This window comes from Myxococcus sp. SDU36 (assembly GCF_030168875.1).
Classification (GTDB): Bacteria; Myxococcota; Myxococcia; order Myxococcales; family Myxococcaceae; genus Myxococcus; species Myxococcus vastator.
Genome location: NZ_CP077414.1, coordinates 4,246,070 through 4,302,276, shown reverse-complemented (window position 1 = coordinate 4,302,276; position 56,207 = coordinate 4,246,070). Strand labels below are relative to the sequence as shown.

47 protein-coding genes (2 of these 47 running past the window's edge) are annotated in these 56,207 nt (G+C 70.9%); 19 read left to right on the top strand and 28 right to left on the bottom strand.

Translation table 11 applies throughout. From position 1 onward, the window contains the following. From KGD87_RS16940 to KGD87_RS16930, 3 genes are all read right to left on the bottom strand, one after another. A protein-coding gene (locus KGD87_RS16940) for a 2,3-bisphosphoglycerate-dependent phosphoglycerate mutase (RefSeq protein ID WP_284668436.1) crosses the window boundary here: on the bottom strand, positions 1 to 256 show its beginning. The gene continues 353 nt to the left of window position 1, outside the view; the window shows 256 of its 609 coding nt (coding positions 1–256); the start codon lies at positions 254 to 256; its stop codon lies beyond the left edge, outside the window. 143 nt (positions 257 to 399) lie between these two features. Then, positions 400 to 879 (bottom strand): VOC family protein, encoded by a 480-nt coding sequence (locus tag KGD87_RS16935; protein ID WP_284668435.1) that lies wholly within the window; start codon positions 877 to 879, stop codon positions 400 to 402. Positions 880 to 950: 71 nt separating this feature from the next. Next, positions 951 to 1,412, bottom strand: coding sequence for a YaiI/YqxD family protein (locus tag KGD87_RS16930; RefSeq protein ID WP_163783835.1), 462 nt, complete (start codon positions 1,410 to 1,412; stop codon positions 951 to 953). A gap of 313 nt (positions 1,413 to 1,725) precedes the next feature. Between KGD87_RS16930 and KGD87_RS16925 the strand changes: the two genes are divergently transcribed. Beyond that, positions 1,726 to 2,118 carry a GFA family protein gene (locus KGD87_RS16925; RefSeq protein WP_284668434.1) on the top strand — a complete coding sequence of 131 codons (393 nt, stop codon included), beginning with the start codon at positions 1,726 to 1,728 and terminating at the stop codon, positions 2,116 to 2,118. 34 nt (positions 2,119 to 2,152) lie between these two features. Here KGD87_RS16925 and KGD87_RS16920 read toward each other — a convergent pair whose 3' ends face one another. Together KGD87_RS16920 and KGD87_RS16915 are read right to left on the bottom strand one after the other, a co-directional pair. Then, a complete protein-coding gene (locus tag KGD87_RS16920; RefSeq protein ID WP_284668433.1) occupies positions 2,153 to 3,205 on the bottom strand; it encodes a lipase secretion chaperone in 1,053 nt (350 codons plus the stop codon). A 23-nt stretch (positions 3,206 to 3,228) separates the two neighbouring features. Then, positions 3,229 to 4,155, bottom strand: coding sequence for a lipase family alpha/beta hydrolase (locus tag KGD87_RS16915; protein WP_284668432.1), 927 nt, complete (start codon positions 4,153 to 4,155; stop codon positions 3,229 to 3,231). A 357-nt stretch (positions 4,156 to 4,512) separates the two neighbouring features. Between KGD87_RS16915 and KGD87_RS16910 the strand changes: the two genes are divergently transcribed. Beyond that, complete coding sequence (locus KGD87_RS16910; protein WP_284668431.1) at positions 4,513 to 5,037, top strand: hypothetical protein; 525 nt, start codon at positions 4,513 to 4,515, stop codon at positions 5,035 to 5,037. A 12-nt stretch (positions 5,038 to 5,049) separates the two neighbouring features. On the opposite strand, the gene KGD87_RS16905 is transcribed toward KGD87_RS16910, so the two are convergent. Continuing rightward, complete coding sequence (locus tag KGD87_RS16905; RefSeq protein ID WP_284668430.1) at positions 5,050 to 5,688, bottom strand: hypothetical protein; 639 nt, start codon at positions 5,686 to 5,688, stop codon at positions 5,050 to 5,052. 210 nt (positions 5,689 to 5,898) lie between these two features. On the opposite strand from KGD87_RS16905, the gene KGD87_RS16900 reads away from it, so the two are divergent. Next, positions 5,899 to 6,261 carry a DoxX family protein gene (locus KGD87_RS16900; RefSeq protein ID WP_502888040.1) on the top strand — a complete coding sequence of 121 codons (363 nt, stop codon included), beginning with the start codon at positions 5,899 to 5,901 and terminating at the stop codon, positions 6,259 to 6,261. Between the two features lie 55 nt (positions 6,262 to 6,316). On the opposite strand, the gene KGD87_RS16895 is transcribed toward KGD87_RS16900, so the two are convergent. Next, on the bottom strand, positions 6,317 to 7,360 hold the full coding sequence (locus KGD87_RS16895; protein ID WP_284668428.1) for a serine hydrolase domain-containing protein: 1,044 nt from the start codon (positions 7,358 to 7,360) through the stop codon (positions 6,317 to 6,319). Positions 7,361 to 7,563: 203 nt separating this feature from the next. Here KGD87_RS16895 and KGD87_RS16890 point away from each other — a divergent pair, with 203 nt between their 5' ends. Continuing rightward, a complete protein-coding gene (locus KGD87_RS16890) occupies positions 7,564 to 7,902 on the top strand; it encodes a hypothetical protein (RefSeq protein WP_284668427.1) in 339 nt (112 codons plus the stop codon). A gap of 11 nt (positions 7,903 to 7,913) precedes the next feature. On the opposite strand, the gene KGD87_RS16885 is transcribed toward KGD87_RS16890, so the two are convergent. Further along, entirely contained in the window at positions 7,914 to 8,666 is a 753-nt protein-coding gene (locus tag KGD87_RS16885) for a protein kinase domain-containing protein (RefSeq protein ID WP_284668426.1), read from the bottom strand. 296 nt (positions 8,667 to 8,962) lie between these two features. Between KGD87_RS16885 and KGD87_RS16880 the strand changes: the two genes are divergently transcribed. Continuing rightward, entirely contained in the window at positions 8,963 to 9,883 is a 921-nt protein-coding gene (locus KGD87_RS16880) for an RluA family pseudouridine synthase (RefSeq protein WP_284668425.1), read from the top strand. Positions 9,884 to 9,971: 88 nt separating this feature from the next. Here KGD87_RS16880 and KGD87_RS16875 read toward each other — a convergent pair whose 3' ends face one another. After that, on the bottom strand, positions 9,972 to 10,334 hold the full coding sequence (locus KGD87_RS16875; protein ID WP_284668424.1) for a winged helix-turn-helix transcriptional regulator: 363 nt from the start codon (positions 10,332 to 10,334) through the stop codon (positions 9,972 to 9,974). Positions 10,335 to 10,423: 89 nt separating this feature from the next. On the opposite strand from KGD87_RS16875, the gene KGD87_RS16870 reads away from it, so the two are divergent. Both KGD87_RS16870 and KGD87_RS16865 read left to right on the top strand, forming a co-directional pair. Further along, positions 10,424 to 10,744, top strand: a complete 321-nt coding sequence (locus KGD87_RS16870; protein WP_284668423.1) for a nuclear transport factor 2 family protein — start codon at positions 10,424 to 10,426, stop codon at positions 10,742 to 10,744. Next, positions 10,741 to 11,520: an SDR family oxidoreductase gene (locus tag KGD87_RS16865; protein ID WP_284668422.1), complete on the top strand. Its 780-nt coding sequence runs from the start codon at positions 10,741 to 10,743 to the stop codon at positions 11,518 to 11,520. The genes KGD87_RS16870 and KGD87_RS16865 overlap by 4 nt, the downstream gene beginning before the upstream one ends. A gap of 52 nt (positions 11,521 to 11,572) precedes the next feature. Here the strand turns inward: KGD87_RS16865 and KGD87_RS16860 are convergent, their stop codons facing one another. The 5 genes from KGD87_RS16860 to KGD87_RS16840 form a co-directional block, all read right to left on the bottom strand. Continuing rightward, entirely contained in the window at positions 11,573 to 13,000 is a 1,428-nt protein-coding gene (locus KGD87_RS16860; protein WP_284668421.1) for a hypothetical protein, read from the bottom strand. Between the two features lie 62 nt (positions 13,001 to 13,062). Next, a complete protein-coding gene (locus tag KGD87_RS16855; RefSeq protein WP_284668420.1) occupies positions 13,063 to 14,073 on the bottom strand; it encodes a ChaN family lipoprotein in 1,011 nt (336 codons plus the stop codon). A gap of 114 nt (positions 14,074 to 14,187) precedes the next feature. Further along, on the bottom strand, positions 14,188 to 14,688 hold the full coding sequence (locus KGD87_RS16850; RefSeq protein WP_284668419.1) for a hypothetical protein: 501 nt from the start codon (positions 14,686 to 14,688) through the stop codon (positions 14,188 to 14,190). A 144-nt stretch (positions 14,689 to 14,832) separates the two neighbouring features. Next, the gene (locus KGD87_RS16845; RefSeq protein ID WP_284668418.1) at positions 14,833 to 15,453 is read right to left on the bottom strand and encodes a hypothetical protein; all 621 of its coding nucleotides are present in this window, start codon (positions 15,451 to 15,453) and stop codon (positions 14,833 to 14,835) included. 70 nt (positions 15,454 to 15,523) lie between these two features. Next, a complete protein-coding gene (locus tag KGD87_RS16840; protein ID WP_284668647.1) occupies positions 15,524 to 17,530 on the bottom strand; it encodes a YgiQ family radical SAM protein in 2,007 nt (668 codons plus the stop codon). A gap of 334 nt (positions 17,531 to 17,864) precedes the next feature. Between KGD87_RS16840 and KGD87_RS16835 the strand changes: the two genes are divergently transcribed. Continuing rightward, complete coding sequence (locus tag KGD87_RS16835) at positions 17,865 to 21,509, top strand: AAA family ATPase (RefSeq protein WP_284668417.1); 3,645 nt, start codon at positions 17,865 to 17,867, stop codon at positions 21,507 to 21,509. Positions 21,510 to 21,523: 14 nt separating this feature from the next. Here KGD87_RS16835 and KGD87_RS16830 read toward each other — a convergent pair whose 3' ends face one another. The 4 genes from KGD87_RS16830 to KGD87_RS16815 form a co-directional block, all read right to left on the bottom strand. Beyond that, positions 21,524 to 22,060, bottom strand: a complete 537-nt coding sequence (locus KGD87_RS16830; RefSeq protein ID WP_284668416.1) for a hypothetical protein — start codon at positions 22,058 to 22,060, stop codon at positions 21,524 to 21,526. A gap of 31 nt (positions 22,061 to 22,091) precedes the next feature. Next, the gene (locus KGD87_RS16825; RefSeq protein WP_284668415.1) at positions 22,092 to 25,019 is read right to left on the bottom strand and encodes a CHAT domain-containing protein; all 2,928 of its coding nucleotides are present in this window, start codon (positions 25,017 to 25,019) and stop codon (positions 22,092 to 22,094) included. Then, complete coding sequence (locus KGD87_RS16820) at positions 25,016 to 25,609, bottom strand: RNA polymerase sigma factor (RefSeq protein ID WP_284668414.1); 594 nt, start codon at positions 25,607 to 25,609, stop codon at positions 25,016 to 25,018. The genes KGD87_RS16825 and KGD87_RS16820 overlap by 4 nt, the downstream gene beginning before the upstream one ends. 122 nt (positions 25,610 to 25,731) lie before the next feature. Beyond that, positions 25,732 to 26,427, bottom strand: coding sequence for a response regulator (locus KGD87_RS16815; RefSeq protein WP_163784563.1), 696 nt, complete (start codon positions 26,425 to 26,427; stop codon positions 25,732 to 25,734). Positions 26,428 to 26,580: 153 nt separating this feature from the next. On the opposite strand from KGD87_RS16815, the gene KGD87_RS16810 reads away from it, so the two are divergent. The 3 genes from KGD87_RS16810 (at position 26,581) to KGD87_RS16800 (ending at position 30,185) form a co-directional block, all read left to right on the top strand. Beyond that, the gene (locus KGD87_RS16810; protein ID WP_284668413.1) at positions 26,581 to 28,386 is read left to right on the top strand and encodes an ABC transporter permease subunit; all 1,806 of its coding nucleotides are present in this window, start codon (positions 26,581 to 26,583) and stop codon (positions 28,384 to 28,386) included. A 105-nt stretch (positions 28,387 to 28,491) separates the two neighbouring features. Next, positions 28,492 to 29,259 (top strand): alpha/beta fold hydrolase, encoded by a 768-nt coding sequence (locus tag KGD87_RS16805; RefSeq protein ID WP_284668412.1) that lies wholly within the window; start codon positions 28,492 to 28,494, stop codon positions 29,257 to 29,259. Between the two features lie 89 nt (positions 29,260 to 29,348). Then, positions 29,349 to 30,185, top strand: coding sequence for an SGNH/GDSL hydrolase family protein (locus tag KGD87_RS16800; protein ID WP_284668411.1), 837 nt, complete (start codon positions 29,349 to 29,351; stop codon positions 30,183 to 30,185). A gap of 19 nt (positions 30,186 to 30,204) precedes the next feature. On the opposite strand, the gene KGD87_RS16795 is transcribed toward KGD87_RS16800, so the two are convergent. The 4 genes from KGD87_RS16795 to KGD87_RS16780 form a co-directional block, all read right to left on the bottom strand. After that, positions 30,205 to 31,377: a tetratricopeptide repeat protein gene (locus KGD87_RS16795; protein ID WP_284668410.1), complete on the bottom strand. Its 1,173-nt coding sequence runs from the start codon at positions 31,375 to 31,377 to the stop codon at positions 30,205 to 30,207. Positions 31,378 to 31,417: 40 nt separating this feature from the next. Continuing rightward, on the bottom strand, positions 31,418 to 32,362 hold the full coding sequence (locus tag KGD87_RS16790; protein ID WP_284668409.1) for a Circumsporozoite protein: 945 nt from the start codon (positions 32,360 to 32,362) through the stop codon (positions 31,418 to 31,420). Between the two features lie 185 nt (positions 32,363 to 32,547). Then, on the bottom strand, positions 32,548 to 33,357 hold the full coding sequence (locus tag KGD87_RS16785) for a GspE/PulE/PilB domain-containing protein (protein WP_284668408.1): 810 nt from the start codon (positions 33,355 to 33,357) through the stop codon (positions 32,548 to 32,550). 138 nt (positions 33,358 to 33,495) lie between these two features. Beyond that, positions 33,496 to 33,864, bottom strand: coding sequence for an arsenate reductase family protein (locus KGD87_RS16780; RefSeq protein WP_284668407.1), 369 nt, complete (start codon positions 33,862 to 33,864; stop codon positions 33,496 to 33,498). A gap of 105 nt (positions 33,865 to 33,969) precedes the next feature. On the opposite strand from KGD87_RS16780, the gene KGD87_RS16775 reads away from it, so the two are divergent. Further along, positions 33,970 to 35,313: a right-handed parallel beta-helix repeat-containing protein gene (locus tag KGD87_RS16775; protein WP_284668406.1), complete on the top strand. Its 1,344-nt coding sequence runs from the start codon at positions 33,970 to 33,972 to the stop codon at positions 35,311 to 35,313. Between the two features lie 7 nt (positions 35,314 to 35,320). Here the strand turns inward: KGD87_RS16775 and KGD87_RS16770 are convergent, their stop codons facing one another. The 3 genes from KGD87_RS16770 to KGD87_RS16760 form a co-directional block, all read right to left on the bottom strand. Further along, entirely contained in the window at positions 35,321 to 36,385 is a 1,065-nt protein-coding gene (locus tag KGD87_RS16770) for a trypsin-like serine peptidase (RefSeq protein WP_284668405.1), read from the bottom strand. A 14-nt stretch (positions 36,386 to 36,399) separates the two neighbouring features. Then, the gene (locus tag KGD87_RS16765; protein ID WP_284668404.1) at positions 36,400 to 41,031 is read right to left on the bottom strand and encodes an nSTAND1 domain-containing NTPase; all 4,632 of its coding nucleotides are present in this window, start codon (positions 41,029 to 41,031) and stop codon (positions 36,400 to 36,402) included. A gap of 108 nt (positions 41,032 to 41,139) precedes the next feature. Beyond that, complete coding sequence (locus KGD87_RS16760; protein ID WP_284668403.1) at positions 41,140 to 42,027, bottom strand: LysR family transcriptional regulator; 888 nt, start codon at positions 42,025 to 42,027, stop codon at positions 41,140 to 41,142. Positions 42,028 to 42,288: 261 nt separating this feature from the next. Here KGD87_RS16760 and KGD87_RS16755 point away from each other — a divergent pair, with 261 nt between their 5' ends. From KGD87_RS16755 to KGD87_RS16740, 4 genes are all read left to right on the top strand, one after another. Beyond that, positions 42,289 to 43,656 carry an SBBP repeat-containing protein gene (locus KGD87_RS16755; RefSeq protein WP_284668402.1) on the top strand — a complete coding sequence of 456 codons (1,368 nt, stop codon included), beginning with the start codon at positions 42,289 to 42,291 and terminating at the stop codon, positions 43,654 to 43,656. A gap of 79 nt (positions 43,657 to 43,735) precedes the next feature. After that, positions 43,736 to 44,446, top strand: a complete 711-nt coding sequence (gene rpiA / locus KGD87_RS16750) for a ribose-5-phosphate isomerase RpiA (protein ID WP_284668401.1) — start codon at positions 43,736 to 43,738, stop codon at positions 44,444 to 44,446. A 197-nt stretch (positions 44,447 to 44,643) separates the two neighbouring features. Next, positions 44,644 to 46,347 carry a DUF1592 domain-containing protein gene (locus tag KGD87_RS16745; protein WP_350102389.1) on the top strand — a complete coding sequence of 568 codons (1,704 nt, stop codon included), beginning with the start codon at positions 44,644 to 44,646 and terminating at the stop codon, positions 46,345 to 46,347. A 4-nt stretch (positions 46,348 to 46,351) separates the two neighbouring features. Next, complete coding sequence (locus tag KGD87_RS16740) at positions 46,352 to 47,788, top strand: DUF1552 domain-containing protein (RefSeq protein WP_284668399.1); 1,437 nt, start codon at positions 46,352 to 46,354, stop codon at positions 47,786 to 47,788. A gap of 68 nt (positions 47,789 to 47,856) precedes the next feature. On the opposite strand, the gene KGD87_RS16735 is transcribed toward KGD87_RS16740, so the two are convergent. Together KGD87_RS16735 and KGD87_RS16730 are read right to left on the bottom strand one after the other, a co-directional pair. Further along, a complete protein-coding gene (locus tag KGD87_RS16735; protein ID WP_284668398.1) occupies positions 47,857 to 48,879 on the bottom strand; it encodes a metal-dependent hydrolase in 1,023 nt (340 codons plus the stop codon). Between the two features lie 157 nt (positions 48,880 to 49,036). Then, positions 49,037 to 50,347 (bottom strand): pectin acetylesterase-family hydrolase, encoded by a 1,311-nt coding sequence (locus KGD87_RS16730; protein ID WP_284668397.1) that lies wholly within the window; start codon positions 50,345 to 50,347, stop codon positions 49,037 to 49,039. Between the two features lie 213 nt (positions 50,348 to 50,560). On the opposite strand from KGD87_RS16730, the gene KGD87_RS16725 reads away from it, so the two are divergent. Then, a complete protein-coding gene (locus KGD87_RS16725) occupies positions 50,561 to 51,232 on the top strand; it encodes a hypothetical protein (protein ID WP_284668396.1) in 672 nt (223 codons plus the stop codon). Positions 51,233 to 51,394: 162 nt separating this feature from the next. Then, positions 51,395 to 53,116: a PAS domain-containing sensor histidine kinase gene (locus KGD87_RS16720; protein ID WP_284668395.1), complete on the top strand. Its 1,722-nt coding sequence runs from the start codon at positions 51,395 to 51,397 to the stop codon at positions 53,114 to 53,116. Here the strand turns inward: KGD87_RS16720 and KGD87_RS16715 are convergent. After that, positions 53,085 to 55,205, bottom strand: coding sequence for an ATP-binding domain-containing protein (locus KGD87_RS16715; protein WP_284668394.1), 2,121 nt, complete (start codon positions 55,203 to 55,205; stop codon positions 53,085 to 53,087). The genes KGD87_RS16720 and KGD87_RS16715 overlap by 32 nt on opposite strands. Before the next feature lie 92 nt (positions 55,206 to 55,297). Here KGD87_RS16715 and KGD87_RS16710 point away from each other — a divergent pair, with 92 nt between their 5' ends. Next, positions 55,298 to 56,207: the 5' portion of a spermidine synthase gene (locus KGD87_RS16710; RefSeq protein WP_350102385.1), read on the top strand. Its footprint extends 5 nt past the window's final position; the window shows 910 of its 915 coding nt (coding positions 1–910); the start codon lies at positions 55,298 to 55,300; the stop codon falls past the right edge of the window.

Sequence of the window (56,207 nt, the reverse complement as noted above, 5' to 3'; positions counted from 1 at the left end):
TGCGCTCGTTGAGGGCTGCGTCCCGGATGGTGGGGACCTGCTGTCCCAGCGCGTCCAGGAGGATGGACAGCGTCTCCTGCGCCCGGGTGAGCGCCGACGTATAGGCGACGTCGAACTTCATCCCGCGCAGCGCCTCCGCCGCGCGCCGCGCCTCCTGACGGCCCTGGTCGGTGAGGGGGACGTCGACGAGGCCGGTGAAGCGGTTCTCTTGATTCCACAGCGACTGGCCGTGCCGGATGAGGACGAGGGTAGGCATGGCCTCCAGCTAATCCCGAAGCCCTGGCGCGGCCAGGGGGCCAGGGCCGGGCGTTCCTGGCTCCACAGTCTCACGCGCCGTTCAGGCCGCTTGCGCACGCCGTGTCCCGGCGGCGCAAGGCCGTGCGGGCGGTGGCCGGGGCTTCAGCCCTGGCACATCCGCGTGAAGCGGCGCTGCATCTCCTCGGGGGAGACCTCCTCGATGCGGGCGTTGAGGGCCCAGCGATGGCCGAACGGATCTCTCAGGTGGGCCGCGCGTTCGCCGTAGAACTCGTCCTGGATGGGGCGCTCCAGGGTGGCGCCCGCGTCGATGGCGCGCTGGGCGGCGGCGTCCACGTCATCCACCCGGAGGTTCAGCGAGCACGTCGTGCCCCCGCGGCTCTGGGGGCCCACGATGCCGTACTCGGGGTATTCGTCCGCGACCATCAGCGTCACGCCGCCCAGGTCCATCTCCGCGTGGCCCACGCGCCCGCTCGGCTCGGTGAGCCGGTACTTCTCCCGTGCGCCGAAGGCCCGTGTGTAGAAGTCGAGCGCGGCGGGCGCGTCCTTCGTCACCAGGGCCAGGGAGAGGCGGGGGCCCTCGGGGAGCGTCGCGGCGGAGGAGGACGGGTTCTTGTCGTTCATGGAGCACCTTCCTGGGTGGGGGTGGATGCCAGGAGGATGCCTCCGCCGCGCTCGGAGGGATTGGACGAATTCTACTTCGGCTCCGCCTTCACCAGCCGAGTCAGCTCCCGGTCCAGGGCGGCGGCGAACTGCTGCCGGTCCTGCGCCGAGTAGCCGTCCGGGCCTCCGGTCGTCACGCCGCTCTCCCGAAGCTCCTGCATGAAGTTCCGGACGGAGAGCCGCTCGGCGACGTTCTCCTCGGTGAAGACCTCTCCGCGCGGGTCCAGCACCACGACGCCCTTGGGCACCAGCAGCGCGGCGAGCGGAATGTCCTGGGTGACGGCCAGGTCCCCCGGCTGCGCCTGCTGGGCGATGTGCTGGTCCGCGACGTCGAGGCCCGCGCCCACCTGCACGCTGGAGACGTAGGCCAGCCGGGGCAGGGAGAGCGCGCGGTTGGCCACGAAGACGGAGTGGACCTTCACGCGCTGGCCAGCACGGAGGATGATGTCCCGGACAGGGCCCGGGCAGGCATCGGCATCGACCCAGATTTTCATACGGGCGCGACTATCTCAGGATTCGCGCGCGAACTCACCCACGGCGCGCCGGGCGCCCGCGCCTTCCGGGGCTCGGAGCATGCCGGTGGGGGGGCTCGGTGACCTTTGACGCGGTGAATGAAGACTTCGCCGCGGGTCGCTATGTCTATCATTACAGGGACGGCAGTGAGCTGACCTGCACCTTCAACGTGCCGTCGCCGTAGCATGCCGCGGGCTTCCTGGGCGGGGACTACGATGACGACGATGATGACGATTGAACCTCGCTGATGGATTGCATGCGCTCGTTCGCTGCGGCGTGTTGTAGAACGTGCGCATGAACACGGGTGGCTGCTTTTGCGGAGCGGTACGGTACGAGGTGAGCGCGCCGCTGACTGCGGTTGCGTACTGCCATTGCTCGAAGTGCCGCAAGTGGCACGGGCATGTCGGGGCCTACGCGGCCGTGGACCGGGAGGGCTTCCGGCTCACGGAGGCGCGCGGGCTCAAGTGGCACAGCGTCTCGCCCACGGTGCGCCGCGGCTTCTGCGTCGAGTGCGGCTCGAGTGTGCTGTTCGATGAGGCTCCGGAGCCGAAGATATCGATGTGCGCCGGCTCGCTCGACGCACCCACCGGCATCCGCGAGAAAGTGCACGTCTACACGGGCAGCAAGGGGGACTACTACGAGATTGCCGACGGCCTCCTGAAGTACGACACCTTCCCTGGGAAATGAGCACCGGCTCGCTCACGCCCCGGCGCTGTGAGGCTCAGGGAGCTCCGGACGCCGCGTCGATGGCGTCCAGGGCCTCCACCCGCAGGCGCTCCTCCGGGGTGAAGGAGTCGAACAGCAGCCGCTGCACGGCGGCCTGGCGCGCGGCGGGGTTCGGCTCCGACTGGCCCAGGGCTTCTCTCCGGGCCCGGAACTCCGCCAGCCGCCGCTCCCACTCGGCCTCCTCGCGGTCCATGGCCTCCAGCCGCTCGGTGGCCTCCGGGCCCACGGTGGCCAGCCGGTGCTGGCGCAGGTCCTCGGCCGTCGCTCCGGACTCCACCAACTCCCGCTCCACCGTCTGCTGCTGCAAGGCGCGCAGCGCCTCGTCGCGGCTGGCGCGGTAGTCCGCGGGGAGCTGCTCGTCCAGCGCGGAGATGCGGCGCTCGCGCTCCTCGGGCGTCAGCGTGGTGTCCTGCTGGAGCTTCATCCGCTCCACCGACACCGCGTCCACCCGCTCCTCGTCACCGAAGAGGCCGTCCGCCCAGGCGCCCAGGTGCTCGCGGCGCAGCTCGCGCAGGGACTCCAGCCTCGCGCTCAGGTCCAGCTCCGCGCCGTGTTGGTTCGCCGCGAACGTGCGCGCCGCGTCGCGATACGCCAGGTAGTCATCCAGCAGTCGCACGGCCTCGTCCATCGCCGCGGCTGGCAGGTTCTTCGCTCGCAGCGAGGCGAGGATGCGCTCGCGGATGACGGGCAGCGCCTCCTCGCCCATCGCGGACAGGTAGTAGTCGAACAGGCGGCGCAGGTCCGGCGAAACCACCAGGTGGCCCGTTGCATCCACCTGCACCGAGCCGTCCTCCTCCGTGTCCTGGAGCGAGCCCGGCATGGGGGGCAGGGCGGTGGCAGGGGACGCGGCCGCTGCGGGCGTCGCGGTGGGCGCCGCGCGTCGCGGCGCCGGCACGCCCACGCGCGGCGGGGAGGCCGTCGGCGGCGCGACAGCGGTGACAGCGGGCCCGGGCGGCATCGGCGTCGCCCGGGCCTTCCACCATGAGAACACGCCCGCACCCAGCAGGGCGCACAGCGCGGCTACGGGAATGACGGCGCGGCTCTTCATGGCGTTCCTTCGCGCGCGGCCGTTTAGAGGCCGAGCCCCTTCAGGCGGTTGGCGTGGTTGCGGAACACCGTCTTCGGGTTGGTGAAGAAGGCGGTGAGGCCCAGCACCTGGTTCACCTCGTCCAGGTGGTTCATGTCGTAGTTGTCACGCAGCACCGTGCCGAAGTGCGAGCTGCACCTGCCGACCAGTCCGTCGTTCGCCTCGCTGTAGAAGAACGAGCTCAGCTTCATCGGGTAGTCGGACACGTCGAACAGGTTGGTGAAGGGGTCCGTGCCGGACCAGGAGTAGTAGCGCTGGCCCTGCGTGCCCGTCGCGGCGCCCTGGCCACAGCTGCTGGAGGGGATGCCCGCCGGGTACTTCTGGTTGAACGCCGCCGTGCCGGACTTGCTCAGCGCCGCCAGCGCGCCAATGGCGTCCTGCGGATTCGTCTTGCCCGACAGCAGCCCCAGGACGGTGCCCAGGTTGTTGGCGAAGTAGGCCAGCACGCTCTCCGTGAAGGAGCCGCCCCGGAGGTTGCCGCGCAGGTAGTCCGCCAGGTCCGCCCCCTTGTGCGGCGAGCCCACCGTCGTCACGGACGCCACCAGGTCCGGGCGCACCGCCGCCACGTAGCGCACGTCCATGCCGCCGTGGCTGTGGCCAATGAGGTTGACCTTGCCCTTGCCCGAGCGCGCGACGATGTCCTTCACCTGCGCCAGCAGCGCCTCGCCGCGCTGCTCCGTGGTGTTGAACTGCGGAACGCTCGTCACGTACACCGTCGCCCCGCCCGCGCGCAGGTCGGAGCCAATGCCGTAGAAGTAGTCGTAGACGCCAAACAGCGAATCGAAGCCCGCCATGCCGTGCGCCAGCACGATGGGATAGCGGGTCTTCGTTTGCGTGTTCGCGAGCGCGGGTTGCGCCCACAAGCCGAGTGCCGCGACAGCCAGAACCAGTGTCCGGACAGCGTTTCGCATGAGGAGGGGCTCCTGTTCGGGGGACGGGCCCACTGCAGATTGACCCGCGAATCAACGCGTAGGCCAATCACAGACCAAGATCAAGGCGCCTCCTGCATTATCAGCAAAACGAGCGAGGTCGGTTGTCACATACCTCTGCTGTATTGCGTCAAATGTTCACGACGCGGTGCATTGATTTGCGTCGTGGTCCTCTATGTTGCAGTGCGTTGGCGGCCGCTGCGGGGTGAAGACCTGAGTCACTGTGTCACGGGTGACTCATTGCCTGGAGGCGGCCGGGGGACCCAAGGGCCGCCTCGCTTGCGGATGGCGCGCGCCGCTCCCACCCTGAGCGGGTATCCGGCCCGCGAGGAGGACGACATGGCCACCCGGAAGCGCTCACGCACCCCTGCCGCGAAGACGGCCCGCACGTCGTCGCGTGGCCGTATCACCCCCCGAAAGACGGGGACGGCCTCCCGGTCCACCGCTCGGAAGGCGGCTTCCCCGGGCCGGTACACGGAGCCGGCGCTGCGCGAGCGCATCAAGGCGCGCATCCTCCGAGGCAGCAAGGGGGGCGAGGCGGGGGAGTGGAGCGCACGCAAGGCGCAGCTCGTGGCGGCCGAATACAAGAAGGCCGGTGGGGGCTACCGGGGCGGCCGTGGCGGAACGCAGAAGTCACTCACGTCCTGGACGCAGGAGGAATGGCAGACGCAGGAAGGTGACGCCCGCGCGCGCAAGGGGGGCACCACGTCCCGCTACCTGCCCAAGCAAGCCTGGGCGCAGCTGAGCCCCGCACAGAAGCGCGCGACGGAGCGCAAGAAGCGCGAGGGGACCCGGCGTGGCAAGCAGTTCGTGCGCAACACGGCGGCGGCGCGGACCGCACGCAAGAAGACGACCCGGCGCTGACGTTCGAAGGGCTTACGCCTCGGGGGACGGGGAGGGGTTGCCCGTGGTCGGGAGGAAGCCCGCTTCGTAGTCCGCGAGCAGCTCCGGGAAGACAATGCACTTCTGCGTCTCGGGATACACGCCGGTGGAGTAGCGGATGGCGGCATAGCCGAAGATTTCCGTGAACAGCGCCAGCTTCGCCTCCGCGGGTGCCCGGCGGACGTGGTCATGGAAGGCGAGCACTTCTCCTTCCAGCGAGAAGGGCCGCACGTACATGGCATGCGGAATCACGTCATGAACGATGCGGAAGACGCAGTTCTCTTCCGGCGTCCACAAGGGATGCTCGCAGTGCTCGGTGTTGATTTCGAGCTGCCCGCGGTTCAGGTCCGCGACGATGTCCTCCGGGCCTGAGTAGACGGTGCGCGTCGAATAGCGAATGGACAGACAGGGCCGGACGGCTTCGTAGACGTCGAAGGCATGGGCCCGCAGCGCGCGCCAGGAGGCGCTGCATTCCTCATCGAGGTGCCGGGCGTCGGCCGCATAGGCATCCGTCACCCGGGTGGCGAACGCCAGCAGGGCGGTGGGCTGGAATGCGCGTGGCGCTGGGTCCGCATAGGCGGTGAGTGGAAAGCGTGAGTCAATGCGCCTGCGCAATTCGTTCAGCACCGTCATGGAACGACCCCCAGTGATGGCCATTGGAGCGCGCGGCCCGCCGCTCCGTCAACTCCACGCGCTATTCCTTGTGGAGAAGAGTGGGGGGCCGTTAGAACGGCGAGGCTTCCAGGTCCCACTTCCACCCAGGACGTCTCTCTCATGTCGAGCCCTTCCTCCGCCGCCGTCTCCCCGGCCTCCACGCAGGCCGCTCCCGCCGCCAAGGGCTGGATGCTCTGGCTGGGACGCATCTTCACCGGACTCGTCGTCGCCATGCTGACCTTCAGCGCGTCGATGAAGCTGGGCCAGTCACCCGAAGCCATCCAGGGATTCGAGAAGTCTGGCTACCCTGGCGCGGTGTTGCTGGCCATTGGCATCACCGAGCTCCTCTGCATGCTGCTCTACGCGGTGCCGCGGACGGCCGTGTTGGGCGCCATCCTCGTCACGGGCTACCTCGGCGGCGCCACCGCGACGCACGTGCGTCTGTCCGAGCCGTTCATCGCCCCCGTCCTCGTGGGCGTTTTCGCCTGGGCGGGACTCTTCCTGCGGGACGCGCATCTCCGGGCCCTGCTGCCCCTGCGCCGCCTGCCCTGAGCCCGCGCGCCCCGGTTCCTCTCCCGCGGAGCCGGACAGCGCCTCCCTGGCGCGCTCATCCGGGGAGGAGACGGGAGAGCAGCTCGAGCCCTGGGGCTTGCAGGGGGATGCGCCCGCGGAGCGCGGAGAAGAAGGACCAGCCCTGGTTCGCCAGGAGCACCACGCCCGCGTCCGCCCCTGCGGCGAAGCCGATGAAGCCGGTGTAGCCCCGGATGACGGAGGCGCGCCACACCACGGGCTGCCCACGCACCTGCGCGACGCTCCACCCGAGCCCCACCTTCCCAGGGGTCGCCTCCGCGCGCGGCACCTGTGTCAATTGCAGGGCACGCACGACGCCCGCGTCGCCCCGTCCGAGGTTCGCGTCGAGGAAGCGGAGCAGGTCGGGCGCGGTGGAGTAGGCGGCGCCCGCTCCCGGCAGTGCGGGGAAGGTCCATGGGGGGACCGGTTGGCCTCGCGCGGTGTGGCCGGGCGTCAGGCGCGGCGCCTGTTCCTCCGACAGGCGCAGCGTGGTGTCGGCCATGCCCAGGGGCTTGAAGAGCAGGTCCCTCAACGCGTGTCCGTAGTTGAGCCCCGCGCGCCGGGAGAGGGCATGGCCCAGCACGCCCATGCCCAGGATGGAGGGCGCATGGCGGCGCGGCGGCGGCCACTGCGGCTGATACGTCCTGAGGAACTCTCCGAAGAGCCTCGCATCGTAGTGGCCGAAGGGGTCGTCCATCGTCTGGGCGCCCTGCTCCAGGTTGGGCGGCAGGTGGGGCATTCCCGAGGTGTGGGTCGCCAACTGCTCCAGGGTGATGCTGCCCGCGGTGGCATCCGCGAGCAGCGACCGGGGAATCACCTCGGACAGGGGCATGTCGAGCCGCGCCTTGCCCTGGTCCACGAGCAACGCGAGGAGGGCTCCCGTGAAGACCGGGGTCAGCTCGCCCAGCCCGAAGAGGGCGCTGTCGGAGGGCGGCGCGCCCTTGCCTCGCAGCGCCTCGACGTGATGCACGCCGCCCAGGGTGATGCCGGCGCAGAGGGATGCCGTGCGATATCCGCGCACGTAGGCGCGGGTGGCATCCTTGAGCAACTCACCGGGGGACGGCTTCGGCACGGAACGCATGGCGGGCCTTCTACACCATGTGTCCGGAGCGGCCAGGGAGGGCCGGCGCCGGAGCGTCCGCGCCTGGGTGTCACACGCCTGCACGGGAATTGACGGAATGTCATTCGTCCGCCGTGCTGGCGCGGACCAAGTGCGCGGAATCTCGGGAATGAAGCGGTGGAACGGCATGTGTAATGGCCTCCTGGCAACAGGAGGTCCACGCCATGACCGTTTGCCGTCCGCCCGTCTCCCCTGGGTTTTCCGCCACGCGTCACTTCGTCGAGCGCAGCTCGCTTCGGCAGCTTCGTGACGCGGTGCTCGACTTCATCCTGGAGTTTGGCATCCGGACCCGGGCGACGGGCATGACGCACGTCACGGTGCTGGAGCGGGAGCTGCCTCGGGCCTGGCGGAGCCTGGAGGTGGCTCGGCAGGCGCGTGGGTGGATTGTCCTGCTCAACGACGAGGAGCGCCTCATCACCTGCTACCGGCGCGGCGACGCGAACCGCTTCATCCGCCGCAAGCCCAAGCACCGCATGTCCAGCGACCAGCTCCAGGGCCTCTGAGCGGGAGGCGCTCACGCCGCGCGCAGCAGCAGGAACATCACCAGCGCCAGCAACGCCGCGATGCCCACGGCCAGGAGGCCCAGCGGCGCGCGCTGGGTCAGCAGCCGCCGCGCGGAGCTGGCGCTGTCGGGCCGGTCCTGGATGGCTTCCGCGAGCAGGCTCTTCAGCAGCCGGCGCAGGTGCCGTGGCACGCCGTGGGGGAGCGGCTGCGTCCCGGGCAGACCTCCCGTGAGGGCCTCGTGCAGGACGTGTCCCAGCGCATGCAGGTCCGACTGCGGGACGGCGCGGCCCCACTGGCGTTGTTCGGGGGCCTGGTAGGCGTGGGCACCTGGGGGCACGAGCGACAGGCCGAAGTTCGTCAACATCGCCCCGTCCTTCGCGAGCAGGATGTTCTGGGGCCGCACGTCTCCGTGGACGAGCCCCACATCGTGCGCGGCGCCGAGCGCATCGAGCAGTCGCAGCGCCAGTCGCTCCACCTCTTGGCAGGGCAGGGCGTTCAGCCGGTTCAGCCGCGTCTCCAAGTCCGGCGCCATCACGGGCTCCAGGGCGTACCAGCAGTGGCCGCGCTCCTCGCCCACCGCCAGGACGCGGACGATGCCCGGGTGGCGGAGGCCCCGCAGGGTCTCCGCCTCACGGTGGAAGCGCGCCCGCGCCTCCGGGGCCGCTGTCACCGCGGAAGCCAGCACCTTCACCCTGCACGGGCCCACATGGCCTTCCGCGGTGTACAGCCAGCCCGTGTCGTCGGGGCCCAGACGGGCGTTCAACTGGAAGCCGCCCAGGGATTCACCCGTGAGGTCCGGCTCCGGCGGAGGGCTTCGCGTCTGCGCGCCTCGCGTGAGGTCCGCACCGCAGGCGGCGCAGGTGTATCGCGGGCCCGCCTCGGCTCCTGGATGGGGCGTATGACATGACGGGCAGGGCGGATTCACGGGAGCGCACCGGGTCGATTCTCCGCCATCTTCCGGGCCGTCCCCGCTGTCCGCAAGACATGCGCCCGTGCGGCGTGGTGGGGACTCCACCCAAGGCCGTTGACTCGTCCCCCGGGTTGAGGGACGGGGAGCGCATGGCACAGCAGAAGGTCCAGGTTCCTCGTGAGGCCGCTGGCGAGCGGCTCGACCGCTTCCTGTCGAAGCAGGTCCCAGGCCTCAACCTGGAGCGGGCCCGCGCCCTGATTGATTCGGGCGCGGTCCGCATCCGGGGCAAGCAGTGCCAGCCCACGCGCAAGCTGTGGGGCGGAGAGGAGATTGAGCTCGACAGGCCGGAGCCTCGCGCCGCGCCGGTGGCCTCCGCCGAAGGGCCGCTGCTGCCGGTGCTTCATGACGACGCGGCCCTGGTCATCGTGAACAAGCCTCCGGGCATCGTGGTGGAGCCGGAAGGGCGCGCGGCCTCCGTGGTGGGACTGCTCGCCGCGCAGCGGCCGCCCTTCGACGTGGAGGGCCTGGCCTGGCCTGGGGTGGTGCACCGCCTGGACCGGGAGACGAGTGGCTGCCTGGCCTTCGCGCGCACGGATGAAGCCGCCGCGGCGCTCCTTCGCTCCTTCCAGGAGAAGCGCGTGGACAAGCGCTACTGGACGCTGGTGATGGGCCAGCCGCCGTCGCGGGGACGTCTGGAGGGGTCCTATGCCAGAGACCCGGCGGACCCTCGGCGCTTCACCACCCGCGTGCCCTCCGCGCGCCGGGCCGCGCTCTCCTTCGAGGTCCGCGAGCGCTTCGCGGATGCCGCGCTGCTGGAAGTCGAGTTGGACACGGGCCGCACGCACCAGATTCGCGTGCAGCTCTCCGAGGCCGGCTTTCCCGTGCTGGCGGATTCGCTCTACGGTCCGCCGGAGGCGCGCGCGCACGCCGCGGCGCGGGCGCTGGGGCGGCAGGCGCTGCATGCCTTCACCTTGGAGCTGCCCAGCCCCGATACTGGCCAGCCCGTCCGCGTCGAGGCGCCATTGCCCGAGGACTTCCTGCGAGCGCTGGCGACGTTGCGCGGCGGGTGACCTGAACGACGGGGCGTGATTCCCGAGCGGCCTGGAGGGCAGGAAGGCGCTGGGCGGGCGCCCTTTCAGCCGGCTCGCGCAGTGCCGCCTATTCCTTCGGTGACTGCCCTTTACGCTTCAGCGTGGGCCGTCTTTCTGCCCAGGTCAGCAATTCGTCGAGGGCTGGACAGAGAGACTGGCCCCAGTCGGTCAGGTGGTACTCGACCTTCGGTGGTACCTGGGCGTGCACGATGCGCGTGACGATGCCGTCTTGCTCCAACTGCCGGAGCTGCTGGATGAGCATCTTCTGCGAGATGGCGGGGATGGCGCGCTCAAGGTCGGAGAAACGCAGCTTCTTCCCGCCAAAGAGGTGGAAGAGGATGACCAGCTTCCAGCGGCCTTCGAGCATCTGGATGGCGCCCTCGATGCCGCTGGCCGCCGTCACGGGCGTGTGCTGGTCATGCTTACCCAAAGGTATGTACCCCACTTTTTCGTGCGTTCTTGTGAAATAGATACCGCGCTTTTACTGATATGGCCATGCCAACGAATCACGCTGCTTCTTTGAACCTGCTCGCGCCCATCGCGAGCTTCTTCGCGAGCGAGACCACCGACCCGCGGGCCGTCGCCCGGTATTTCGCCGACGACGCCATCGTCCTGGACGAGGGACACGCGCATCGCGGTCGCGCCGCCATTGCCGCGTGGAACGTCGCTGTGGTGGCCAAGTACGCTTTCTCCACCGAGCCACTGTCCGCGGAGACTGCCGGAGCGCGCACGACAGTGACCGCGAAGGTGAGCGGCAACTTCCCTGGCAGCCCGGCGCAGCTTCGGTTCGCGTTCACCGTCGCTGGCCACCTCATCACGCGCTTGGAGATTGGTTCATGAGCTTCGACCTCGAATTGAAGGGTCGACGGGCGCTCGTCACGGGCGGGACCAAAGGCGTCGGGGCGGCTGTCGTCACGGCGCTGGTCGAGGCGGGCGTCCGCGTCGTCGCCACGGCGCGCACGGTGCCGAGCGACACGCAGGACGTCCACTATGTCGCGGCTGACGTGACGACGGCGACGGGCTGCGCAGAGGTCGCCCGGCAGTCCATTGCGCACCTCGGGGGCATCGACATCCTCGTGCATGTGCTGGGAGGCTCCTCCGCCCCGGGCGGCGGCTTCGCCGTCCTCACGGACGACGAATGGCAGAAAGAGCTGAACCTGAACCTCATGCCCGCCGTGCGGCTCGACCGCGCGCTGTTGCCGACGATGCTCGCGCAGGGCTCCGGCGTCATCGTGCACGTCACCTCGATTCAGCATGAGCTGCCGCTGCCCGAATCCACGACGGCGTACGCGGCGGCGAAGGCGGCGCTCTCCACGTACAGCAAGGCGCTGTCGAAAGAGGTGACGCCTCAAGGCGTGCGCGTGGTGCGCGTCTCGCCAGGTTGGGTCGAGACAGAGGCCGCCGTGCACCTCGTCGAGCGCCTGGCGAAGCAGGCGGCCACCGACTACGAGGGCGGCAAGCAGATCGTCATGAAGTCGCTGGGTGGCATCCCTGTCGGGCGTCCGGCGAAGCCTCGCGAGGTGGCCGACCTCATCGCCTTCGTCGCCTCACCACGCGCGGGCTCGGTGACGGGGACGGAGTTCGTCATCGATGGCGGGACGGTCCCCACGGCATGAGGCTCGGGGTGAGCGCCGCGCTGCGTAGCGTCTTGGTCCTTCCAACGCAGGTCTAGAAGCGCACCTGGAGCAGCAGGTTGCCGCCCACGATGTCCTGCGAATCCCAGACGACCACGGCTACGCCCGTGTCGTCATTCGCGTAGGTGGTCTGGTTCGGGTCGCGTGTGTAGAAGAGCTCGGCCAGGACACCCGCGACCTCGCCCAGGTCCCACCGCGCGGTGGCCTTCGCGGTGAGGATGGGGCTCCGCTCTTCGCCCTCCGGCAGATAGGAATACAAGGTGGTGCCCCGAACGATGAGGGGGTTGCTGCGCTGCCACATCGGCTGCGGCACCAGCGACTTCAGTGTGGCCGGGGCGGTGACGCGGACGAGGAAGCCGGGCGTGAGCCCCCAGTCTTGGAGGAAGTAGTCCGCCCCCACCGTCGCGGACAGCTCGGCCAGGGACTCCATCTGTTCGTACAGTGTGCTCTCCAGCGGAAAGCCTGGGTTCGCGAGTACCATGAACGAGGGCGTCCTGTAGTACGCGAGCGCGTGAAGCCGGAGCCGGTCCCACTTGAGCCGAGTCACCAGCGCCGCGGCGTGCGCTGCCTGCTTTCGCATGGCCCCCCACTCGGTCGAATCACTGTCGAAGAGCTGCTGGGAGACGTAGCTGCCTTCCAGGGCGACGTGGGCTCCAAAGCCACCGGGATAGACGTCGGGGGCGAAGAAGCGCTCGAAGAAGGTCGGGTCTCCCTCGTAGAGCGCCAGGTCGACGTTCGCTCCGACGGGGACGCCATGGCGCCACATCACTCGCCCGGACACGCCGCGCGTGTAGATGTCGCCCTCCCCACCGCTGATGTAGGGCCGGCTCCCGGGGCCCAGGTCGAGGTTCGCGGCCCCCGCTTCCACCCGCAAGGACGGGGAGAGGTTCACCCCGGCACCCACCAGGAGCATGAGGCGCCGCTCCAACTCCTGGGTCACGCCGTTCTGCAGGCTGGGGATTTTTGCGGCGATGAAAGCATCCCATCTCCGCCGCGACAGGCGCAGCTCCAGGGCGGGTTCGCCGTCATTTCCCGTGCGCGTCATGGACGAGATGCGCGCCCAGGCCACCGGGTTCTCATGACCCATGTACAGCCGGGTGGCGCTCACCGGGAACACCGTCAACGCCAGGCGCTCATCGGGTGCCCAGGAGGAAGGCCGGTACCGGAGGCCGAAGAAGCTGGCGTTGTCCTGAAGAATGGCGCCGGAGACGGCGACCGGATTGATGAACAACGACAGCCCTGCTTCGGCGCGCAGGCCGGACGCCAGCTCCGCCGTGCGCGCGTCCAGCGCGACGTGGAACCGCGTGGTGGCATCAGGGGCGCCGAAGTCGGTGTCTCCCGCGAGGAAGGACAGGCGCGTCTGGAGGAAGGACGCTGCTGGCGCAGCGGGCTCGGTGGAGACGGACTCCGGGCTCTGTCCCAGAGCGATGATGAGCGAGGCGGCGAGGAGCGAGGACGTCATAGGCGCGCCGACATAGCCCAATCGCTGACATGTTGGCCATGTCACGCCATGCGCCCCGGGCGTTATTTCTTGGGGCGCTTGAGGAGCGCCGCGCACGGGTCCTCCATGGGCACCGCCGGGGTGAACCAGACATAGTCGAAGGGCAAGGATTGCGCGCCGAAGGAGGCCGCGTAGTCCTCCGGCTCGGGCAGCTTCGGGTCGACCTCCAGCAGTCCCACGGAGCGCACCTCCAGGCCAGGCGCACGGGCCGCGAGCTGCGCGGGGACGCCCCGGTCTGTCCGGGCATGGCCATTGCCGGTGATGAGCACGCCGCCCTGGTCCGTCGCCGCGCTCGACAGCCGGTCCGCCAGGTGCGCGTCCCGTGCGCGCTGGGCCTGCACCATGGGACCCAGCATCTCCTTGGGCAGGTGGCCACAGTGGGCCTCGTCCTGCTCCTGCCGCATCGCCTGCTCCACGGCCTCCGGCAGCGGCGTGTCCAGGGACAGGCGCTGGCGCAGCTCGAGGGCCAGCGCGTCCGGACCGCGCATCACCAAATCACGCACCTGCGCGCGCGGCAGGTTGGCGGCGACGATGGGGAGCTCCGCCTCCAGTCCGGCCGCGAAGATGGGCCGGTACAGGCTCCAGTCCGGCCAGCCACTGCCCGCCCAGTCGACGGCGAGCGCGAGCGCCTCCGCGTCGCGCGGAGCCTGCGCCAGCGCTGCGTCCACCGCTGCCTGCTGCCCCACATCCAGCATCTCGAAGGCCAGCGCGGGCTTTCGGCCTCCCGTGGCCAGCGCCTGGACGAGCCACGCCTGGAGCTGGTGGTGGTCGGGCTGGTCATGGCGCTCGCCCAGCACCACGAAGCGGGCCTGGGTGAGGGCGCCGCGCAGCGCCTCCGCGTCCACGAAGCGCGCGGCCTTCACGTCCCAGATGCGGCCGGTGAGCGGGTGCTCACGGTGCAGCGAAGACGTCCACCCGCCGGGCAAGGGGGGCTGGGGACCCGGGGGCTCCACCGCAGATTCGGGGCGCGTGGCGCTGGCGTGGGAACAGGCGGCGGCGAACAGCAGGACGGAGACAGTGAGGAGCGTGCGCATCACGCACACGATTCATCCACACCGTGGGTGCTGGTGGCCACCGGGAACGCGAGGCGGGCCGGGCCCGCGCGCGCCAGTGTCAGGTGACGGGCGCGCGGGCTCGGGGACTCCGGACTACTTCGAGTCCACCACGACGACCATCCACCGGTCCGTGGCGTGGTCGATGCGGATGTTGGCGGCGCCGGCCTCCTGGAGCTGCTGGATGATGCCCTCCAGGAACGTGAGGTGCTCCTTGGGCGCGTCCACGAAGATGTTCTTCGGGCCGCTGCCCTTCGCCTTGGGCTTCTTGGCCGGGGAGGCGGGCGCGCCGTTGAGGGCATCCGGGGACGCGGCGGCCTTCAACCGGGACGCGGCGTCATCCGCCGTGGCCTCGGTCTCCTCGGACTCGGGCTCGGACTCCACTTCCGGGGCGGGCGCGGGGACGGGGGCGGCCGACGCGACTTCGTCCTCGGCCTGCTCGCGGAGCTGGTTGAACGTCTTCATGTTGATGGTGCCGCCAAACTTCTCCTTGAAGGACTCCAGCGCTTCCTTGCTGCTGATGTCCGGCTGCTGGCGGAAGAGGTCGAGCAGAAACGCGTGGCGCTCCTGGGTCTGCTCCTGGGTCGTCCTAGCCATCGTCTTCGTGCTCCTGGATGTGTCGCGATGTTGCGAAAGGCGGCGCACCCTATCCGGAAGCCGTATAGCGCCGCAAAGGGGGGCCGTGGCCTCTCTTCGTGGGCAGGACTCGCGTGCCGAGCCACACGCGCTGGACGTGTGTCCTCAGTGCCGGGACGGCGGCGGCGCGCTGTGGTCGCAGTGCAGCAGCGACGGCGGGTCGAAGCAACTGAAGCGCTGGTTGTCGAGCCGGCACACGCCGTCCGGCGTGTTGGCGCACTGGACCTCGGTGCGCGTGGCCTTGCAGTCATAGCCGCAGGCCAGGTCCTCGGAGGCGTTGAGGCAGCGGGGCGCGGGCGTCTGGGCGCCGTACTGGTGGATGACGGCGTCCGGCGGATCCCAACAGGTCAGCGTGTTGAAGTTCGTGGAGCACACGCCATACGGCGTCCGGTTGCAGGCCACCTCGCCGTTGAACTGGCGGCAGTTGTAGCCGCAGGCCACCTGGCCCCGGCTCTCCTTGCACTCCGGCTTCGCGCTCGCGGTGGGCGGGTGCTGGATGGCGACCCGGGGCGGGTCCCAACAATGGACGCCCCCCACCAGGATTTCACAGATGCCATAGGGCGTCCGGGCGCAGGCCGCCTGCGTCGCGGTGCGCTTGCACTGGTAGCCGCACACGGAGCGTCCCTGGGAGAACACGCACTGCGGAGGCGGGGGGCGAACCACGGGCTGTTCCGGGGCCGGCACGGGAGCCGTGGCGAGCCACAACGCGGAGAGGAGGCTGAGCATGGTGGGAGCCCGACGAAAAGGGCGGCGGTTTATTCAAACCGCGCGTTCGGGCTCCCGTGTCCCAGAGCGCTCAGCGGGCGCGAGGCCCACCGGGACGGCGCCGCGCGGTTCCATTCGGGCCGGGACGGGGCGCGGCCTCGCGACGCGGCGTGGAGGCACCTGCGTTGGTGTCGCGCTCGGTGCGCTGCCGTCGCGCGGCCTCCCCGGGCGACTCCGGCGGGACGAGCGCGTGGGGCCCGCGGCCGATGAGGTCCTCGCGGCCGGCCAGCGTCAGCGCCTCGCGGGCCAGCGGCCACTGCTCCGGGTTCCAGTAGAGCAGCAGCGCCTTCTGGAGCCGCTTCTCGCGCAGGCCCTGGGCCGTGTAGACGGGCTCCATCTTCAGCGGGTCCAGGCCCGTGAAGTACATGGCGGTGGCCATGGCCATGGGGGTGGGGATGAAGTCCTGCACCTGCCGGGGCCGCTTCCCGTTCTGCTTCAGCCACAGCGCCAGCTCCACCATGTCCTCCAGCGTGGAGCCCGGGTGGCCGCTGATGAAGTACGGGATGTCGTACTGCTCCTTGCCGGCCTCTTCGCTGGCGCAGGCGAACATCTGCTGGAAGCGCTCGAAGCTCTCGATGCCGGGCTTCTTCATCTTCTCCAGCACGCGCGGGGAGACGTGCTCCGGCGCCACGGAGAGCTGCCCACCCACGTGGTGCGCGGCCAGCTCCTTCACGTACTCCGGCGAGCGCTCCGCCAGGTCGTACCGCACGCCGCTGGCGATGAAGACGTGCTTGACGCCGTCCTCCTTGCGCACGTCCTGCATCAAGCTGATGAGCGGGCCGTGGTCCGTCTGGAGGTTCTCACACACGCCCGGGTGGACGCAGGACAGCTTGCGGCACCGCTTCTCGATGTCCTCGCTCTTGCACTTGAGCTTGTACATGTTGGCGGTGGGGCCCCCCAGGTCGGTGATGGTGCCCCGGAAGTCGCCCATGCGGCGCAGGGCGCGGACCTCGCGCAGCACGCTCTCCGCGGAGCGGCTCTGGATGACGCGGCCCTCGTGCTCGGTGATGGAGCAGAAGGTGCAGCCGCCGAAGCACCCGCGCATGAGCACGATGGAGTGCTTCACCGTCTCGTAGGCGGGGATGCGCTCCTGGTACATCGGGTGCGGCACGCGGTTGAAGGGCAAGTCGTACAGCTCGTCCATGGCCACGGACTTGCCTTCGGCGCCCGCGGTGCCCACGCCGTCCTCCAGCGGGAGCGCGGGCGGGTTCATGTAGATGGCGCGGTTGCCGTGGCGCTGCGCCAGCGCGCGCGCGTTGCCCGGGTTGGTCTCCATCTGGAAGTCGCGGCTCATCACCGCGAAGGCGCGCTTGTCCTCGATGACCTGCTCGTAGGACGGCAGCACCACCGTCTTGCGGTCCACGGCGCGCCTGGCCGGGTCCGCCTCCAGGGCGCGCATCTCCTCGTCGTTGATGGTGTACGCGGTGCCGCGCACGTCGCGGATGTCCTGGATGCGCTCACCCTGGCGCATGCGGTCCGCGACTTCCATGATGGGGCGCTCGCCCATGCCGAAGACGAGCAGGTCCGCCTTGGCGTCGAAGAGGATGGAGCGGCGCACCTTCTCGCTCCAGTAGTCGAAGTGGGCGATGCGGCGGAGGCTGGCCTCGATGCCACCCAGGATGATGGGGACGTCGGGGTAGGCCTCACGGCAGCGCTGCGCGTACACGATGGTGGCGCGGTCCGGCCGGCAGTTCGTCTGCCCGCCGGGGCTGTACTGGTCCTCCGAGCGGTTCTTCTTCTGGGCCGTCAGCCGGTTGAGCATCGAGTCCAGGTTGCCCGCGGCCACGCCGAAGAACATGCGCGGCGGCCCCAGCGCCTTGAAGGGCTCGGCCGAGTGCCAGTCCGGCTGGGGGAGGAGGCCCACCTTGAAGCCACGGCCCTCCAGGAAGCGCGCGATGAGCACCGGCCCGAAGGCCGGGTGGTCCACGTACGCGTCTCCCGTCACGATGATGATGTCGCACTGCTCCCAGCCGCGCGCCTGCAGGTCGGCGCGGGTGGTGGGCAGGAAGGGATGGGCGTAGCGCGTCGAATAGGCCATGTCGGTGAGGGGGCGGGGGGCTTCCACCCACAACATCGGGAGGACGCGGAAGCAAGCCCGGCTGGAGAGGGTGTACACCGGGGCGGCCTGCCTTCCTACCCACCACGCATGCACCCTGGGTGTGGCGCATTGACGGCGATCCAAGCCTCCCCTACCTTGGCCGGCCTCTTACATGTGGCGACCTGTTCGGGTGGGCAGGTCATGAAGTGTAGGCTTCGCGAGTGTTCGTCATGGCAGCCGCAGCGTCTTCTCCAGCCCTGCCGGAGGTAACGGCCCCGCGTGGCACCGGTGGCCCAGGGCCGGTGCGCGGCGAGGCGTGGAGGCCGCGCGTCCGATGATGCGGGCGACTCCGGCGGGACGTGCGGGCGAGGCGGCGGAGCCCGGGGATGAAGGCTCGCAGGCGCCTGCGTCCATGGGTGAGCTGCACGTCGAATACGACGATGCGCCGCCGCCCGAAGCCGCTCCGCCCCGGCGGGCAGGCGCCGTGCCGCGCTGGCGCAACGCGTTCCAGGCACCCGAGCCGCCTCGGGAAGAGGACGTGGCGCTGCGGCGCACCGAGAACGCCGTGCCTGTGGAGCCACCCCAGGCCCCCGCGCCCACCGAGGAGAAGGCGGACGTGGCCCGGGCGCCGAACCCGCTGCTGCTCGTCTCGCGGATGGCGCGAGGACGGGAAGGCGGGGAGGACGTTCCTTCCCGCGATGTCTCCGCGCCAGAGGACGTCAGCCCCACCGAGCGCGAGGCGATGCGCGCCGCGGTGGCCAGCGGGAAGCGCCGCGAGCTCTGGGCTCCGCCCGCGTATCTGCCGGAGGACCTGCGGGAGGCGCTGCTGTCCGAGCGCAGCCAGTACCGCGCGCAGCTGCTGCAGGACGTGCGCGAGGTCAGCCTCCAGGGGCCAGGGGTGCTGTCGCTCATCCCGCGTCCGGCGGCGGACCCGGACTGGTCGGGAGGCTCGGTGCTCGGCTTCCTGGGAGAGGAGTGCGTCTTCGGCGGAGACGTGGTCCACCTGGACTTCGAATCCGGGCGGGTGTTCGCCGCGCCCAGCCACGGGGATGACGTGGACCGCCGCGCGCTGTCCGCGGACCGCTGGTGCTACCGGCCCTATGACTTCGCCGAGGCCCTGTGCGCGGCGGCCTCCGCCTACGAGGAGCGGCAGGAGGCCCTCACCGAGTCCCTGAGCCGCGCCTGCGGGGAGGCGCCTCCCGTTGCCCTGACGCCTCGGGACGAGGCCCTGATTCCGGCCGACCGGCTGTGGCGCCAGCCCTGGGGCTGCATCTGGGGCCCTCCCGGTACGGGCAAGACGACGGCCGTGGCGGACCTCATCGCGCGGGCGCTGCGCGCCTTCCCTGGCGAGCGCATCCTCGCGGTGGCGCCCACCAACCGCGCCGCGGACGAGTTGGTCCTCCGCGTCAGCGCGCTGCTGGAGCGCGAGCCCATCCCGCTGCGGCCCCTGGCGCGCAGCATCTTCCGGGGAGGCACCGGCGCGAGCGAGGCGCTGGTGAAGCTGCCCACCGTCACGCTGGAGGACACCAAGGGCGGCAAGCTGCGCGCCAGCATCGAGGAGCGGGAGCGGGAGCTCATCCTCCAGCGGGTGCGCGGCGGCCCCGCCCATGAGCTGGCCAGGCTCCAGGCGGAGCTGCGCGGGCTGCGCGGCAAGGTGAAGGACCCCACGCTCAAGGAAGTGGAGAAGGGGGACTGCCCGCTGGTGGTGGTCACCGTGCACCGCGCGTTGCGTCTGGTGTCGGAGCTGGAGGGGAAGCGGCACTTCGCGCGGCTGGTGGTGGACGAGGCCGGCATGGTGACGCGCGCGGCCACCGCGTTGATGGGGCCGTTGGCGGAGCGGGTGACGCTGGCGGGTGACCCGAAGCAGATTGGCCCGGTGAGCCGCGCCGCGGAGGGCGCGGGCAAGGGCACGCAGAAGTGGCTCCGCGGCAGCGGGCTGTCGCACCTGGAAGACGCGGTGAAGGACGCGGCGCGCGCGGACGTGTTGCTGCTGCGCACCCAGCACCGCATGCACCCTGACATCGCGAAGGTGGTGAGCCACTTCTGCTACGGCGGCGCGCTGGAGGATGGCGACGTCGTCAAGCAGCGCGCGGAGCGGCCCGCGCCGGTGGCCTCGTTCCCTTCGGTGCGCGCGGGCTGGGTGGTGCTGGACGGGCTCACGCGAGATTCAAAGCGCCTCACGCACGGACGCGGGGAGACGGGCTCCGGCTACCAGCGCGAGCTGTCCGCCAACCTCGCCGTGTCCCTGGCGCGCGAGGCGGTGCGCTCGGGCCTCAGCGTCCTGTGTGTCACGCCCTACCGCGCGCAGGCCGCGCTGCTGCGCCGGCTGGGCAACGCCGCGGGGCTGCGCGGGGACGTCTTCAGCGCGTCCACCATCCACCGCCAGCAGGGCACCCAGTACGACGTGGTGCTGGTGGACACCGTCGCCGGGGGCAGGCCCTTTCCGCCCCACACGCTGGTGCCCATGCTCAACGTGGCCGCCAGCCGCGCGAAGGACTACCTGCTGGTGCTGGCCTCCCGCGACGAGGCCCGCGCCGCCACCATTCCCCAGCGCTTCCTGGCGCTGCTGCCGCGCCTGCGCGTGCACCCCGGTGAGCCGCTGCGCCTGGAGCCGCTGCCCGTGCCGCAGCGCGCGCCGCCGCCGCCACCCCCGCCGGTGCCGGTGGACCTGGGCGCGGAAATCTCAGGCGCGCGGCCCGGCCAGCCCCTCTTCACGCACGAACAGGTGTCCCTCTTCGAGCGCCGCTTCGATGACGGGCACCACCTGGTGCGCGGCGTGGCCGGCAGCGGCAAGACGTACGTGCTGGCGCACTGGGTGGCGCGCTACCTGCTGGAGCACGCCGAGGCGCAGGTGCTGGTGTCCTTCTTCAACCGGGCGCTGGCCCCGCTGGTGGACAAGTTGTTGGTGGAGGCGCTGGCCCAGCGCGCGGGCCGCCTGCGGGTGCGCGAGCTGCGCGCGCGGGTGACGGTGCGGCACGTGGGCGCGCTGCGCCGTCATGCCCCCGCCTCCTTCGACGGCGTCTTCGTGGACGAGGCGCAGGACATGGACGCCAAGGCGCTGGCCATGCTCCACACGCTGGTGCGACCGGACACGCTGCCGGACGGGCGCGAGGTGCGCTGCTTCCAGCTCTTCATGGACGACTCGCAGAACGTCTATGGCCAGGTGCCCATCGACGCGCTCAAGGAGCAGCTCCCCGAAGGGCTGTCGTTCCGTGGCCGCACTCGCGTCCTCAAGGAGACGTTCCGCGCCACCCGCGACATCCTCGACGTGGCCTTCAACGTGGTGCTGGACCCGCTGCGCCAGCACCACGCCGCCGAGCCTGGCATGCGCGAATACATGAAGGTGGGTGAGCTGGCGCGCGAGGGGCTCGTCTGGCTTCCGGAGGAGACGCTGGAGGGCCTCTTCCGCGTGCAGTCCACCGAGCGCGGCGGCGTGCTGCCCCAGGTGCGCGGCTTCGCCTCCAGCGCCAGTGAGGCGCGGCAGGTGGCCCGGGAGGTGGCCCGCCTCATCCGCGAGGAGGGCGTCCACCCCAGCGACATCCTCGTGGTGGCCCCCGTCATGCCGTCCCAGTACACGGAGGCGCTCAAGCGCGCGGGCGTGCCCGCGGAGGCCTATGGCGGCAAGGGCGGGCGCAACGTGACGGACTTCCGCGTCAGCGGCGTGGACCACGTACGCGCCACCACGGTGTTCTCCTGCAAGGGGCACGAATGCCCCATTGTCTTCTTCGCGGGCCTGGACGCGCTGGACACCGCGGAGCAGTGGATGGCCGGTGCCCGCGAGCGCTCGGCCCGGGAGAACGAGCGCATCCGCCGCGCCATGTTCTACGTGGGGGCGACGCGCGCGATGAAGCGGCAGTACCTCACCGGGGTGAAGGGCGCGCGCTTCCTCCGCGTGGCCGCCACCTACGTGGAGACGCTGGGGGGGCTCACGCCGGTCGCGCCGCCTCCCGAGGGCGCCTCGGGGGCGGACGCGCGGTAGGTCCTCGCGGACCGTTATCGCGCCGCTGCCTTGCCCGCGGGCACCTGCACCCGGACGCCGGTGCGGCGCGCCGTCTGCAAGACGCTCACAGCCAGCTGCTTCACGTAGCGCTCCGTGAGGGCGATGCGCCGCGACTCCTCCTTGATGGGGTTCGGGTCCCCGGACGTCTCATGCTTGGGGTCGATGGCCAGGTCCACGCAGCCGTCCTTCGCTATCTTGGTGATTCGGCAATTGACGGCCATGGCGACGGTGACGCTGTTGGTGGGCGCGGGGGCGGTCTGCGTGGCGGTGACGGCGGCCTCGCTTTCGAGCGCCTGGGGAGCCTCCGCCGCGTAGGCCCGCTTGCCATCCCGTCGCTCCACCACGGTGTCCGTGCGCGGATCCACCAGGTAGGTGGAGCGCCGTTCGGGATTTCGGACGTCTTGCAGGGTGATGCGGACATAGGTGCCCGCGGGGATGTCCTTCGCGGGGTTCCAGTCCGGCGTGTTGCCGGTGTGCTGGCAGGCGGAGGCCAGCAGCAGACACGAGAGGGGGAGGAGGTACTTCTTCATGGGATGAACTCGCTCGATGGAGGGGAGGGGACTACTCGAAGAGGAGCACCTGCTGGACCCACGCGCTGGCGTGGCGCCGCGACCAGGCCTGCCGCTCGTCGCGCAGGGCCACGGCCGCGGGGACGCCTTCGCGAATCCGCGCCAGGACGGGCTCGAAGAAGGCGTGCGCCTCGTCGTCGGGAATCTCCTGCGTGGCGGCGAGGACGGCCCGCGCTCCGGATTCGATGAAGGCCAGCGGCAGTCCGAAGTTCTCATGCAGGTACGCGCTGGTGTGGCCCGCGTAGCAGGCCGCGAGCAGCACCACCGGCCGGCCTCGCAGCCGCTGTCCCTTCAAGTCTCCGGTGGTGAGCGCGAAGCGTCCGCCCGCGGCCTCCGGTGACAGCACGAGGACCGAGGCATCCGCCACCGACGGGTCGATGATGCCGTGCGCGTGGACCTGCACCTCGGTGGCGTCCCGCATGGCGGCGAGGACGCGCGGCGGCGTGGCCGCGGCGCCGCGGAGCAGGGTGAGCCCTTCGTCCGGGTCGCTGGCCGGGTTCCACGCGCGCAGCGCGGGCAGGTGCAGCGACGCGGGCGACAGCACGTCCGTCACGATGAGCCGCTGGGCCTTCGCTGGGGGCCGCGGCGTGCCGTGCGGGCCGCCCACCCGGTAGGACCAGGCGATGTCGGACGGCAGCAGCCCCGCGCGCCCCTGCACCGGCGGACGCGCGAGGACGTCCACGCTGGGGCAGGCGCGCAGGGCCTTCACCACCGCGGCGGGCACCAGGCCATCGACGCCCAGCAGCGGCGCCGTCCGGCCCGTGTCGTGGTGACCCAGGAGGCGTCCCTCCGCGTCCCGGGCCACGATGAAGGTCCGCTCGTCGTCCACCGTGACGCCCAGCACGCAGCGCTCCGGCGCGGGCATGGCGTGCTCCTCGGCGAAGAGGTCCAGCCCCCTTGCCAGCTCGCCCGTCCGGCCCGCGTCGAGGATGAGGGAGGTGTAGCTGTAGACACGCGCCTTGCGCGCGCTCACGTTCGCCGCCGGCAGCTTGGAGGCGTCGGCCAGCGCCTGCCGCAGCAGCGCCTGTCCCTGGCGCGCGTCCTGCTCCAGGTAGAAGCGTCCCTCGATGTGGCGCAGCAGCGCGAGGTCCCCCGCGTCCTGCGTGCCCGAGCCGCGCAGCGCCTCCAGTCCCTGCTCCAGCAGCCGCGCGTCCTCCGGCTTGCGGAAGGGCGTGCGGGCCAGGTCGGCCAGCAGGGCCAGCCGCGCCATGGAGGGCCGCTGGCTGCACTGAATGGCCCGGTCCAGCAGCTCCCTCGCCCCCGCGACGTCCAGCGCGCGGTGGTGCGCGAGCGCCAGGCTGGTGAGCGCCACCTCGGAGTCCGCGCAGCCCTCGGGCGTCTGGAGCAGCAGCTCCTCGACGTAGGCCCGCGCCAGCACCAGGTCTCCCTGCGTCCGGGCCACCTGGCCCAAATCCTGGAGCAGGTTCCGCTGAGAGCCCCACTCCCGGCTGTCGCGCGCGGCCCGCAGGGCGCCCAGGAAGCTGGCGCGTGCGTCGACGGGGCGGTGCAGCCGCGCCATCACCAGTCCCAGCTCCCGCTGCATCAACATGCAGCGGTACGCCTGCTTCCCGGAGGCCGTGCACGTCTTCACCGCGGCCTGGAGCCGCTCCCGCGCGTGCCGTGGGGCCTCCGACAGGGCGTCCGCCCGGGCCTGCCGCTCCTCGGCCAGCAGCGCGAACCACGGGTCCCTCGTCTCCAACGCGAGCGCCCGGTACTCGTCCGAAAGCTGGCGCGGGTCCGCGTAGGCGAGCGCGCCCAGCAGCAAGTCCTCCTGCCGGGCCTCGCGCAGCCGCGACAGGAAGGACTCCAGCGCGGGGCCCTTCACCTCGCCCCGGGTGAGGCGCGCGTACTCGCTGGCCAGGGGCGCGCGCGCGGAGAAGTCCCGCCGCGCGGTGCGGCGCACGGCGTCTTCCAGGTGCGTGCCGTCCTCCTTGCCGTCCAACACCACCGCCAGGGGGCGCAGGGACTCCACGCGCTCGGGCGAGGCCGCGGCGCGCAGGGCGTTGTAGAGGCACACGCGCGCCATGCCCGGAAGGGCCTCCGCCTGCGCGGTGGAGAGCGGCGCACCGCCTTCCACCATGCGCTGGCAGTCCTGGCGCATGCCCTTCCAGTCCCGCCGCTCCTGCTCCGCCGCGCTTCGCAGCGCCTGGGCGCGCTGGGCCGCCTCGTCGCTCCAGCCGCGCTCTCCGAGCTTCGCCACCTGCTCGAAGGACTCCGCGGCGCGCAGGGACAGGCCGAGCCGCTGGAGCGCCAGCGCCTGGTTCCAGAGCGCCTGGGCATGGCGAGGCCTGCGCTTCAGCGCGCGCTCCAGCAGGACGAGCGCCTTCTCCGGTTCATCCTGCTGGAGCGCCAGGGCCGCGCGGTCCGTGTCCAGGTCGGCGGAGGCGGGCAGCTTGTCGAGGAACGCGGACGCCTGGGCCAGGTCCCCGCGCAGCAGGAAGGCCGAGGCGATGCCCCGGTGGTCCGCCGCTTCCTCCAGCCGGGCCAGCTCGCGCAGCGCCAGGGCCTGGGGCCGGGCGCCCGTGCCGCTGCGCATCACCTGGTAGGGCCGGTGTCCGTCCGCGCCGGGATGGGTGAGGCGGACTTCCAGGGGCCGGGTGGCCGCCTCCGCCAGCCAGAGCTCGGGGGCGGAGCCCGTGGGCAGCGTCCGGGGCACCAGCACCAGCGCGGCCAGGCCCGCGGCCAGCGCGAGCGGCACCACCATCAGCCAGGACTTGTTCCGCCAGGGCGAAGGCGCGCCGAGCCGCTCCGGCCCGGGGCTGTTCAGCGCGTCGTCGGCGAGCAGCTCCAGGGCGAGCAGCTCCCTCATCCGCGACTCGCACGCCGCGCAGCGGGCCAGGTGGTGGCGGAAGTTCTCCGCGTCCGCGGGGAGCATCTCCCCGTCGACGAAGCGCTCCAGGTTGTCACAGACGCTGCTCATGATTCAGCCAGGCCTTCGTGCGAGGCGTCGTTGCCCCCCAACAGCTCGCGCAGCGCCTGCCGCGCCTCCGTGAGCCACCGGCCCACCGTCCCTTCCGTCGAGCGGAGTTGCTGGGCAATGGCCCTGTACCGCAACCCCGCGACGTGCAGCCGGTAGGCGTCCCGCAGGTGCGGCGGGCGCAGCTGGTCGATGGCCCGCTGGAACTCGTCGCGAGACACCCGCTCCCACCGCTCCCGGGGCGCCGCTTCGTCTGCGGCGTCCAGGTCCTGCACCAGGCGCAGCATGGGCGCGCCCATGACCTCGGTGCGCCGCCGCCGGCAGTGGTCCAGGAAGCGGTTGCTCATCGTGGTGCTCAACCAGACGCTCACCGCTCCCGCGTTCTCCGCCATCAGCTTGTCGAAGTGGCGGTAGGCACGCTCCAGCGTCTCCTGCACCAGGTCCTCCGGGTCGATGGCTCCACCCGAGCACAAGCGCCGGGCGATTCGCACCAATGCCGGCCGCCGTGCTCGCGCGAACGCGTCGAATTGACGGCGGTGCCCATCGCCCGGTCTGGCGAGGCCCTCTGTTGTGCTGCTCTCGTGTCGTTCCACCGGTGGGCTGCCCCCTGCGCACGGTGAGAACGGGCCGAGGGGATTCCCTTCGGTGAAATCGGACGGCGCGGTGCGTTATCGGATGGGTGTGGTGCGCGGAGGTCAGGCGGACCGCGGCGCTGTCAGGCGTCGCTCGCGCCAGGGCGGAGGGCGTTGACGGTCTCCAGGGTGGGCACCGGCACCTCCAGCCGGAGCCGCTGGGGGCCACCGACGTCGGCCATGAAGGACAGGCGCCCGCCGTAGCGCTCGAGCAGGCCGCCCACCACCTTGAGGCTGTCGTTGGCCAGCAGGCCCGCGAAGCGCTCGATGAGCGAGACGGCCTGGTCCGCCGGGAAGGACGGGTCGGCCACCTGCACCTTGAGCACCATGGACGCGGCCGACATGCCCACCTCCGCGTTCACGCCGTCCGGCGCTTCCCGGAAGGGCGCGTAGAGGCACGCCATCGTCTCACGGTGCCGCAGCAGGCCCTTGAGGTACGTCACCAGCTCCGCGTCGTCCCAGGGCTTGCTGATGAAGCGGCAGATTTCGCCCTCGTTCACGGAGGCCACCACGGACTTGAAGTCCGCATAGCCGGAGATGATGAGGCGCAGGGCCAGCGGATGGGTGCGTTTGAGGCGCTGGAGCAGCTCGCTGCCCGTCATTCCTGGCATCCGGAAATCCGTCAGGACGATGTCCGGGCTGAACCCTTCCAGCCGCTCCAGCGCCTCGTTGCCATTGAAGGCAATCTGGACCTCGAATCCCTCTCGCTTCAACAGTCGCTGCAGCGCGCGTGCGATGGGCTGCTCATCGTCGACCACCAGAACCTTGAACGCATCCATGACAACGTCGCTCCTCGGGCGCGCACTCTAGACCGGGCACCTCCGGAAAATCCCGGCATCTGGAAAATGAATGCCGGGTCATGTGCGCACCTGCGACAGGGTGGGTGTGATTGCTTCATCACATTGCGCCATGGGTTCATTTCATCGCCAGCAATGCACTCGCGCGTGGGGCTGCTGGCGGTGGGGCGGCTCCTGACGTATGGCGGGGGCCTCACACACGCCCGAAGGAGCCCGTCACTGTCCCAGGCAAGAAGGCCTTCATTCCTCCTGCCCTCCGTGCTGGCGCTGCTGAGCGCGTGTGGCGCGGAGCAGGACTCGGGACTGGCGCGGGTGCGCCGCACGGGGGAGCTGCGATGGGGCGCGGATGCGCAGGGTGGAGAGCCCTACGCCATGGAGGACCCGGACGCCCCCGGGGGCATGCGGGGCTTCGAGGTGGAGCTGGCGGAGGCCCTGGCGAGGGAGTTGGGTGTTCGGGCCCGGTTCGTCCAGAACGACTGGTCCAGCCTGGTCCCCTCGCTGGAGCGCGGCTCGTTCGACGTGGCGCTCAACGGCCTCGAAGTCACGCCGGCGCGCGCCGGGCGCATCCTCTTCACGCGGCCCTACTACGTCTTCAACCTGCGCTTGCTGGCGCGGCGGGGCGATGCGGCCGTCACCGGGCTGGAGGCGCTGAAGGCCCAGCGAGTGGGGACGCTGGCCAACTCCCTGGCGTGGGAGCTGCTCCAGCGCGGCGGCGTGGAGGCGGTGCCCTACGAGGGCGTGGAGGAGCCCTACATCGACCTGGAGCAGGGGCGGGTGCGCGCCGTGTTGATGGACGACCTCCTCGCGCAGCGCTACGGGCAGCCACGTCCAGGGCTCCGGGTGGTGGGCGACGTGGGTGAAGGCTACTACGCCATCGCCGTGCGGCCCGGTGAGGAGGACCTGCGGGAGGCGCTGGACACTGCGCTGGGGAACATCGCTCGCTCCGGCGAGCTGCGCGCCATCTTCCAGCGCTGGGGCATCGACAACGCCGAGCAGCAGCGCATGGTCGACTGGACGGACGCCCAGACGCGCGAGGTGCTGGCGCCCACGCGGACGGCGCGCATGGGCTGGGGACAGTGGGTGCTGTTCCTCCAGGCCGCGGGCGTGACGCTGCTGGTGTCCGTGGGCGCCATGGCGCTGGCCATTCCCCTGGGCGTGGGGCTGGCGCTGACGCGGCTGTACGGGCCTGGCTGGGCGGCGCGGCTGTCCACCGGCTACGTGGAGCTGCTTCGCGGCACGCCGGTGTTGCTTCAGCTCTACGTCCTCTACTACGGGCTGGCCGGAGTGCTCCGGTTGGACCCCCTCAGCGCGGCCATCCTCGGGCTGGAGTCCTTCGACGAGGGTGTGGTGCGCGTGGGCCCGGACACGCTGGCGCCGGGCGACGTCCGCGCGCAGGGCGAGAAGGTGCGCCGCATCCGCCGCCGCGTCGGCTTCGTCTTCCAGCAGTGGCACCTGTTCGCGCACCGCACGGCGCTGGGCAACGTGACGGAGGCCCCCATGCACGTGAAGGGCGTGGGCCGCCAGGAGGCCACCGAGCGGGGCCGGGCGCTGCTGGCGAAGGTCGGCCTGTCCCACCGCGAGGACGCGTATCCCTCCGAGCTCTCCGGCGGCGAGCAGCAGCGGGTGGCCATCGCCCGGGCCCTGGCCATGGAGCCGGAGGTGCTGTTGATGGACGAGCCCACCAGCGCGTTGGACCCGGAGCGGGTGGGGGCGCTGATTGACTTGTTGGAGCAGCTGCGCGCCGACGGCCTCACCCTGGTGGCGGTGACGCACGAGATGCGCTTCGCGCGCGAGCTGGCCTCGCGCGTGCTGGTGTTGCACGGCGGGCACATCATCGAAGAGGGCCCGCCCGCCCGGGTGCTCGCCCATCCACGCCACGAGCGCACGCGCGCCTTCCTGGGCCTGGGCCGCCTCCCCGCGCTGCGCACCCTGGGGGCCTGAGCGCCTCACTGGCACGGCGGCCCGCCCGCCGGGCATGCTGACGGACGGGCCGGGCAGAACCGGCGCGCCGGCGGTGTTCCTCGCCGCGTCCCGCGAAGGAGTGGCATGCGTCGAGAGGTCCAGTGGATGGAGTGGGGGCGGGGGCGAGGGCCTCGGGTGCTGCTGCTGCCCGGACTGGGCGCGCGTGGCTCCGGCTTCCAGGCGCTGGCCCACCAACTGTTGCCCTGGGCCCGTCCCATCCTGGTGGAGTACCCCGAAGGCGAGGCGGCGGCCTGCGGCGCGGGCGCGTTGGCGCGGCAGGTGCTGCGGGCCGTGGGGGACGTGGACGCGGTGGTGGCCAGCTCCTTCGGGGGCATGGTGGCCGCGCACCTGGCGGCGGCCGGCGCGGCGCGAGGCGTGGCCTTCCTGGGCGCATTCACCCGCACCGAGCACCTGGGCGTGCGCGGGCTCGCCATTGGGATGATGGGCCCCATTGCCCGGTGGGCCCGGCCGGGCGCGGTGGCGGCGGGGCTCGCGGCCTGGACGCCGGTGGCCTTCGCCCGGGTGCCCGAGGTCGTCCCCACCACGGCGCTGGAGCGCAGCTCCACGTGGCATCGCGCCCTGGCCATCCGGGGCGAGGCGCCCCCGCCGGAGCTGCGCAGGCTGCCCGTGTCCTGCGTCTGCATCCAGGGCACGCGGGACGTGCTGGTGCCTCCGTCCACGGTGGAGCGCCTGGCCGCGTCGCTACCGCCGGGAACGCCCCGTCACCTGCTGCGGGGCGCGGGGCATGTGCCCTACTTCACGCACCCGGAGGCGTGCGCCGGGCTCCTGCGGCCCTGGTTGGCGGCCCTGGACGCGGCGGCGCACCCCGAAGTGGAGACCAGCGCCGCCTGACGCGGCCCGGCAGGGGCGGTGCGGGGCCGGGTCGAGCCGAAAAGGGGGGATGTACGGATGGCGCGGGGCTCGCTACCTTTCGGGCGCCAATGCAGAACCGCCTCACGCGATTGCTCGTCACCCTCTTCGTTGTCTCCGCGATGCCCGCGCCCGCTGCTTCCGTGCAGGCGCCGTCGCCCTCCACCGTGCCGCCCTTTACCGTGCCGCTGCCCGCCGCGGTACCGGAGCCACCCGCCGCGACGCCGGCGTTGCCTGCGCCGCCGCCCGAAGTGGCGCGCAAGCACAAGGTGCTGCTGCTGGGGGACAGCCTCATCGCCACCGGCTTCGGGGAGTACCTTCAGGCCCAGTTGGATGCGCACCCGCGCATCCAGTCGGCCCGCCGCGCCAAGTCCTCCACGGGACTGGCGCGCCCGGACTTCTTCGACTGGATGGACGTGGGCCGCGAGGAGGTGGAGCGGCACCAGCCGGACGTCGTCGTCGTCATCCTCGGGGGCAACGACGGGCAGTCGCTCCAGGACACCCAGGGCGGCAAGGCCATCCGCTGGGGACAGGCGGAGTGGGAGGCCGCCTACCGCGAGCGCATCAATGACTTCCTGGCCGTGCTCTCCTCGCCCGGCCGGAAGATTGTCTGGCTGGAGCTGCCGACCACGGGGCTCAAGCGCTTCGAGCAGAAGCTGCGCATCATCCGCGCCCTCCAGCGAGAGGTCATCTCCTCCCGGCAGGACGCGGTGCACCTGGACACGCGCCCCTTCTTCACCGACGCGAAGGGGCGCGCGCTGCGTCAGGCCCGGGTGGATGGCTTCCGCAGGCCCATGCGCCTGCGCATGGCGGACGGCGTGCACTTCACCGTCGCTGGCGGCCGTTACTTCGCCAACAAGGTGTACCCCGAGGTGCTGGGCGTGCTGGGCCTGCTCCAGCAGGGGTAGCGGCGCGGCGAAGGCCGCGTCAGCGCGGGCTCAGGGCGGTGACGAGCCGCTCGGCCTGCTCGCGGATGTCGCGGTGGGTGCTCGCCTGGGCGCGCTGCGCGTGCGTGAGCGCCTGGGCCTTGTCGCTGTCGGCCAGGGCCAGCGCCAGGTTGAGGTGGACGCCCGCGTCATCCGGGTGGTGCTTCAAGGCCTCGGTGAGCACGGCGCGCGCGGCGGCGGCGCCACTGGGGCGCGACAGGTGCAGCACCGCCAGGTCATTGGCGGCGCCGGCCTCGGAGGGGTCCGAGGCCACGGCGGCCTCCAGCAGCTTCTGGGCCTCCGCGTCATCACCCAGCTTGCGGCGCACCTTGGCCAGCGCCACGCGCACGGGCACGGACTCCGGGGCCTTGGCCAGCGCCTCGCGGAGGATGCGGTCCGCCTCCTCGTCCTTGCCGGCCACGAAGGCGGAGATGCCGTGCAGGTAGATGGCGTCCGCGCTGTCGGGGAGCTGGAGGCGCAGCTCGATGGCGGCGCGCATCGCCGCTTCGGGCGCGCCGGCCATCAAGCACAGTGAGGCGAACTCCCGGAAGAGGGCCGTCTCCCGGGGGCTGCGCAGGATGGCTTGCCGGAGCGTGACGATGGCCGCGCCCACGTGCCCTTGAAGGAGCTGCACCCGCGCGGCGAGCTGGAGCGGCAGGTGCTCCGTCTTGCTGGCCTCCGCGGCTTCTTGATAGCGCCGTAGCGCCCGGTCCAGTTGCTTGTCACCCTGGAGCGCCATGCCCAGGTACGTCAGCGTCTGGGCGTTGCCGGGCTGCAGCGCCAGCGCGCGCTCCAGCGCCGGGATGGCGGCGGCGTACCGGTCATGCCCCAGCAGGGCGCGGCCGTGATTGATGACCTCGAAGAAGCCCGCCTTGGGCTGCGCGGCGAGCGCGGCCAGCAGGTCCAACTGGCGCGCATCACCCTTCTCCGCGTCCAGCCGGGCCAGGTGGCTCAGGGCCTCCGGGTGGGTGGGGTGCAGCGCCACCAGCCGCTGGAGCACCTCGCGGGCCGCCGTTTCGTCGTGCTGGGCCAGCCGCAACCGGGCCAGCCCCAGCAGCGCGCTGGCATCCTTCGGGTCCTGCTCAAGGGCGCGCTCGAACTCACGGGCCGCCTCCTTCAGCAGGCCCTGCTTCATGAGACGCGCGGCGGAGGATGCCAGTTTGGAGACGGCCATGAGCACCGATTCTAGCGGTGGGGACGTCAGGTGGGTACTTCTAGAAGACCGACTCCCAGGCATTCTTGATGCCGTTGCCCACGTCGCCCGCGAAGTCCGTCACGGCGTCCGCCGCGTTGGAGAAGACCTCGCCCGCGGCGTCGGCCACCGCGCCGCCCGCGTTGATGGCGCCGTCGACCACGTTCTCCAGCACTTCGCCACCGGCGGCGGCGGCCGTCTCACCCACGGCCCTCAGCACGTTGCCGGGGTTGACGGAGCCCTCGATTTCCACGCCCAGGCCCAGGCCCGCGGTGGCCTCCACGCCGACGTCGAACTCCAGGTTGCCGTTGTCGATGCCGATGTTGGCGTGCGCGTCGCCGCTGACACCCGCGCTGGCGCTGGCGGTGATGCTGCCGGACGCGAGCGTGTTGTCCTCGTGCTTCAGCTCGATGGAGCCCGTGAGGCTCGCCTGCGCACCCGCGAAGCCGGAGGCCGCGGCGTTGATGGACACGTTGCCGTCGGTGCCCACGTGCAGGTCCAGCTCGATGCTGCCCTCGGCGCCAATCCTGCCCAGCGCCTCCAGGTCCAGCTCGACGGAGTACTCCTCGCCGGCAATCTCGAACTCGACCGTCTTGGAAGCCCCGGCGCCCGCCTCGATGAGGTTGGCCTCGATGTCGATGTCGATGCTCACGTCGATGCCGGACAGGCCGATGTCCGCGTCCACCTGCGCATCCGCGGTGAACGTGGGGCCCTGGACGTGGGCGCGCGTGTCGATGCCACCGGGGCCGGTGCCGCTCACGTCGGTGCGGGCACCGCCGGCCGTGAAGCTGGACTGACCGCTCAGCGCGCTGTGCCGCGGCTGCTCCACCGAACCGGATGCGGAAGCCTGGGTGTCGACGCGCGGGCCGTTGCGTCCGCCCTGGGCCGGGGGCCGGGTGTCGCGAGCCGGCGGCGGCGGGGGCGGCGGCGGGAGCGGCTGCGGACGGTTGCCAATGCGGGGGGACATGAGGGCTCCGGCGAGATTCCAGGGCGCCCGGCAGGACGCCATCTGTACCCATTTTCCGTGATCCCATTCCCCAGTTGCTTGGCCCCTTTATTTTTTGAGAATCGAGGCCTGGATTTTTCTCGAACCAGGTGAGTCTTCGTCCTACTCCGCGCGCGAAGGTGGCCCATCGGGCGCTGAAGTAGGGCTCAGTGCGAGTGTGGGACCGGGTCGGGAGCGCCCGGGTGGGGCCTCAGCCGGCGGACGGCGCGCAGCAGGAGCTCCTCGTCCCGGGGGCTGGCCAGGAAGCCGCGTGCGCCGAGCTCGCGGGCCCGTTCAAAGTTCTCGTCATCGCTGCCGTGGACGATGAGGGCGCCCTCGATGTGGACCTCCCCGGCCAGCAGGCCCTCCATGGCCTGGAGGGGCGCGAGCACGACGTCCTCTGGCCCGGTGTGGAGCACCTCCAAGGGGGTGGCGGTGCGGGCCGGGAAGCCGTGCCTCGACAGCAGCCGGGAGATGAGCACCGCCGTGACGGGCGGCCAGCCGTAGAGCAGCAGGGGCCCCCCGGGCGCGAGCGTGGGGGGCGCGGGCGGCTCGGCGGGCGGCTTGATGCCATAGAGGTGGGCCAGCGCGCGGGTCAGCGCCGCGTCCGAGGCGATGTGCGCTTCGACGCGCGGCATGCCGGACACGGCGCGAACGGCGTCCACGGCCTCCAGCGACACGGGGGCGGGCAGCGCGACGTGGAGCACTTCCCGCTCGCCCTGGTCCAGCAGCACCTTTTCAACGCGCAGCGGGACGACCTGGTACTGGCGCGCCAGGCGAGCGGGGATGTGGTGCCGCAGCCCGGCGTCGGGTGGGCTGCGTTCCAGGTCCACCGCGTCCACGCCGAGCTGCTCGGAGAGTCCGCGAAGCACGTCGGCTTCGGAGCAGAGCCCCTCTCGCACCAGCGCCCGCCCGAGCGGGACATGCACCTCATGGTGATGCACCAGTCCCACCCGGAGCTGGGCGCGGTTGAGCACTCCCCGTTCCAGGAGAATCTCGCCGAGCGGACGTCGTGAGCCAGTCTCCATGAAGACATGAGGTCTTCACTCGACGCCCCGGCCGGCGAGAGGCGGCGGGCCGCGGGCTCGTCAGGTTGCCTGCCTTGCTGGCGGGGCTCAGCCGCGCGAGGCGAAGTGCTGCTCGTAGACCTCGGGCTTGAAGCCCACCAGGACGGCGTCGCCGGTGACGAGCACGGGACGCTTCACCAGCTTTCCGTCCGCGGCCAGCCACTCGACCAGCTCCGCGTCGCTGGCGGCATCCACCTTCGCCTTGCCGAGCGCGCGGTAGCTCTGGCCGCTGGTGTTGAGCCACTTGCGGACAGAGACACCGCTGCGGGCAATCCACTGCTTCAGCTCCGTCACGGTGGGCGGCAGGTCGACGATGGGGCGCACCTGGTGGGCCACACCTTGCTCCTGCAACCACTTCAGCGCCTTCTTGCAGGTGCCACAGCCCGAGTATGAGAGTACGAGGACGTCTTTCGCCATGCGCGCGCTTGTAACAGGGCACCCGCGCCCGTCCCAGCGGTGAGTCCCCGGGTCGTCCGGCCCCGGTTTGCGAGCCGTGAGCAGCGCGTGTTAGCGCCAAGGGACATGAAAGCCTTCCGCCGCTCGCGTTCGCTGTTCGCGCTTCCCGTGGTCCTGGTGCTTGTCGCCTGTTCGTCGGGGCCGGAGGACAGGCCCGCTCCCGGAGGCGACGCGGGCGTGACGGACGGCGGTGCGGACGCGGGCGGTGATGGTGACGCGGGCACGCCGGACAGCGGCACCGACGCGGGCACGCCGGACAGCGGCACCGACGCGGGCACGCCGGACGCGGGGCCGGACATCGAGGTCCCCGAGGATGGCGGCACGATTGTCAGGGGGACGTTGACGGGGCGGCTCACGGTGGGGGGCTCGCCGTACCGGGTGGTGGGCGATGCGAACGGGGTCGTCACCATCCCCCAGGGCCAGGTGTTGACGGTGGGGCCTGGCGTCATCCTGGACTTCCGGGGCCAGCCGGAGGTGACGGAGCGGGACGTGGATTCGGACGCCCCCGACAACGTGATGAACCACCAGGCGGGCCGCGTGGAGGTCCGCGTGTACGGCGCCATCCAGGTCCAGGGAACGGCGGAGGCGCCCGTGCTGCTGACGTCCACCAATCCCCGTGGCTGGTGGGGGATGAACTTCTACGGCGCCAATTCGGTGGGCTCGGGCGACCCGGTGTTCGAGCACATGATTTTCGAGAAGGTGCGCAAGAATCAGTACAACAGCGACCGCGATTGGACGCGTGGCGCGCTGTGGGTCTACTACCCGGGGCCGGTGACGATTACGGACTCGGTGTTCCGTGACAACGAGTCCTCCGCCAACTGCGGCGCGTTGGACCTGATGTTCACCGACGGCTCGCGGGTGGAGAACACCGTCTTCGAGAACAACCGCATCCGCGAAATCGACCGCTTCGCGCAGCCCGGCACCTCTTCGATGGCCGGCGGCGGGGCGGTGTGCATCACCCACGGGCGCAACACGGTGCTGCGCAACAACACGTTCCGGGGCAACTTCGTGGAGGCCTTCGGTGGCTCGCTGACGAGCGACCTCTGGGACCGGCCCATCCTCACGTGGCCGAACCCGCAGGGCATCTTCGACCTGGGCGGTGGCGCCGCCATCCACTACTTCCAGCCGGACAATGACCTGCTGGAGGGCAACGTGTTCGACGGCAACTTCATCCCGCTGGGCCCCGGCGCGGCCGTGCAGTTGGAGGACATCGGTGGCTCCCGGACCGTCATCATGCGAGGCAACCGCTTCGTGAACAACCGGGGTGGGGCCGGAGGCGTCATCACCTGCAACCGCGGCTCGAACACCGGCGAGCTGGTCATCACCCATGACAACGTCTTCACCGGCAACACGGTGAATGGACAGCCGGCCACGAACATGACGGGCGACTGCGGCGTGGTGGCGCAGTAGCGGTTCCTCACGGCCTGGCGAAGCGGACGCCCGCGCGGCTCAGCAGCGGGTCGTCCGCCAGTTGCCACAGCGCGACGGCGTGATTCTCCTGCCCGGTGCCTCCGAAGTGCAGGCCGAGCACGGCGTGCGTCTCCAGGTCCACGATGGGGGAGCCGGAGCTGCCTCCCAGCGTGGAGCAGTCATGGGAGAGCTGCTGCCGGGCCGCGTCCAGCGAGAGCAGCTCTCCCGGCTGGAGCCGCTTCACGCCGAAGGCGTCCTCGAAGATGCGCAGCAGCACCTCGGGCGGCGTCCGGCCGTGGTCCTTCATCGGGTAGCCCACGCAGTACAAGGCGCGGGAGTCCGCCGCGTCCGGTGCCTGGGTGGCGAGCCGCAGCGGCGCGGGACGCAGCACCGCTCCCGTGGGAGCGCCCAGGCGCAGCAGCGCCAGGTCATGCACGGTGTGAATCGCCGCGACACCCTGGATGGGGAAGGTGGCCTGGGCATCGCGTTGGTGCTCACCCAGCCAGTCCACCCGAGGCACCACGCCGAGCCGCAGCACCCACCTGTCCGTCGCCTGCCGACAGAAGTGCTGCGCGACGTGACGGTTGGTCATCACCAGCTCATCGGTCACCAGGAAGCCCGTGCCGAGCATGCCGCTTCCGGCCAGTTCGATGCGCCCGGTGGCGTCGATGGTCCGCTCGATGTCCTCGCGGTGCTGCTCCAGCACCTCCCACCCCACGGGCGGCGCACCGAAGCTGCCGTTCCGGATGGCGAGGGCAGGGCGCCCGAAGAAGGCGACGACCGTCTCCAGCGCCGTCCGCTCGGTGACGGACAGCGGTGTGTCCTCTCCTGAGTGCTCCAGCCGCGCGAGGACCTGGGCGCCCGTCGTGAGCAGGGCACGAAGTTCGTCGCGCAACGAGTCGACAGTCACCTGGCCGACGACGGAGGTGGGCACGCGCCAGGACGGTGGGAAGTGCGTGGCGACGAGCGCCTCCACGCCCTTGGGGCGCAGCGCCTCGCGGACCTTCGACAGGTCGCGGAGGGTGCGGCGTGCCCGGTGCAACGGCTCACGGCCTTGCGCGGTGGCGCTCATGGAGACGTCGTGCCTCACGGCGTCGGGCGGCCCGCCAGGGGTGCCGCTGGGAGAAGGGAGGTGTCGCAGATGGGCTGGACCGGTGCGTACTCGCGCCGTCCGCGCATGAGCGTGCAGGCCTGTCGCAGCAGGTCATCCATCCGGAGGGAGAAGAGATAGGCGCCGTCCGAGTCGAAGGACGCGACGCGCGTGCCTGCCGCATCGGCCGTCATCTCCAATCCGGAGGGGCCGCCATGATGCAACTCGGCCACGTGTCGACCATCGGCGGTCCGCCAGAAATGGAGCCTGCCCGACATGTCCGAGATACCGAAGCGCTCCTGTGCGTGATGGACCCGCACCTGGGTATTCGTGCTCAGGTTGATTCTGCGCACGAGCGCGCCCGTCTTCGGGTCGAAGAGGTGGATGGCGTTGTCCGTCACCGCGATGAGCCGGGAGGTATCTGGCGAGAAGGAGAGCGCCTTGACCTTCCCGTCGATGGCCGCCAGGGGCTGCCGCCGTCCGTTTGTGGCGTCGAAGAGGTAGGCCTGCCCCATCCAGTAGACGTCGGGGTGGTTGGCCACCGCGAAGTACTTCGAGTCCGGTGAGAACGCGGTGACGGCGGTTCCCTGGCTCGTAGGCAGCGGTGCCAGCCGCTTCCCCGTGGCGCTCTCCCAGAGGGCGGAGGACTCGGGCACGTTGGAGAGGGTGACGAAGCGCTCGCCATTTGGGGAGAACGAGGCGCCGTGTGACGTCATCGGCGATGTGGCCAGGGGCGCTTCGTGCGTGAGCCGGCAGGCCTCGGTGGAGCCCAGGTAGACGGCGCGGGAATCCTCGATGGCGAAGTGCTTGCCGTCTGGGGAGAACTCGACGCGGGCGCTTGGTGAGAACGTCTTCGTTGTCTGGCATCCGTCCTCGCCAGTCGCCCCATCCCGCCGGAGGTGAGCGCGAGTGCGCGGCGAGGCCACGGCGCGCTCGGTGGCGTGCTGCCAGTGCCAGTGGGCAGGAAGCGAGGTCAGGTGGATGCCTGCTTCGATGGGCGGCGGCTGAGAACGCGGTCCACGCGCCGCGTGGTTCACATCCCAGAACTGGACCTTCACGCCACAGCGGACGGCGAGGAACTGACCGTCGCGTGAAAAGGCGCCCTCCAGCGGCGGATGCATGCCGGTGACGTCACAGTCTCCCAGCACCGCCGTGGTGGCCGTCCGCCTGTCGACGAGCGAGAGCTGGCCGCTTTGTGGCTCCCGCACCACCATCCAGCGCAGGTCCCCGGACACGGCGAAGCCGCCCGGCACGTATTCGTCCCAGGTGGTGATATCGAGGCTCATTCGCGTCAGGCCGGGATCGGCCTGGACGAGCAGCGAGCGTCCATCCGGCGCGACCAGGGCGCGTTCCGCCCGATAGTCCAGGGGCCCCTTGCGGAACATCCAGCGCTGGGTGGCCTGGGGAAACCGGATGTAGGGGTGCGCGCCGGAGAGCGCATCGGCGAACTCGGCGACGCGGCGTCCATTTTCGAAGATGCGTCCGAAGAGCGGGTTGGGCGTCCATCGGGGTCGCCTCCGCGGGAGCTCCGCGCGGCCCTGGGCTGCGCCGGGGGCTTTGTCACAGAGGCGAACGGCGAGCGCCGCGGAGAAGACGTCGTCGAAGGCCCAGAGGCTGCATTCGTCGTCGAAGGACGGCATGAGCGCGTGCCCTTCGAGTTTCGTCAGGGTGCGCAAGTCCCTGCCCGAGGGCACGTCTATCAAGTGGAGGCTCACGTCTCCGCGCCGATCGCCGAGCACCGCCAGCTTGCTCGAAGGGGAGAAGGCGACCGAAGGGCCCGGGTCATGCGTGGTGATGCACCGGATACGGCGCGCCTCGGAGGTCAGGTCGTAGAGGCACGTCGTCTCTTCACCGCCCACCCAGGCGTAACGCGCGTCGCCCGACAACACGGCTTGGGTACAGGGCTCCTGGAAGGTCAGCTCGCGCAGCTTCTGGCCGGTGTTCGCGTCCCAGAGCTTCACCGTGCGGTCGAGGCCGGCGGACAACACGCGGTCGCCGCGCTCCGAGAACGAGATGGCGGTGACCTGGCCCTGGTGGGCTTCCGGGAGGGAGGGCACGGAGCCCGAAGCGTTCCACCGCAACAGGGCACCCTGGCGGCTCCCCAGCCAGAGCGTTCCATCTCCAGGTGAGAAGCCAAAGGCGTGGGTGTCCACGCCTGAAACGTCGGCGTGCAGCGAACGCATGCACTCCATCGGCGCGCCTTCCGGGCACAGGTCGACGGACTCGAACTCGCGCAGCAGGCGGGCGGTGCGGACGTCCCAGAGCCGGCTGACGAACCGCATGGACGGAGACAGCACGATGCCGCGAGTGACGAGATGCCGTGAGTCCGGCGAGAACGCGCCGACGGTGCGCGCCTCGAGCTCCGTGGACAAGGGCGCGGAGTAGAGGAACGCGATGATGGACTCGGTCAGCGCTTCCGTCACTTCATCCTGGGCCGCGTCCAGGCCTTCCTGGGGGCTTCCCGCGAGCTGGATGGCCCGGGTAAGTGCCTCCACCTCGCGCCCGGGGCTGCGCGACAGGCTCACCACGGCGTCGGCTTCGGAGATGCGCAGTTGCTGGGAGAGCCGTTTCGAGGTCGCTGCCTCGGCGGCCACGGCAAGCTCGGCGGCATCCTTCGCTTCCACGGCCTGTTTCTCGGATGCCACCGCCCGGAAGTAGAACCCGCTCACGCCCAGCAGGGCGCTGACGGAGGCGCCCAGGGCGAGCCACAGGTTTCGTCGTGCCCGTCCTTGCCGCCGCCGCGCTGCTTCCTGGCCGCGCAGGACGTACCGTTGGGCCAGCGCGCTCGTCTGGTGCGCATGGAGGGCGAGCATCGCCTGCGCGCGGGTGAGCGCCTCGCCTCGCGGCAGCCGGTGCTCGGCTTCCTGGCGCTGCCGGGCGCGCTCCGCTTCCCACCACCGCTCCGCGTCGGCCTGCACGGCTTCGTGCCAGCGCCGGAAGGCCCGGTCCTCGGTGCGCAGCTTCACGAAGCGTTGCCAGTGCGTGAGGAGCGCGTCGTGAATCAGCTCCACCGTCTCTCGCTGCTGATGGCCATCCTGGGCTGTCACCAGGAGCCGCCCGTTGACGAGCACCTGGAGCACCGCGTCCACCTCGGCCTGCTCACCCAGCCGCCCGCGCAGCACCTCCAGCGGCACCCGGCGTCCCTTGTCCTCCAGGCCGCTGTCCGCCTCACCCAACTGCACCAGCTCCAGCAGCAGCCGGTCCGCCAGGCGGCGCTCCGAGGGCGTCAGCGGTTCGTAGACACTGTCCGCCCAGCGCGCCAGTGCGCCGAGCAGCCCCGCGCTGGCGTTGAAGGCCTCCAGGGTCATCGCGCCATCCCGCGACGCCTGCCATAGCTGCGTCAGCGCGACCTCCAGCAACGGGAGCACGGTGACGCGTGCGCCCGCGCCGGACTCCACGCGGAACTCCTCCTGCGCGGCCAGGGCGATGGAGTCCACCACCTCGGGCGGGTCGAAGCGCAGGCCCACCTCCCGGGCCGGACCGGAGATGATTTCCCGAAGCTCCGAGGGCGTCAGCACCGACGGCACCTGCACCCGGTGCTCACCGAGCAAGGAGCGCAGCCTGGGCGCGCGCTCCGACAGCACCGCGTCGAACCCCTCGCGCAGCGCCACCACGCACGTCACTGGCAACGACGCGTCAGCGAGCGCGGAGAGCTGCTGGAGGAAGCGTTGATGCCGCGCCAGCTCCGCGCTGCTTCCCCGAAGGAGCACGTCCTCCAGCTGATCGATGACCAGCACCAGCCGCTTCCCTGGCTCCGGATTCGCGGCCCGCCACGCCTGGACGCGCCCCACCAACTCCTCTCCAGCGGGCAGGCCCGCGCCAGCCAGCGCGGCGAACGGCTCCAGGCCCGGGCGCAGGGCCCGGACGTCCCAGTGCTGGCTGCCCGGAATGGACGCTCCATTCCGCAGCGCGGGAATCAGCCCCGCGTGGAGCAGCGACGACTTGCCACTGCCCGACGGGCCGGAGACCTCCACGAACCGGGGCAGCTTCGCGAGCAGCGGCAGCAGCTGTTCGTCCAGCACCCGCCCGCGTCCCTTCCAGAACCGGGCGTCCGATTCTCGGAACGACGCCAGGTCCCGGTAGGGGCAGTCCTCGGAAGCACGCAGCGCCGGACAGCGCGCGAGCAGCTGCTCCGTGGGCGTCGCATACGCCTCCCGCGCCTCCGAAACCGCGGCTTTGAAGCGCACCACGCCCACCACGCGCCGCGTCTGCTCATCGAAGAGGGGACTGCCGCTGAAGCCCTCCCGGATGTCCGAGCCGTGCAGCAGCAGCTTGCGGAAGTCGCCGTCCCCCGTCGCGTAGCCGATGGTGCCGCGGGCCCAGGTGCCCGTGTCATCGAAGCCCCGTGGAAATCCGAACGTGGCGAAGCGATGGTCCGCGCTCCGCTCCGCGCTGCCCAGGGGGAGCGGCGTGGAGGGCCCTCGGAGCGGGCGCGTCAGCTCCAGCACAGCGAGGTCCGCCACCTCCGTCGGGCTCGATGCGTCGAGCCGCAGCCGCGCCGAGGCCTTCTCGTGGCTCCGCAGGACCTCCAGGCAGATGGCGTCGCGCTCGGCGTCGCCGAGCGTGTCGAGCACGTGCCAGCACGTCACCACCAGGCGCTCGGTGACGAAGAACCCTGTTCCGAGCACGCGCTGCCGATCCCTGCTCAACACGCGAACGACGCCTTCTCGGAGGTCACTGCCTTTCATGATGTGCGCGAAACTAGCACGCGCACCCAGCGCTGATTCCAGGCGCGCTCAGGAGGTGGATTCCGTCTCCGTGAGCGCTTCCACGACACGGCGGGCGGCCCGCCCCAGGGTGGTGCCCGCGCGGTGGTGGAGCTGGGGATGGAACGCGTGGGTGGCGTCGCCCGCCAGCTTCAGGGCCTTCAGCTCGCCCCGGCGCAGCTCGCGGGCGGCCATGTATTCGGGCAGCCACCCGAAGCCCAGGCCCTCCATGATGGCGGCCTTCTTCGCCGCGAAGTCATTGAGGTGCACCGTGGAGCGCGTCTCCAGCGCGCCGGTGCTGAGCTGAAGCCGCGGGTCCGAGCCGCGCACCGTGAGCACCAGGTGTTCGGCCAGGTCCTCGTCCTTCAACGGTCCCCGCCGCCGGGCCAGGGGATGTCCCCGGTGGGCCACCAGGATGGCCTTGAGCTCCGGCAGGCGGTATGTGCGCAAGCCCGGCACGGTGGGCGGCAGCAGCGTCACCATCAGGTCCGCCTCCTCGCGCGCGAAGGCCGCCTCCACGCCGGAGAGGAACTCCGCGGAGACGTGGAAGCGGGTGCTGGCGCCCTCGGCGCGCAGCTCCTTCACCACGCGCAGCAAGGGCTCGGCGGGGAAGATGCCGTCGAAGACGATGCGCAGCGCGGGCTCCCAGCCGGCGCGAATCTCCGCGCACGCGGCCTCCAGCTCGCGCTCGGCGACCAGCAGCTTGCGGCAGTGCTCCAGAATCCGTTCCCCGGCGGGCGTCAACCGGGTGCGGTAGCCGCGCCGGTCGAGCAGCGTCAGCTCCGTCTGCGCCTCGAGCGTGCGCAGCGCGTACATCACCGCCGTGTGTCCCTTGCGCAGGGCCTCCGCCGCGGCGGTGAAGGTGCCGTGGCGGGCAAGCGCGTCCAGGGCGCGGGCCTGCTCCAACGTGACGTTCATGCCCGACATTGTGCAATTTTCAGACAGGCCCGGGCACTTCTTTGGGGAGGGCCCCCATGGCTTGCTCATGCTCGGGGTTCGCGGGACCTGGAACGTCTAATCCGGAGTAGCCGGGTTTGTGTTTCACGCGCAGTCTCAAGTGACGCGGTGCCAACACGCCGCGTCACGTATTTCCCTCTCAGGGACGCCGTCGTTCGGGATTCTCAACGCCTGCTGGCTGCGTAGAGTGCGGGCGGAGATTTTCATCCCGAGGAGTCGCCCATGGTTCGTGGTTGGCAGCGGTGGAGCGCGTGCGGAGTCCTGGGTGGCTGGGCGCTGCTGAGTCTTCCCGGGGCCGCGCTCGCGAAGGCACCTCCGTTGCAACAGGTCACCAGTTGGGTGCACCAGTCCGGCAGCCCGCAGGACGAACTGGCACAGGCGGTCACCACCTCGGGCGACGCCGTCTATACGGCGGGCTACACCAGCGGGCGGCTCGGCGCGGACCCCTCGGCGGGGGGGCAGGACGCCTACGTATCGAAGTACGACGCCGCGGGCGCGCTGCTGTGGACGCGGCAGCTGGGGACGTCCGCGAATGACCGTGCGCTCGCGGTGTCCGCGGACGAGGCTGGCAACGTCTACGTCGCGGGCTACACGTGGGGCAGCTTCAGCTTCTACGAGAACGCCGGCGGCACGGACTTGTTCATGGCGAAGTACGACGCGAAGGGCGTCTTCCAGTGGGTCCGGCAGTTCGGCACCGCCACGGATGACTACGCCACGGGCATCGCCGCCACGCGGCTGGCGTCACAAGACGCCGTCTTCGTCAGCGGCTACTCGCTGGGGCGCTTCGATGGCTCGGCCCCGCAGGGCAACTACGACGTGGTGGTGGCCAAGTTCGACACGGGCGGCAATCCCTATTGGCTGCGGCAGTTCGGCTCCGCGCGCAGTGACGTGGCGCTGGGCGTGGCCGTGAGCCGCGACGAGGACGTCTACGTCACCGGCTACACCTTCGGCAGCCTCGACGGCGTGACGAACCCGGGCAACACGGTGGACCTGTTCCTGACGAAGTACAACGTCCTGGGTGAGCCGCGGTGGGTTCGCCAGCTCGGCTCCTCTCATGACGAGTTCGGCACCGGCGTCGCGGTGGCGGACGATGGCGGCGTCTACGTGTCGGGCTACACGTCGGGCGCGCTGGAGGGAAACGTCCGCCTGGGGGCCTATGACGCCGTGCTGGTGAAGTACGACACCGAAGGCCATTGGCATTGGACGCGGCAGCTTGGCACGGCGACCACCGACTACGCGCAGTCGGTGGCGGTGGGCAAGGAGGGCCGTGTCTACCTGGCGGGATTCACCTCCGGCGCCATGGGCGGCGAGCCGTCGCTCGGGAGCACCGACATGTTCCTGGCCAGCTACGACAGCCACGGCACATGGCTGGATTTCCGGCAGGTGGGCTCCGCGTCGGCGGACCGGGGCCAGGGCGTGGCCACCTCGCGGGACGGCGCCGTCTATCTGGTGGGCTACACCTTGGGGCAGGCGTCCAGCTTCCCCAGCGCGGGTGGCTACGACGCGGTGCTGTACCGCTTCCTGGATGGCGCCACGTCGCCGGATGAGCCCGGGCCGTGGGAGCCCCGAGGGGACTCCAAGGGCCTCTGACAAGCCGTTCGCCGTCCAGCACGGGACACCGCGCGCGGGCCCTGGGCCAACGCGCGCGCCGCCGCGCTACGCTTCCGTCATGAGCCAGCAGGACGACGGCGCGGCGACGGCCCGTTACAAACAAGCGGCCGCGGAATGGGCGGTGGACGGCTTCCTCCAGCCGGGCATGGTGGTGGGGCTGGGGACGGGCAGCACCGCGGCCTTCGCCGTCCAGCGGTTGGCCGCGCTGCGCGCGCAGGGGCGGCTGTTGGACGTGGTGGGCGTGCCCACCTCCCGCGCCACGGAGGCGCTGGCGCGCTCCTGGGGCGTGCCCGTGACGACGCTGGACGCGCACCCCGTGCTGGACGTCACCATCGACGGCGCGGACGAAGTGGCGCCGGACCTGTCCCTCATCAAGGGCGGAGGTGGCGCGCTGCTGCGCGAGAAGATCGTCGCGCAAGCAAGCCAGCGCGTCGTCATCGTGGTGGACACGGGAAAGCTGTCCCCCGTGCTGGGCACGCACGGGCCGGTACCGGTGGAGGTGCTGGCGTTCGGTTGGCGCTCTCAGGCGCGGTTCCTCGAGTCGCTCGGCGCGCGCGTCTCCGTCCGGCACGCCGCCGGCGGCGAGCCCTTCCTCACGGACCAGGGCAACCTCGTGCTCGACTGTGCCTTCGGTCCCATGGACGCGCCCGCGTCGCTGGCCGCGAGCCTGGGCGCGCGCGCGGGAATCCTGGGCCACGGTTTGTTCCTCAACCTCACCACGGACCTGGTGGTGGCCGGGCCGAACGGCGTGGAGCGCCGCGCGCGGTGAAGTCAACTCGGTGTGCCCGCAGACCCGGAGTCCTCCCGCACCCAGAAGGCAAACAGCGTCAACGTAGGTGGTTGTGTGGCCAGTATTTTATGTATTCCTTGCATTCACCGCTACGCGGCGCCAATCCCAGCGCAATTCCCGCAGCTTGCCTGGACGTCCAGGGGCTTTGAAGCGCCGCGCTAGAATCGTGACGGACCGTGTTGGTGAAGCGGTTAGAATCGTCCGCCAGCCAGCACTTCAGAGGGGGCCCATCTGGGAGTGGCTGGTTCGAGGGTGCCTTGCGTATGCGACTCTTCCGTTTCTCCGTTTCCGCGGCCTTGCTGTTGTCAGCGGCGTCGTGCTCTCCCGGCAAGGCCTCGTCAGGGACACCTCCTGAAGTCGACGAGGCCTCGGCGACGCGTGTGCGGCGCATGACGCGCGCGGAGTACGACAACAGCGTCAACGCCATCTTCCCCACGACGGTGCCGCTGGTGATGACGTACGCCTTCGCGCCGGAGGACACCATCCTCGGGTTCTCCACCCACGACCGGCTGCAGGTCACGTCCCTGCTGGCGGATCAGATTGACGTGGCCGCCAACAACCTCGCCGAGTACGGCAAGGTTCAGCTGCGCGAGGACTGGACGTGCGCGGCGGACGTGCCGGAGCTGGAGTGCGCGGAGAAGTTCATCCGCGGCATCGCCACGCGCACCAACCGCCGGCCCGTCACCGATGACGAGGTCGCCGACTTCCTGGTGCTGTGGCAGGAGGCGCGCAAGGGGACGGACCCGGCCACCTCGGCGCGCGTCGTGCTCCAGGGCATCTTCTCCTCGGCGTCCTTCCTGTACCGCACCGAGCTGGGCGCGGAGGGCGCGGGCGCCAACCAGGTGGTGCGGCTGACGCCGTATGAGGTCGCCACCGCGCTGGCCTTCACCATCACCGCGGGCCCCGCCGACGCGGCGCTGATGGCGGCGGCGGAGGCGGGCCAGCTTGATTCTCCGGACGAGCGCGAGAAGCACGCCCGCCGGCTGCTGGCCACGCCCGCGGCGCAGAGGCACTTGTTCCGCTTCGTCGAGGAGTGGATGGGCCTCACGGGCCAGGCCAACCTCACCAAGAACAACCAGGTGTTCCCGGCCTTCAGCGAGGCCTTCAAGGCCTCCAGCAAGGCGGAGACGCGGGACTTCATCAACCACATCCTGAAGGAGCGCAACGGCTCCGTCCGCGAGCTGCTCAACGCCGACTACACCTACGCCGACGCGCGCATGGCGTACTTCTACGGCTCCCAGCCCACCACGCCGGACGGTACGCCGGGCCGGCTGCCGCTGCCGCCCGAGCGCGCGGGCATCCTCACCCACGCCAGCGTGCTGGCCACCTACGCGCTCTTCGACTCCAGCTCGCCCATCCGCCGCGGCAAGTTCATCCTGCACCGCCTGCTGTGCCGCGAGGTGCCGCCGCCGCCGGCCACCATCTCCATCATCCCGCCGGAGCCGGTGCTGGACCGCACCACGCGTGAGCGCTTCGCCGCCCACACCAACAACCCGACCTGCGCGAGCTGCCACCGGACCCTGGACCCCATCGGCTTCGGCTTCGAGGACTTCGACGGCCTGGGCAAGCACCGCACGGAGGAGAACGGCCTGGCGGTGGATGCCTCCGGCTCCGTGGAGCTCGCCAATGGCACCGTCCCCTTCACGGGCGCCGCGGCGCTGGCCCGCGTGCTGGCGACCAGCGATGACGTGGGGGACTGCGTGCCGCTCCAGCTCTTCCGCTTCGCCATGGGACGTGACGAGTCCCCCGTCGACGAGCACATGCTGGCCGACATGCGGTCCATGTTCCGGGCCAACCCGGAGTGGCGGCTGGGTGATGCGCTCGTCGGCCTCGTGCGCTCCCCCTATTTCGTCCACCGGCGTACCTCTTCCCCCGAGTAGCCCCATGCTCCGCGAACTTTCCCGACGCTCCCTGCTCCAGGCGCTGGCCGGCTCGACGGCGGCGCTCCCCCTGGCCAACCTGCTCGGCACCACGGACGCCTACGCCCAGGGCACCGCGCCGCCGCTGCGCTTCGTGGCCCTGTTCACCTCTCACGGCTGCCTTCCGGAGTTCTGGAATCCCCAGGGCTCGGAGTCGAACTTCACGCTCGACTTCCCCAACTCCATGCTCGCGCCGCTCCAGCCGCACCGGGACAAGCTCCTGGTGCTGGACGGCCTGGACTACCAGGTCCTCTACGAGCAGGGCCTGACGGGCCATGAAGGCGGCCCGGTGACGTTCCTCACCGGCAGCAAGGTGAACACCGGCAGCGGGGACCACCTGCCGGAGAGCGCCTCGCTGGACCAGGTGCTGGGCAACCACATCGGCGGTAGCACGCGCTTCCGCTCTTTGCAGCTCAACGCCTGGGAGCAGTTCGGCGGCCAGCACGTCTACAACAGCATCAGCTTCACGGCGAACGGCTCGCGCGTCCCCTTCGAGCGCGACCCGGCCAACGTGTACCGGCGCCTCTTCGGCGACGCGCCCACGCCGTCCGCGGACCCGGCGGAGGTGGAGCGCAACCGGGCGCGCCGCAAGAGCCTGCTGGACTTCCTGGTGAAGGACGCCACGCGCCTGCGCAACCGCCTGGCGGGCGCCGAGCGCCAGAAGCTGGAGACGCACCTGGAGGCGCTGCGCGACATCGAGCGGCGGCTGGGGGCGCTGGCCATGGACCCGACGCCGCTCCCCAAGCAGCAGTCCGGCGAGGCCGCTTGCGCTGGCGGCGCCGCGCCGCCGTCCTACGGCCTGGGCGGCCTGGGCAACCTCAACAACATGCCGGCGCTGACGCGGCTGCACATGGACCTCATCGCGCGCGCCTTCGCGTGTGATTTGACACGCGTCGTCACCATGACGATTCCGGGGCCGTCCATGCCCTGGCTGGGCATCCACGAGGACACCCACAACGACCTCGCCCACCTGCTCGACGTACAGGAGGAGCCCCGGCGGTCCACCATCCGCGGGAAGATGGTGCAGGTGCAGCGGTGGTACGCCGAGCAGCTCGCCTACCTGATGACGCAGCTGGCCGCCATCCCGGAGGGCAGCGGCACCGCGCTGGACAACACGCTCATCTACTGGGGCAACGAGCTGGGCGACGCGTCCGGCCACATGAACGTGCGCGTCCCCACCGTGCTCGCGGGCGGGGCGGGTGGCCGCTTCCGCATGGGCCGCTTCCTGCGCGTGCGCGCCGCGGGCTCCAACCCGCTGGGCGGCTGGACGGGCCCCGGCACGCCGCTGAATGGCGCCGTGGCGCACAACAAGCTGCTGGTCTCCATTGCCCAGGCCTTCGGCGTGAATGTGAATACGTTCGGCCACCCCGACTACACGGGGGGGCTGCCGGGCCTCACCTGAGCGGCGCTCGGGCTTGAAGTCGGGCCCCGGTGGAAGCGGTGTGCTTCCGCCGGGGCCTTCGTGTTGCTTCAGGGCGCCGCGGTGGTGGGCTGGGGGGCCTCGCCCCGCCAGCGGCGCAGCAGCTCGCTGGCGCTGCCTCCGCGTTCCAACTGGGCGTGAGTCACGGCGTTGGACGCGTCCAGGTGGATGACGAAGGCCAGCGTCGGCTCGCCGCGCAGGTGGTAGCGCAGGTCGGCGATGCGCACCCTCCGGCCACCGTCCTCGAGCGGCTCCCACTGCACGAGCGGGAAGCGGGCCCAGGCGAGCGCCTCGCGCACCGTCGGCACGGCCCGCACGTCCTCCGGCAACGTGCTTGCGAAAGCCTCCGCGCGCCGGGCCTCGGCGGGCGGGCCCAGCAGCGAGACTGCTCCGGCGGCGAAGACGTCGCCTTGCAGCGTGGCCACGTAGCGCCACGTGCTCACGGAGAAGGGCTGGGGAAAGACGCGCACGGCCTGCGCGGCGGGGTAGGCCGCCTCCACCCGCTGCGTCAGCACGGCCCAGGTGGCCACGCGGAAGCCCACGTACGCGGCGGAGCACGCCGCGCTCCACAGCAGCGTCCGCCGCCAGGCCGCGCGCCGGCGCCAGGCCAGGACCGCGCCGGCGAGCAGGGGCAGCGTCACCCAGGGGTCCACCACCATCGTCCAGTCCAGGCTCAGGCGGCTGTCGGAGAAGGGCAGCAGCAGCCGCGTCCCCCAGCCCGTCCACAAGTCGGGCAGCAGGTGCGCGAAGACGACGGAGGCCAGGCTGGTGAGGAACACGGGCGCCAGCCGCGCGCCGCGGAAGCAGGCGCGGGCGGCCAGCGTGGCGGTGAGCGCCACCAGCGGCGCGGCGATGAGCGCGTGGGACAGCCCCCGGTGGGCCTGGAGCGCCACCGTCACCGCGTCACCGCGCGCCAGCAGGGTGTCCAGGTCCGGCAGCTCCGCGGCGAGCACCGACGCCACCAGCACCGCGCGGTCCGTGGGGGAGGCGCGCTCCGGGGCGCCGGGGCGCACGTCGGGCCCGCGCATGGCGCCAATGGCGAGCCCGAGCAGTCCGTGGGTGAGGTTGTCCATGACGTGGCTTCGTCTACCGCCCCGCGGGCCGCGTGGCCAGCGGCGGGGGAGGCGCCACTCGCCCGGCCCCTGAAACGGCGAAGCGGGACGCCAGCAATCCTCTGGCGTCCCGCTCCAGGTGTGGCGTCACCGGGCCAGGCCCGGCGTCAGACGGTGGCTACCCGCCCAGCGCGCCGTTGATGAGCGGCGCGACAATCTGCATGCCCGGGTCCTCGGCGTTGTAGCCGTTGGCGGGCTCGTAGATGCGGATGCGCTGGTTGCCGTTGATCCACCGCGACAGGAACGTGTCCATGCCCACGAACTCGCTGTAGCACTTGTACGTCTGGCTCCACGGGAACTCGAGGTACTCGTACCAGTGGCGCTTCTTCTCCATCTGCTGGCAGGCGTGCGCGCCGATGAAGGTGATGATGGTGCTGCAGTGGCTGGAGTTGATGGCGCGCTCGTGCGGGATGAAGTAGCTGAAGTTGTTGTACTTGTTCAGCTCGGTGACCAGCGCGTCCTGGTCCTGCTTCCAGTAGCCAAGCACGGACTCCTTGTCGTTGGGCGCGTGGAAGCGCTCATAGGAGAAGCGCGAATAGTTGTAGTCGCGCGAGTAGCCCGTGTAGGCCAGCTGGTCGTTGGGGAACTCCTGCGCCACCATGCGGTTGATGGTGCCGAAGTCGCTCTGGCTGAACGTGCCCGGCAGCAGCGAGAAGACGGAGTTCAGGTTCCACGACTGGCGAATCTTCTCGTGCAGCGCGCGCGAGCGGAAGTTCGCGTTGGGCGCCAGGAAGATGGGGCCGGAGTCGTTGAGCAGGTAGCCCTGCGCCGGGTTGATGGCCTTGCGCACGAAGTAGTAGCCGGCCGCCGTCGCCGTGCCACCCGCGCTGTAGCCCGTCATCAGCATCTTCTGGACGTTGGGGAACTGCGTCTTCGCGTAGTTCGCCACCGCCAGCGTGTTGGCGTAGCCGTTGTGGTGCCACGTCAGCGGCGGGTTCTGCCCCGTCGAATCGACGTAGGTGGCCGCGTTGTTGCCCACGTGCACGTCACCGGTGCAGTACGGCACGTAGACGATGTTCCAGTTCTTCGTCACCAGGTCCGTCTTGCTGCGGCCCGGCAGGCCCGGGTCCGCGCCGTTGACGAGCGGCGACACGTACTTGGCCGTGAACTGGGTGATGTAGTTGTCGGCGATGCCGTTCGGGTTGGCGGCGCCCAGCAGGCCCGCGCGGCCGCTACACGTGTCGTAGTCCCAGCACGCGCCGCCGCCCTCGAACAGGAACATCAGGTTGGGCGAACCCGTGCGGTGCACCCAGAACTTGAACTGGGAGCCATTGCCACACTTGGTTCCCGGCAGCTCCACCTTCTGCCAGTTGTAGTTGTTGCCACCGTCCACCAGCACGTCGACGATGGAGGACATCACCACCTCCGCGCGTGCGGCTGCGGGCACGAGCGCGGCGGCCGTGAGTCCTGCCAGGACCAGGTTCTTCATTCGGGGACCTCCAGGTTTAGTTGGAAAACCTGTGTATACAATAGCGTTGCATCAGAGTCAGGAGGATTGTGGTTGTTTCACGTCGCCGCCGAGCGGGACGTAGGTGCTGCATTGCGCCAAGGAGGCAACGCATCGCGGCATCGGATGTGATGCATTGCGCCATTCGCGGTGGGAGGTTGCCGCGCCCACGCCGTGCGCGGTATTCGGAGCAGCATGGCCGTGAATGCATGGAGGAAGGGCCTGCCCGGCCTCGTCGTGGCGACGGGCCTCGTGGTGGCGGCGCTGGTGTACGCGCTTCGCCAGGACGCGGAGCCGGTGTCGCCGGAGGCGCCCGCCGTCGTCCAGACGGCCGCCACGCCCGGGGCGCCGCATGCCGTGGCGCGCACGCCGCCGCCTCCGCCGCGGGCCACGCCGCCGCCGTTGGACCTGACGCGGCCGCCCGAGGAAGTGCCGGACGACAACGCGCCCAAGGTGCACCCGGTGGACCTTCAGGTGATTCGCGCGAAGCTGCCCGACAACCTCTACTGGCGGATGGGCGCGCCCACGCAGGACCCGGCCGAGCTGGAGCGCCGCGAAGGGGAGTCCCGCCGCTGGAACGAGCTCTACGGCAAGGTGCTGTCCGCCGAGGCCACGGTGGAGCAGATTCGTGAGTACTACGGCCACCGTCGGCAGGTGTCCGAGGACTTCATCACCTTCTCCACCGAGGTGTTGACCCAGTTCGGTGACGTGCTGCCGGAGCGGGACCGGGGACTCTACGAGCTGAGCATCAACATGCACCGCACGCGGCTGGCGGAGCTGCCAGGGCAGGAGCAGGACGCGCTCGACCGACGGGAAGCCCAGGAGCGCCGCCGCGAGGCATGGCGCCAGGGCCAGCAGTCGCCCTGAGCGCTCTTTCGGGCGGGCGAGGAGACTGTCCACCTCCGGACAGTGTCTCCGCGGGCGCGCCCGGGACTCCGCGGGGTGGGGGAGGGCGTTTGCCCCGGGCGGTGAGAATGTTGGCTGCCGTGCAGAATTCCGGCGCGTGACGGTGGGGTGGGCGCGGCGGAGATGTTAAGCGGCTGGTACATCGCCTTGGCCCGTTCTCACACCCACCGCGCGGACGCACTTTCGACTGGACAGGACCCTGGTGGCGCCAGCCACGGCGGGTCGGACGCCACGGGGCTGGATACCGCTCTGCTGGACCAGATGCCGGAAGCGGTCGTGGTCTGCTCGCTGGACGCGCTCTGTGTCCATGTGAATCCCTCCCTGGAGCGGCACCTGGGGCAGCCGCGTGAGGAGCTGCTCGGCCGGAGGCTCTGGGCGCTGCACCCGGAGTGGACGGAGCCTTCCTTCCAGGAGCGCTTCCTCCAGGTGGCCCGGACGGGCGAAGCCGCGGAGTTCGAATGTCACACCGCGTCCCAGGACCGCTGGTTCGTGAAGCGGCTGTTTCGCGTCCATGAGCGCGTCTTCCTGTTCGCGCGGGACATCACCGCGGAGAAGAAGCAGGAGGCGACGCTCCGGGCCCTCTACGACGAGATGCGCCGGGCGCAGCGGCACGCCGCCTTCCTGGCCCAGGCCAGCGAGGTGCTGGCGTCGTCCCTGGAGCACGACCTCATCCTGCAGCGCATGGCCCACCTCGCCGTCCCCATCCTGGCGGACGCCTGCGCGGTGGACCTCCCCATGCCGGACGGGCAGGTGCGCCGCGCCGCCGTGGCCTTCTCCAAGCAGGCGCTGGCGGCGTCCGCGCAGGACTTCCAGGCGCGCTATCCCATCCGCCTGGAGGACGCGGCGGGTATCGGCAAGGTGCTGCGCACCGGCGTCACGGAGTTCACCCCGGACTTTCCCGCCATGCTCGCCGCCGCTCAGGGGGGCGACCCGGCATACCAGCGGGCCGTGGAGGCGCTGGGCATCAGCGCGTACATCATCGTCCCGCTCGTCAGCCGGGGCCGGGTGTTGGGGGCGCTCACGCTGCTCAACTCGGAGTCCCGGCGCAGGTACACGGAGGCGGACGTGCGGCTGGCGGAGGACCTGGCCCGCCGCGCCGCCACCTCGCTGGACAACGGCCGCCTCTACACGGAGGCGCAGGAGGCCGTGCGCGCCCGGGACTCGTTCCTGTCCGTGGCGTCTCACGAGCTCAACACGCCGCTGACCTCGCTCATGCTCAACATCCAGGCGCTGCGGCGCGACATGGAGCCGCGCGCCAGCGGCGGCCCCACGTCACCGGAGGCGCTCTCCACGAAGGTGGTGGCGGTGCAGCGGCAGGTCGCCCGCCTGTCGAGCCTGGTGCGCGAGCTGCTGGACGTGTCGCGCATCACCGCGGGGCGGCTGCGGCTGGAGCGCGAGGACCTGGACCTGGCCGCGCTCACCCGCGAGGTGGTGCCCCGCTTCACTGAGGACCTGGCGCGCGCGGGCTGCGTGCTGAGGCTGGACGCGGGGAGCGCCGCCACCGGCCATTGGGACCGGCTGCGGCTGGAGCAGGTGCTGCAGAACCTGCTCTCCAACGCCATCAAGTACGGCCGGGGCCGCCCCATTGAAGTGCGGGTGGGGGCGGATGCGTCACGCGCCTGGCTGTCGGTGAAGGACCAGGGCGTGGGCATTCCGCCGGAGGGGCGCGCGCGGCTCTTCCAGCGCTTCGAGCGGCTGGCCAGTGAGCGGCACTACGGCGGACTGGGGCTGGGCTTGTGGATTGTGAAGCAGATTGTGGACGCCATGGAGGGCCGCATCGTCGTGGAGAGCGTGCCCGGCCAGGGCTCCACCTTCACCGTGGAGCTGCCGCGCCAGCCGGGGTGACGAGGTGCGAGCGCACGCCGGAGGACACCACCCAGAGCTGATGGGACGTGCGCGTCACCGCCACGTGCAGGCGGCGGCGTGACTCGTCGTCCACCGGGTAGGCCCGCGCCGTCGCGTCCGGGAGGATGACGTAGTCGAACTCCAGGCCCTTCACGCTGCCCACGTCGGTGACGTCCACGCCGGGCTCGAAGGTGAACTCGCCGTCGCTCACCAGCCGCGCCCAGGGCTGGTCGGCGACGACGCGGTAGATGGCCTGCGCGGACTCCGGGCTGCTGGCGATGACGCCCACGGAGGCGTGGGGCTCGCGGGCGACGAGGTCCCTGAGCGCCTCGCCGATGAAGAGCTGGGCCTGGGCCTCATCCGGGAAGTGGTGGAAGCCCACGGGCGCGCCCGCGCGGCCGGTGGCGGCGGTCTCCGGGGCCTGCGCGCCCAGCACCTGCCGCGCCAGCTCCACCACGGGCCGGGGACACCGGTAGGAGACCTGGAGCCGGCAGGTGGCGGCGTCCCGGATGTCGAGCTCGTTGAGGACGGCGGGCCAGCCCGCGAAGCCCGCGTCCGTCTGCTGCATCTCGTCGCCCGCGAGCGTGCAGCTCTTGCCCTTGCCCAGCAACTGGCGGACGGCGAAGAGCTCGAAGAGGGAGAAGTCCTCTGCCTCATCCAGCACCACGTGCGCCAGCCGCTCCAGGCCCAGCGAGGTGTGCTGGGCCTTGAGGAACATCAGGACGGCCAGGTCGTCCAGGTCCACCGTGCCGGCCATGGCGTCCGGGGTGTCGTCCTCGATGGAGCGCCCGTCCACGGTGATGAGGCGCTCCGCGTCGGTGATGTCCTTGAGCGCCTTGGACAGCGGCGTGGCGAGCTGGAGGCGCGTGTGCTCCAGCGTCTCGTCAATGGCGGTGCGAGGAAGCTCGCCCTTGGCGGCCGTGACGACGCTCTCCAGGAAGCGCCGGTCCATGTACGCGTCCGCCATCCGCGTGCGCAGCCGCTCCAGGGTGGTGCCCGCGTCTGTCTTTGGCACGCCCACGCGGGCGGCCAGCGCGCGCCGCAGGGTGGGGTGGCGCTTGAGGCGGGACACCAGCGGCGGCGTGTCATTCCACAGCTTGATGCCGGGCACGTTGAAGGCGGAGCGCGCGGTGGCCAGCAGCCAGGCATCCCGCGTCTGCACGGCCACGTTGCCCAGGCCCAGCGGCGCCAGCAGCCGGCGGGACAGGCGCGCCAGCCCTTCTTCCGGGACGATGAGCTTCATGCGGGCCTGGGGGAACGTCCGCGGGTCGTCGAAGGCCAGCTTCGCCAGCCGGTGCAGCGCCACCGTCGTCTTTCCGCTGCCCGCGCTGCCCAGCACCAGCAGCGGCCGGTCGGGGCCGGTGCTGACGGCTTCGTACTGCTCGGCGTCCAGCATGGCGGTGACGCCAAAGGCATCCTCGATGCGCCGCGCGCCCTTGCCAGTGCCCAGGAACTCCGGCCGCGCCGCAGTCCCCGCGCCGCCCGACTGGAGCGTGGAGAAGTCGCGGCTCACGCCGCGCCATTCGCCGTCAGCGGAGCGCTCCAGCACCAGCGCGCCGGAGATGATGCGCGTCAGCACGCCGCGCTCGATGATGACCAGCCGGCGCGTCTCCACGCTGCCCTCGGCGAGCCGCTCCCCGAAGTACTCCTCGTAGTCGTCGCCTTCCTCGTAGCAATAGAAGACCCGGGCCACGGGGGCGAAGCGCCAGTCGATGACCCGCACCCCAGCGCCCACGTCCGCGAACGTGGTGCGGCCCAGCAGGTAGTCGCGCGGACCGCCTTCGCCATTGAGGCGCAGGTGCGCGAAGTAGGGGGCCTGTGGGTCCGGAAGCTTCACGCCCTCCTGGCGCTCCATGAGGGAGCGCATCTGGTTCATCTGCGCGAAGAGGTGCGGCAGGTCCGCCACGGCCGCGGTGGAGGCTTCGTCCCGCAGCACCTGCAACTGGGCGACAAGTCCTTGCGCGTCCTGTCCGCGCGCGGACTTGCGCCGCGCGGCTTCCAGCGTGGACTGAACACGGGCCAGCAGGGCCTCTTCCTCGGCGATGATGGCGCGGGCATGGTCCGGCAGCGACGCCTCGACGTGGCTCATGCGCGGCAAGGTGAACCTCGGCGCCGTGTGAGTCAACCTGTTGTTTTTCCTGAGAGAAATGCTGTCTTTTTGGTATTCTGTACCAGAGAGGGATGGACATGCGCGGTGTGAGCCAGCGGCTGCTGCTGGTGGGGTTGGTGGTCCTGGCGTGTACGGCCTCCGCGTCCCGCAAGGTCCTGTACGAGAAGCAATCGCCCTACACCCTCATCTCGGTGACGGAGGACGAGGAGGGGCGCCGGTATCTGGGCTTCGATGCCTCGGGCGCGCTGCAGAGCGTGGTCTGGCGGGGCAGGCCGCTGGACCTGGTGCTGCCGTACACGCAGGTCTCCATGGTGGGGCTGACCTACGTGCCCGAGCCCAGGCGCATCCTCGTCGTGGGCCTGGGCGGCGGGGCCATGCCCATGTTCCTGCGCAAGGTGGTGCCGCGGGCGCACATCGACGTGGTGGACATCGACCCGGACGTGGTGACGGTGGCCAGGCGTTACTTCGGCTTCCGGGAGGATGCGCTCCTGCGCGCGCACGTCGGAGACGGCCGGCGCTTCATCGAAGCCGAGCGGCCCGCGTATGACCTCATCTTCCTGGATGCCTATGGCCCGGACAGCATCCCCGAGCACCTGGCCACGCAGGAGTTCCTGAAGGCGGTGCGGGCGAAGCTGAGCCCCCAGGGCGCGGTGGTGGGCAACGTGTGGGCCTTTCCGCCCAACCGTCACTATGACGCCATGGTGCGCACGTGGCAGGTGGCCTTCACGCAGTTGTATGAGTTCATCGTGCCGCAGAGTTCGAACCGCATCCTGGTGGGCGTGGGGTACGAGGCGAAGGTGGCCGCCAAGACGCTGGAGGCGCGCGCGGAGAAGCTGGAGCGCACCCGGGGCGTGCCGTTCGATTTGAGCGGGCTGGTGGACCGGGGCTACACGGACGCGACGGAGCGCCAGCCGCGAGGCAAGGTGCTGAAGGACGCGGACCTGCCGAAGCCCGCGTCTGTGAATACGCCAGCGCAGGTCC

Excerpts from the sequence above, each read along its gene's own strand:
- KGD87_RS16935 (WP_284668435.1), bottom strand. The coding sequence starts at position 879 with ATGAACGACAAGAACCCGTCCTCCTCCGCCGCGACGCTCCCCGAGGGC.
- KGD87_RS16930 (WP_163783835.1), bottom strand. The coding sequence starts at position 1,412 with ATGAAAATCTGGGTCGATGCCGATGCCTGCCCGGGCCCTGTCCGGGAC.
- KGD87_RS16925 (WP_284668434.1), top strand. The coding sequence starts at position 1,726 with ATGAACACGGGTGGCTGCTTTTGCGGAGCGGTACGGTACGAGGTGAGC.
- KGD87_RS16920 (WP_284668433.1), bottom strand. The coding sequence starts at position 3,205 with ATGAAGAGCCGCGCCGTCATTCCCGTAGCCGCGCTGTGCGCCCTGCTG.
- KGD87_RS16915 (WP_284668432.1), bottom strand. The coding sequence starts at position 4,155 with ATGCGAAACGCTGTCCGGACACTGGTTCTGGCTGTCGCGGCACTCGGC.
- KGD87_RS16910 (WP_284668431.1), top strand. The coding sequence starts at position 4,513 with ATGGCCACCCGGAAGCGCTCACGCACCCCTGCCGCGAAGACGGCCCGC.
- KGD87_RS16905 (WP_284668430.1), bottom strand. The coding sequence starts at position 5,688 with ATGACGGTGCTGAACGAATTGCGCAGGCGCATTGACTCACGCTTTCCA.
- KGD87_RS16900 (WP_502888040.1), top strand. The coding sequence starts at position 5,899 with ATGCTCTGGCTGGGACGCATCTTCACCGGACTCGTCGTCGCCATGCTG.
- KGD87_RS16895 (WP_284668428.1), bottom strand. The coding sequence starts at position 7,360 with ATGCGTTCCGTGCCGAAGCCGTCCCCCGGTGAGTTGCTCAAGGATGCC.
- KGD87_RS16890 (WP_284668427.1), top strand. The coding sequence starts at position 7,564 with ATGACCGTTTGCCGTCCGCCCGTCTCCCCTGGGTTTTCCGCCACGCGT.
- KGD87_RS16880 (WP_284668425.1), top strand. The coding sequence starts at position 8,963 with ATGGCACAGCAGAAGGTCCAGGTTCCTCGTGAGGCCGCTGGCGAGCGG.
- KGD87_RS16865 (WP_284668422.1), top strand. The coding sequence starts at position 10,741 with ATGAGCTTCGACCTCGAATTGAAGGGTCGACGGGCGCTCGTCACGGGC.
- KGD87_RS16860 (WP_284668421.1), bottom strand. The coding sequence starts at position 13,000 with ATGACGTCCTCGCTCCTCGCCGCCTCGCTCATCATCGCTCTGGGACAG.
- KGD87_RS16855 (WP_284668420.1), bottom strand. The coding sequence starts at position 14,073 with ATGCGCACGCTCCTCACTGTCTCCGTCCTGCTGTTCGCCGCCGCCTGT.
- KGD87_RS16850 (WP_284668419.1), bottom strand. The coding sequence starts at position 14,688 with ATGGCTAGGACGACCCAGGAGCAGACCCAGGAGCGCCACGCGTTTCTG.
- KGD87_RS16845 (WP_284668418.1), bottom strand. The coding sequence starts at position 15,453 with ATGCTCAGCCTCCTCTCCGCGTTGTGGCTCGCCACGGCTCCCGTGCCG.
- KGD87_RS16840 (WP_284668647.1), bottom strand. The coding sequence starts at position 17,530 with ATGGCCTATTCGACGCGCTACGCCCATCCCTTCCTGCCCACCACCCGC.
- KGD87_RS16835 (WP_284668417.1), top strand. The coding sequence starts at position 17,865 with ATGATGCGGGCGACTCCGGCGGGACGTGCGGGCGAGGCGGCGGAGCCC.
- KGD87_RS16830 (WP_284668416.1), bottom strand. The coding sequence starts at position 22,060 with ATGAAGAAGTACCTCCTCCCCCTCTCGTGTCTGCTGCTGGCCTCCGCC.
- KGD87_RS16825 (WP_284668415.1), bottom strand. The coding sequence starts at position 25,019 with ATGAGCAGCGTCTGTGACAACCTGGAGCGCTTCGTCGACGGGGAGATG.
- KGD87_RS16815 (WP_163784563.1), bottom strand. The coding sequence starts at position 26,427 with ATGGATGCGTTCAAGGTTCTGGTGGTCGACGATGAGCAGCCCATCGCA.
- KGD87_RS16810 (WP_284668413.1), top strand. The coding sequence starts at position 26,581 with ATGCACTCGCGCGTGGGGCTGCTGGCGGTGGGGCGGCTCCTGACGTAT.
- KGD87_RS16805 (WP_284668412.1), top strand. The coding sequence starts at position 28,492 with ATGCGTCGAGAGGTCCAGTGGATGGAGTGGGGGCGGGGGCGAGGGCCT.
- KGD87_RS16800 (WP_284668411.1), top strand. The coding sequence starts at position 29,349 with ATGCAGAACCGCCTCACGCGATTGCTCGTCACCCTCTTCGTTGTCTCC.
- KGD87_RS16795 (WP_284668410.1), bottom strand. The coding sequence starts at position 31,377 with ATGGCCGTCTCCAAACTGGCATCCTCCGCCGCGCGTCTCATGAAGCAG.
- KGD87_RS16790 (WP_284668409.1), bottom strand. The coding sequence starts at position 32,362 with ATGTCCCCCCGCATTGGCAACCGTCCGCAGCCGCTCCCGCCGCCGCCC.
- KGD87_RS16780 (WP_284668407.1), bottom strand. The coding sequence starts at position 33,864 with ATGGCGAAAGACGTCCTCGTACTCTCATACTCGGGCTGTGGCACCTGC.
- KGD87_RS16775 (WP_284668406.1), top strand. The coding sequence starts at position 33,970 with ATGAAAGCCTTCCGCCGCTCGCGTTCGCTGTTCGCGCTTCCCGTGGTC.
- KGD87_RS16770 (WP_284668405.1), bottom strand. The coding sequence starts at position 36,385 with ATGAGCGCCACCGCGCAAGGCCGTGAGCCGTTGCACCGGGCACGCCGC.
- KGD87_RS16760 (WP_284668403.1), bottom strand. The coding sequence starts at position 42,027 with ATGAACGTCACGTTGGAGCAGGCCCGCGCCCTGGACGCGCTTGCCCGC.
- KGD87_RS16755 (WP_284668402.1), top strand. The coding sequence starts at position 42,289 with ATGGTTCGTGGTTGGCAGCGGTGGAGCGCGTGCGGAGTCCTGGGTGGC.
- rpiA (WP_284668401.1), top strand. The coding sequence starts at position 43,736 with ATGAGCCAGCAGGACGACGGCGCGGCGACGGCCCGTTACAAACAAGCG.
- KGD87_RS16740 (WP_284668399.1), top strand. The coding sequence starts at position 46,352 with ATGCTCCGCGAACTTTCCCGACGCTCCCTGCTCCAGGCGCTGGCCGGC.
- KGD87_RS16735 (WP_284668398.1), bottom strand. The coding sequence starts at position 48,879 with ATGGACAACCTCACCCACGGACTGCTCGGGCTCGCCATTGGCGCCATG.
- KGD87_RS16730 (WP_284668397.1), bottom strand. The coding sequence starts at position 50,347 with ATGAAGAACCTGGTCCTGGCAGGACTCACGGCCGCCGCGCTCGTGCCC.
- KGD87_RS16725 (WP_284668396.1), top strand. The coding sequence starts at position 50,561 with ATGGCCGTGAATGCATGGAGGAAGGGCCTGCCCGGCCTCGTCGTGGCG.
- KGD87_RS16720 (WP_284668395.1), top strand. The coding sequence starts at position 51,395 with ATGTTAAGCGGCTGGTACATCGCCTTGGCCCGTTCTCACACCCACCGC.
- KGD87_RS16715 (WP_284668394.1), bottom strand. The coding sequence starts at position 55,205 with ATGAGCCACGTCGAGGCGTCGCTGCCGGACCATGCCCGCGCCATCATC.